Raw genomic sequence first — 54100 nt, forward strand, 5'->3', positions numbered from 1 at the left:
GTACCAGTCGGCGGGCACCGTCGAGTTCGTGGTCGGCGCCGACAAGTCGTTCTACTTCCTGGAGATGAACACCCGTCTGCAGGTCGAGCATCCGGTCACGGAGATGATCACCGGCCTCGACCTGGTCGAGCAGATGATCCGCGTCGCCGCGGGCGAGAAGCTGTCCTTCTCCCAGGACGATCTCAAGATCAACGGCTGGTCGATGGAATGCCGGATCAACGCCGAAGATCCGTTCCGCGGCTTCCTGCCGTCCACCGGGCGCCTGGTGAAGTTCCAGCCACCGGCCGAAGCGGACGGTGTGCGGGTCGACACCGGGGTGTATGAAGGCGGCGAGATTTCGATGTTTTACGATTCGATGATCGCCAAGCTGATCGTGCACGGCGCCAACCGCGAGCAGGCGATCGAGCGCATGCGCGATGCGCTCAACGGCTTCGTGATCCGCGGCATCAGCTCGAACATTCCGTTCCAGGCCGCGCTGCTGCAGCATCCGCGCTTCTGCTCGGGCAACTTCAACACCGGCTTCATCGCCGAGGAGTACCCGCACGGTTTCGACGCCTCGATGGTGCCGCACGACGATCCGGCACTCCTCGCCGCGGTGGCCACCTTCGCCCGTCTGCGCTACATCGAGCGCGCGGTGCAGATCGAGGGCCAGCTCGCCGGTCACGGCCGCAACGTCGCGAGCAACTGGGTCGTGGTGATGGGCGGCAAGCAGTATGCGATGACGGTCGCGCACATCGATGACGGCATGGCGATCACCCATGGCGACAAGACTTATCGCATCGTGTCGGACTGGCGCTTCGGTGACCTGCTGTTCGAGGGTGCCGTCAACGGTGTGCCGGTCTGCCTGCAGATCGAGCGTCGTGGTTTGCGCTACCGCATTTCTCACTTCGGTCTGCAGGTCGAACCGATGGTGATGACGGTCAACGCGGCTCACCTGTTGTCGCTGATGCCGGCGAAATTGCCGCCCGACCTGTCGAAATTCCTGCTGTCGCCGATGCCCGGCCTGCTGCGCGAGGTGTCGGTGGTCGAGGGGCAGGAAGTGAAGGCGGGGGAGAAGCTCGCGGTCATCGAGGCAATGAAGATGGAGAACGTGCTCAAGGCCGACAGCGATGTCACGGTGAAGAAGATCGTGGTCAAGCCGGGTGCCAGCCTGTCCGTTGACGAGGTGATCATCGAGTTCGAGTGATCGCGGAGGTTTTTTCGCCGCGCTGTTTTTCGTTCGATAGGGAGGGAGACACCGTCGGTTCGTCCGGCGGCGTGCCTGTCGGGGGAGCGGGCCCGCGCAAGCGGGCCCTTTTTCGTGTACGCGGCGCGGACGCCCCAGCCTGGGCAAAGGAAACGCGCCGGTGCACACGATCATGCGTCAGAATGACGAGGGTATGACCTGTGAGGCAGTTCCCTTGTGATCCGTGCATCCTTGAACGACCTGGCGGCAAGCCTTTCCCTGCTCGACCGGGAAGGGAGCATGTTGCGCACGCTGGTCGATGCGATGCCTGATCTCGTGTTCTTCAAGGATGAACGGGGGCGCTATCTGGGCTGCAACCGCGCGTTCGAGGACTATGCCGGCCTGACCGAAGCGCAGATGATCGGTCGTACCGATGGCGAGCTGTTCAGTGCAGCGACTGCCGACGGCTATGTGGCCCGCGACCGCAGGGTGTTCGAAACCGCCTTGCCGCAGCGTAACGAGGAGTGGATCGTCTATCGCGATGGCCGGCGGGTGCTGGTCGATACGCTCAAGACGCCATTCACCGACGCGTTCGGGAGTCGTGGTCTGATCGGGATCAGCCGCGACATCACCGCGATCAGGCAGGGGGAGGAGGCGCTGCGCCGCAGTCAGGAGGCGCTCGAAAGTGCGCAGGCGGTTGCCCGCACCGGGAGCTGGCAAGTCGATCTGGTCGACAACGTGCTCGAGTGGTCGGCGCAAACCTACCGGATCTTCGGGGTGTCGCCGGCCCTCGTCCTGAGCTACGACGTCTTCATCAACGCCGTCCATCCCGAAGACCGGGTCCGGGTCAATGCCGCGTGGGAGGCTGCGCTTGCCGGCGCCCCCTATGACATCCAGCATCGGGTGGTGGTCAAGGGCAGTGTGCGGTGGGTACACGAGCGCGCCGAGTTTCGCCGCGATGCGTCCGGCCGACCGATTGCCGGGCTGGGCACGGTGCAGGACATCACCGAGCAAAAGCAGGCGGAGGAGCGGCTCAAGCAGGCGGCGGCCGTGTTCGAGCACACTGCCGAGGGCGTGCTCATTACCGATGTCGATCGGCGCATCGTGGCGGTGAACCGGGCTTTCACCCAGATTACCGGGTACCCCGAGGACGACGCGATCGGCCGCACTCCGGACATGCTCCGTGCCGGGCTGCACGATGACGACGGCCACCTGGCCCTGTGGCGCGAGGTGAGTGCCTGCGGGCACCGCCAGGGCGAGGTCTGGAGTCGGCGCAAGAACGGCGAAATTTTTCCCGAGCTGCTGGCCCTGTCGGTCGTCCGCGACACGGAGGGTTTCATCACCAACTTCGTCGGCGTGTTTTCCGATATCAGCCAGATGAAGCAGACCGAGGCCCGGCTGGAGCATCTCGCCCACTACGACGCACTGACCGATCTGCCCAACCGGATCCTGCTCAATCTGCGCCTGGCGCACGGTATCGAGCGGGTCAGGCGGAGCGGCAAGATGCTCGCCGTGCTGTTCATCGACATCGACCGTTTCAAGAACGTCAACGATAGTCTTGGTCATCCCGCCGGCGACGAACTGCTGATCGAGATCGCCAGTCGCCTGCGCGGCAGGATACGCGGGGAGGACACGCTGTCCCGTCTTGGCGGCGACGAGTTCGTGATCCTGCTCGATGGCGTCGATCGCATGGAGGACGTCGCCGGCCTTGCGCAAGAGGTCATCGGCATGCTGAACCAGGCCTTCCATCTTGCCGGCGGGCAGGAGATCTTTGTCGGTGCGAGCATCGGCATCAGCCTCTATCCGCACGACACCGATGATCACCTGCAGCTGATCCGCAACGCCGATGCCGCGCTCTACGAGGCCAAGGCCGCCGGACGCAATGTCTACCGTTTTTACACCGAGGCGCTCACCCGTGCCGCCCACGAGCGCCTGGAGCTGGAGTCGGCGCTGCGCCGGGCACTCGAACGCGAGGAGTTGATACTGCATTATCAGCCCGTGGTGTCGGTCGCCTCCGGGCACACGATCGGGGTGGAGGCGCTGGTGCGGTGGAGTCGTCCGGGCGAGGGGCTGGTGTCGCCGCTGCGTTTCATCCCGCTCGCGGAAGAGACCGGACTGATCGTTCCGCTGGGCGCCTGGGTCATGGAGGCGGCCTGCCGGCAGGGCCGGGTCTGGATCGATGGCGGACGTTTGCTGTCGGTCGCGGTCAATATCTCCTCGCGGCAGTTTGCCGACGGCACCTTGGTCGGCACCGTCAGCGACATCCTGAAGCGCACCGGATTTCCTGCGGGTCTGCTGACGCTCGAATTGACCGAGAGCGCGGTGATGAGCGACCCCGATCAGGCGATCGCGCTGCTGAGCGCGCTAAAGGAAATCGGGGTGAAACTCTCGATCGATGACTTCGGGACCGGCTATTCGTCGCTGGCCTATCTGAAGCGTTTTCCGGTCGATACCCTCAAGATCGATCGCAGTTTCGTCGCCGATATTGCCGACGACGAGAATGACCGCATGATCGTCGCCACGGTGGTGGCGATGGCGCGCCAGATGCGACTGAATGTGATCGCCGAAGGGGTCGAGACCGCCGAGCAGTTCGATTTCCTGAGCCGGCTCGGCTGCGCGGCCTGCCAGGGCTATCTGTTCGGCCGTCCGGCAACCGCTGCCGAGCTGGATCTCGATTGACGCCGGATCCGGTGCCCCGGCAGGTGCGGCAGCCTGCTCGTCGGGTGTGATGTCGACTCGAAACGAGGTGGGAACTTCGGGCACGCGATGCGATCAAAGCATTTGTGCAAATAAACTTTATGGAATAGCATGACAGCCCTTGCCGCCGGTGTAGCAGTTCAGTCCTACGTATAAGAACCTGGACTGCCGATCTCGCCGGGGCCCGCCATTCCGGTATTGGAGCCCTGTTCCAGGGTTGCGCTCCAGCCGGTTGCAACCCGTTTCCGACCATCACCGCCCCGACGAGACGTTGGTGAGCGCGGCGGCGTTCGGTGCAACGAGGAGACCGTCATGAACGATCAAACCGCAGTCCTTGCTCGCAACTGGCCGATTGCCGGTGGCGATGCAATCGCGCACCGTCCTTTCCACGTCTACACCCAGCGCGATCTTGATCGCATCGAGCCGTTGTCGCGGCGTTCCGAGGCCGAACGGTTCGAGATGCGGGTGGTGTCCACGGTACTTCCCTTTCGCGTGAATCAATATGTGGTCGACGAATTGATCGACTGGAGCAAGGTTCCGGACGACCCGATCTACCAGCTCACCTTTCCGCAGCGGGGGATGCTCACCGAGGCGCATTTCGAACGCATCGCGGCGCTGTACCGGCGCGGCGCCGACAAGGCGGAGATCGAGTCGGTGGCGAACGCGATCCGTCACGAACTGAATCCGCATCCTGCCGACCAGATGGAGATGAACATGCCGCGCGACGCGGCCGGCAACCGACTCGAGGGCATCCAGCACAAGTATCGGGAAACGGTACTGTTCTTCCCCAGCCAGGGACAGACCTGCCACAGTTATTGCACCTTCTGCTTCCGCTGGGCGCAGTTCGTCGGCGACAAGACGCTGCGTATCGCCGCGTCGGAAGCGCGCATGCTGCATGACTATCTGCAGAACCATACGGAAGTCACCGACCTGTTGTTTACCGGCGGCGACCCGATGGTGATGAAGACCCGCCATCTGCAGGGCTATCTCGAGCCACTTCTCGACCCCGCGTTCGACCATATCCAGACCATCCGGATCGGCACCAAGGCGCTCAGCTTCTGGCCGCACCGTTTTCTCGATGCCGAGGACGCGGACGAGCTTGTCCGACTCCTCGAACGGATGGTCAAGGCAGGCAAGCACGTCGCACTGATGGCGCACTACAATCACTGGTGCGAAATGGAGACACCGGCCGCGCGGGCGGCGATCCGCCGCATCCGCGAGACCGGCGCGGTGATCCGGGCCCAGGGTCCGCTGGTCGCGCACATCAATGACGATCCCGCGGTGTGGGCGAGGATGTGGAAGACCCAGGTCCAGCTCGGCATCGTTCCCTACTATTTCTTCGTCGAGCGCGACACCGGCGCCCGCAACTACTTCGAAGTGCCGCTGGCGCGCGCATGGAAGATCTATCGCGAGGCGATCCAGCAGGTATCCGGGCTCGGCCGCACCGCCCGCGGACCAAGCATGAGCGCGAGCCCGGGCAAGGTCGAGGTGCAGGGGGTGACCGAGGTTGCGGGCGAGAAGGTCTTTGTGTTGCGCTTCATTCAGGGGCGCAACCCCGATTGGGTGCAGCGCCCCTTCTTTGCGAAGTACGACGACAAAGCCACCTGGCTCCATCAGCTCAAACCCGCGTTCGGTGACAAAAAATGGTTCTGGGAGGATGAATACGCGGCGATCCGCGACGACAAGCTCGCTGCCGCAGCCTGATCGGGCTGCCGCTTCCGATGCGGGTCCGCTCCGGCGGGCCCGTTGCAGTTGACGCGGCGCCTGACAAGGGGTGATATGGACCCGGTAATCCGGTGGAGGCCGACATGCGTTTCGACAAGGGCAGGGAAAGCGACAACGTCGAAGACCGGCGCGGCCAGGGTCGCCAGGGTCTGGGTGGGCGTGGCCGGATCGGGATCGGAACCATCGTGCTGGCCCTGGTCGCGATGTATTTCGGGATCGACCCGAGCGTGGTGCTCGATAACGCCAGCGTCGGCCCGCCGCCTGCCGTCGTGGCCGAGGGTCAGGGGCTCGCGCGGTCGCCGGCGGAGGACGAACTCGCCCGCTTCGCATCGATGGTGCTGGCCGACACCGAGGATACCTGGGGGGGACTGTTCGAGAGCGCCGGACGGCGTTACCAGGAGCCGCGCCTGGTGTTATTCACCGGGGCGACGCGCAGTGCCTGCGGCGTGGGACAGGCGGAAATGGGCCCGTTCTACTGTCCGGCCGATGGCAAGGTCTATCTCGATCTGTCGTTCTTCAACGATCTGCGCAACCGGTTTCGCGCCCCGGGCGACTTTGCCCAGGCTTACGTGATCGCCCACGAGGTGGGTCATCACGTGCAGAACCTGCTCGGCATCGCCGCCAAGGTGGAGGAGGCGCGGCCGCGCTTGTCCGAAAGTGAGGTCCGGCTCATGTCGGTCAAGCTCGAGTTGCAGGCCGACTGCCTCGCCGGGGTGTGGGCGCATCACGCCGACCGGAGCCGGCAGGTGCTGGAGGTGGGGGACGTGGAGGAGGCGCTGGGCGCGGCCGCTGCGATCGGCGACGACCGTATCCAGAAGCAGACCCAAGGCTACGCTGTGCCCGACAGCTTCACCCACGGCACCGCGGCGCAGCGCGTGCACTGGTTTCAGATCGGCCTACAGCAGGGCACGCTGCTCGCGTGCGACACGTTCAGCGTCGCGGTGCGCTGACGGCGCACCCGCACGGTCTCAGGCGCTGGCCAGCCGGGAGAATGCGTCGACCACTTCGCGCGGCGCCTGCACCAGTTCGACCAGCACGCCTTCGCCGCCGATGGGGAATTCGTCGTTGCCTTTCGGGTGGAGGAAGGTAATGTCGAATCCCGCGGCGCCACGCCGGATGCCGCCCGGCGCAAAGCGCACGCCGTGTGCGCTCAGCCATTCCACCGCCTGCGGCAGATCGTCCACCCACAGGCCGACGTGATTGAGCGGGGTGGTGTGTACGGCCGGCTTCTTGTCGGCGTCGAGCGGCTGCATCAAGTCCACCTCGACCTTGAACGGACCGCTGCCCATCGCGCAGATGTCTTCGTCCACGTTTTCGCGTTCCGACACGAAATTGCCGGTGACCTCGAGGCCGAGCATGTCCACCCACAGCGTCCGCAGCTTTTCCTTGCTTGGGCCGCCGATGGCGATTTGCTGGATACCGAGGATCTTGAACGGACGCTGGGACATGAGGAAACTCCTGATCGACAAGTTGAATTAATAATACATAATTATAGAGAAGTTTGGGGTGGCCGGAATCGGTCGCGAGGTTCGGTAGATATCGATTTTCGGGGTGAGCCGAAACAGGGGGCGGAACCGGGGGCGGGGCGCGGGCCAGACGTTCGCGGCCTTCGGCTTCCCGGCGGGCGAGGCCCCAACGGGGCGGCGACGCAAACTCGCCCTGCGGGCTCAGACATGCGTCGCCTCGTTCCCCCCGTTGAGACCTCGCCCGCCGGCGCTCTCGACAGGCCCGCGCCCCGCCCCCGCTTCCGGCCGGGACGCGCGTGCGCAGATCGCCGTTCGACTTACTCCCAGCTGACCTGGCAGGAGAACAGGTAGCCGGCCCCGTATACCGTCTTGATCAGCTTCGGGTTCTGCGGATCGTCGTCGAGTTTGCGGCGCAGGCGGGAGATGCGCACGTCGATGCTGCGGTCGAAGGGATCGACGTCTCGTTCACCGAGCAGCTGCTCGCGCGACAGGATCTTGTTCGGACGGCGCAGCAAGGTGGTCAGCAGGCCGGCCTCGGCCGACGACAGGCTGGTTTCGGTGCCGTCGGCGGTGATCAGGGTGTGCTGGTTGCTGTCGAAGCGCCAGCCGGCGAAGCTGGCGATGCTTCGTTCCGCCGGTTCTGCCGGCGCGGCGCGCTGGTAGCGGCGCAGGATGGAACGCACCCGGGCGACCAGCTCGCGCGGCTCGAAGGGCTTGACGATGTAGTCGTCGGCGCCGAGCTCGAGGCCGAGCACGCGATCGGTGACGTCGTTGCGGCCGGTCAGGATCAGTACCGCGCAGGGGCTGCCTTCCTGCAGCTCGCGCACGACCTGCATGCCATCCATGTCCGGCAGGCCGAGGTCGACGATGCACAAGTCGGGCACGGTCTGCTGGGCCCGGGTCAGCAACTGACGCCCGGTCGACAGGTGCTCGCAGCGGAACCCGTATTCCGCAAGGCTGGCGCAGATCAGGCGGGCAATCTCGGGTTCGTCTTCGAGCACGAAAATCTTCGGGGTTCCGGTCTCGGGGCTGAGGCTGGGCATGTCAGCGGGTCTCCTCGGGCGAATCGAGTTCGTTCAGGGCGGCGGCAAGCGCGACCTGATCGAAGGGCTTGCGCAGTACGGGGATGTCGGCTGCGGCGGGATCGTTCTCCGACTCCGCGCTCGCGTAGCCGGTAATCAGCAGGATGGGCAGCTCGGGGCGCAGCATGCGCGCCCGTGCCGCCAGTTCGCGTCCGCCGATGCCGCCGGGCATCACGGTATCACTGACCAGCAGCGCGATGTCCGCGATGTTCTCCAGCAGGGGCAGCGCCTCCATGCCGTTCTCGGCCTCGATCACGATATGGCCGAGAGCGGTGAGCTGCAGCCGGATCACCTTGCGCACCTCGGGTTCGTCCTCCACCAGCAGCACCGGCCCCTGGTTGAGACGGGGCGAGGTGGCGGTGCGTTCGACCTGAACCGCCGCGACCGCCTCCGGTGGCTGCGCCCGCGGCAGGACGAAGCGCACGTTGGTGCCCTTGCCGGGCGAACTGACCACCCGGATGTTGCCGCCCGACTGGCGCACGAAGCCATAGACCATCGACAGCCCGAGGCCGCTGCCGCTGCCGAACGGTTTGGTGGTGAAAAAGGGCTCGAACACCCGCTGCAGCAGATCCTCTTCGATGCCGGTCCCGGTGTCGGTGACGTCGATCTGCACATACTGGCCGGCGGGCACCTGAACCAGGCGGGCGACGTAGTCGTCGAGTTCGCGCTCGGATACGGCGATGGTGAGCTCGCCGCCGTCCGGCATCGCGTCGCGAGCATTGAGCGCGAGGTTGAGCAGGGCGTTCTCGAGCTGATGCGGGTCGACCAGGGCAAACAGCGCTTCGCCGGGCATCCGCAGGCGCACCTTGATCGTTTCGGTCAGCGAGCGCACCAGCAGGTGCGACATGTTGTGCACCAGCACGCCGACCTCGACGCTGGTCGGCTCCAGCGGCTGGCGGCGCGAGTAGGTCAGCAGACGGCGGATCAGCTCGGCGCCGCGGCGCGCGGCCTGCAGTGCCGGGTCGACATGCTCGGCGCCCACCCCGCCGCCGAGCTGGCCCTGCAATGCGGACAGATTGCCGATGATGATGGTGAGCAGGTTGTTGAAGTCATGGGCGAGGCCGCCGGTGAGCTGACCCACCGCCTCCATCTTCTGGGCCTGGATCAGGGCCGCCTGGTTGGCCTTCTGTTCGGTGATGTCGATCGACAGCACGAAGTAGCCCTGGAAGCCCCCCTCCACCGACACGTCCGGCACCACCACGCTGCGCGCATGCACGGTGCGCCCTTCGGCGTTCCTGCGCGCATATTCGTAGCTGACGCGCTCGCCGTTGGTGGCTTCCTCGAGATAGGGCGTCACCGCCGCATAGGCTTCGGGGCCGAACACCTCCTCGATGCTGCGGCCGACGATGTTCTCCTTGGTCAGCCCGAACCACTCGGCGTAGCTGCGATTGGCAAAACGGTAGCGCTGGCCGGCGTCGACGTGGGCGATCAGGGCGGGGATGGCGTCGAGGATCAGGCGCAGCCGTTCTTCGGACAGGCGCAGGGCGCCGGCAATCTGGTCGATCTCGCGATTGGCCTGTTCGAGGCGTGCGTTGGCCTGCTCCAGTTCGGCGGTCCGTTCGCGCACCCGCGCTTCGAGCTGGGCGTTCTGCTGCTGGATGACCGCCTCGTAGCGCCGTTGCTCGGTGATGTCGGTCCACAGCGACACGAAACCGAGATTGGGAATCGGCACGCCGCGAATCGCCAGCACCTTGCCGTTGGGCCGCGCGCGTTCGATGTAGTGGGGCTGGAAGGCGCGCGCCGACGCCACCCGCTCGAGTACCAGCGCGTCGATGTCGCCCGGGCCGTATTCACCGCGCTCGGCGTTGAAGCGCACGAAATCCTCGAAGGGCGTGCCGACCCGGACCATGGACTCGGGAAAGTCGAGCAGGCGCAGCATGGCCTTGTTCCAGGTCACCAGCTTGGGGGTGGCGTCGAACACGGCAATGGCCTGGTCGAGCAGGTCGAGTCCGGCGAGCAGCAGGTCGTAGCGCCGCCGCTGTTCCGGGGTCAGGGAGGATTCGGCGGGTTGCGCCATGGACAGGCTGTCTCCGGTGTGCGGGTGCGTTGTTGTGGAGGAATGGTGCCATGGTTCGGTGTCGGCTGAAATTCCGGCGCACGTCCACTCCCACCCGGTAGTGTGCCCGATGTTGACGTTAACGTTAACCCGTTCGGTGCCCGACTGGCGCGTTGCGCCGGTCGGAGCCCGATCGGGACGCCCGTCCCGTGGCCCCTTACCGTCCCGTGGGGGTGTCTCCGCTGTCCGCTGCGGTGCCCGCGAGGCGGTTGCGGTAGCGTTCGGGCGACATCCCCGACCATGCGACGAAGGCCCGGTAGAAGGCCGAGGGATCCGCGTAGCCGAGGTCGGCCGCGAGCAAGGCGATCGGCTGCCGGGTCTTGGTCAGGCGGGCGAATGCGATGTCGCGCCGGGTGGCATCCTTGATCGCACGGAAACCCGATCCCTCCTCTTCCAGGCGCCGGGCCAGGGTGCGCGGCGACACGTGCAGGCGCGAGGCGACCTCGTCGAGCGCGAGACTGTCGGGCAGTGCGGCGCGCAGCAGATCACGCACCCGGAACACCATCTCGCGGTCGCGGCGGTAGAGCATGGTGATCTTGCCTGGCGCGCCCTCGAGAAAGGTGCCGAGTGCGGCTTCGTCGCGGCGCAGCGGCAGGTCGAGAAGGTTGGCCTGGAACTGCGCGTGCAGGGCGTCGGCGTCGAACACCGAGTGCTCGGTATAGACCAACGCGTAGTCGTCGGCATGGGGCGGGCGCGGGTAGGGAAAACGCACGGCGTCGAGCGCCAGGCCGCGGCCGACGAACCAGCATGCCACGCCGTGGATCAGGCGCAGCAGCCATTCGAGCGCGAATACCCGGCCGGGGTCGTCGCGGGCGGTGGCCAGCGGCGTGGTTTCGGCAATGGTCAGCACGGCGCGTTGGCCGTCGCGGCGGATCTCGACCGCAAGGTCGGGGAGCACGATACGCAGAAAGCGACTCGCCCGCGACAGGGCGTCCGCCAGCGTCTGGGCGCCGAGCATGCCGCGGCACAGGAACTCGAACGAGCCCGGCGGCATCTTCTGCGAAAACAGGCCAAAGCCTTCGTCGCCGAGTTCGGCGACGGTCAGGTTGTACAGCCGGGCGTAGCGATCCACCGCGATCCGGCTGGCGGCGTCTGCAAGGTCGATGCCGGCGGCGGCGAGCAGTGGCGCCGGATCGCGCCCTTGCTGGCGCAGGCCGGACAGCATGCCGGTGACGAAGCCCATGGCAACGGTGGCTCTGATCCTGGCGGTGTGGCGTGCAGGCAATGGATTCGGCGGTGACTCGAGCATCGGAGTAGGCTGCTTGCAGGCATCTCTTTCGTTTGGCGGATTTTGCACGATAGCCGTCGTCAACGGCAATGGCAATCACGCGCGCGGGCTTCTACCATGCCAGCAACAGAGTCAATAACCTCGCGGGAGACCGATATGACCGATTTGAGCGTGGCCCACAAGCTGGCGCCCTACAAGCCGAAGAACAAGGTGCGCTTCGTGACCGCGGCGGCGCTGTTCGACGGCCACGACGCATCGATCAACATCATGCGCCGCATCCTGCAGTCGACCGGCGCCGAGGTGATCCACCTCGGCCACAACCGCTCGGTGGGCGAGATCGTCAATGCGGCCTTGCAGGAGGATGTGCAGGGCATCGCCATCACCAGCTATCAGGGCGGCCATGTCGAGTTCTTCAAGTACATGATCGACCTGCTGCGCGCCAACGGTGGCGAGAACATCAAGGTGTTCGGCGGCGGCGGCGGGGTGATCGTGCCGTCCGAAATCCGCGAACTGCACGACTACGGCGTGACCCACGTGTTCTCGCCCGAAGACGGCGCCAAGTTCGGTCTGCAGGGCATGATCAACAGCGTGGTCGAGCGTTCCGACTACGACCTGACCGACGCTGCGCCGAAGAAGGCCGACGCGGTGCTCAAGGCCCTGGCCGGCGGCGACCGCCGCGCATTGGCGCGCATCATCACCGCGCTCGAGAACGGCGGTTATGGAGACGAGGTCAGGAAGGCGCTGATCGACGCCGCGGCGAAGAAGAAGGTGCCGACCCTGGGCATCACCGGCACCGGCGGCGCCGGCAAGTCGTCGCTCACCGACGAACTGGTGCGTCGCTTCCGTCTCGACCAGGACGACAGGATCAAGCTCGCGATCGTCTCCATCGACCCCTCGCGCAAGCGCACCGGCGGCGCGCTGCTGGGCGACCGCATCCGGATGAACGCGATCGAGCACGAGAACATCTTCATGCGTTCGCTCGCCACCCGCGACACCGGCTCCGAGGTCTCCGCCGCGCTGCCCGAGGTGATCGCCGCGTGCAAGCTCGCCGGCTTCGACCTGGTCATCGTCGAAACCTCGGGCATCGGCCAGGGCAACGCCGCGATCGTGCCCTTCGTCGACCTGTCGCTGTACGTGATGACGCCCGAGTTCGGCGCCGCCAGCCAGCTCGAGAAGATCGACATGCTCGACTTCGCCGACTTCGTCGCGATCAACAAGTTCGACCGCAAGGGCTCCGAGGACGCGCTGCGCGACGTGCGCAAGCAGTACCAGCGCAACCGCGAGCTGTTCACCACCCCGACCGAGGCGATGCCGGTGTTCGGCACCATGGCCGCGCGCTTCAACGACGACGGGGTGACCGCGCTGTACCAGGCGATCTTTCCCGCATTGCTGGAAAAAGGCTTGAAGCCCTCATCTGGCAAAAATCCCGGCAAGCTGCCGCAGGTGACGACCAAGGCTTCGAGCCAGGGGCGCGCGATCGTTCCCGCCGAGCGCATCCGTTACCTGGCCGAAATCGCCGAGACCGTGCGCGGTTACCACAAGCACATCGACCAACAGGCCCGCGTTGCGCGCGAGCGCCAGTCGCTGAAGATCGCCAAGGGCCTGTTCGAGCAGTGTGGCAAACCGGCCGCCCACTTCGACGAACTGATCGACTGGAAGGACGGCGAGCTGACCCCGGCGGCAAAGAAGCTGCTCGAGCAGTGGCCGACCACCCGCGCGCTGTATGCCGCCGACGAATACGTGGTGAAGATCCGCGACAAGGAGATCCGCACCCAGCTCACCAGTCAGTCGCTGTCCGGCAGCAAGATCCGCAAGGTGGCCCTGCCGGCGTTCGAGGACGAGGGCGAGACGCTCAAGTTCCTGATGAAGGAGAACGTGCCCGGCTCCTTCCCCTTCACCGCCGGCGTGTTTGCGTTCAAGCGCGAGGGCGAAGACCCCACCCGGATGTTCGCCGGAGAGGGCGATGCCTTCCGCACCAACCGCCGCTTCAAGCGCGTGTCCGAAGGCATGCCGGCGCATCGCCTGTCGACCGCCTTCGATTCGGTCACGCTCTACGGCTGCGACCCGGATCTGCGCCCCGACATCTACGGCAAGATCGGCAACTCCGGCGTGTCGATCGCCACACTGGACGACATGAAGGTGCTGTACGACGGTTTCGACCTGTGCGCGCCGACCACCTCGGTGTCGATGACGATCAACGGCCCGGCGCCGATCATCCTCGCGTTCTACTTCAACACCGCGCTCGACCAGCAGATCGCCAAGTTCAAGGCCGACAACGGCCGTGAGCCGACCGCGGACGAATACGACAAGATCCGCGCGTGGACGTTGTCGACGGTGCGGGGCACGGTGCAGGCCGACATCCTGAAGGAAGACCAGGGCCAGAACACCTGCATCTTCTCCACCGAGTTCGCGCTGAAGATGATGGGCGACATCCAGGAGTACTTCGTGCACCACCAGGTGCAGAACTTCTACTCGGTGTCGATCTCCGGCTATCACATCGCCGAGGCCGGGGCGAACCCGATCAGCCAGCTCGCATTCACGCTGTCGAACGGCTTCACCTATGTCGAGAGCTACCTCGCGCGCGGCATGCAGATCGACGACTTCGCCCCCAACCTGTCCTTCTTCTTCAGCAACGGCATGGACCCGGAATACTCGGTCATTGGCCGCGTCGCCCGCCGCATCTGGGCGGTGGCGATGAAGAACAAGTACGGCGCCAACGAGCGCAGCCAGAAGCTCAAGTACCACGTACAGACCTCGGGCCGTTCGCTGCACGCGCAGGAGATGGACTTCAACGACATCCGCACCACGCTGCAGGCGCTGATCGCGATCTACGACAACTGCAACAGCCTGCACACCAACGCCTACGACGAGGCGATCACCACCCCGACCGAAGAGTCCGTGCGCCGGGCGATGGCGATCCAGCTCATCATCAACCGCGAATGGGGCCTGGCCAAGAACGAGAACCCCAACCAGGGCGCCTTCATCATCGACGAGCTCACCGACCTGGTCGAAGAGGCGGTGCTCAAGGAGTTCGAGGCCATCTCCAGCCGCGGCGGCGTGCTCGGCGCGATGGAAACCGGCTACCAGCGCGGCAAGATCCAGGAGGAGTCGCTGTACTACGAGCACAAGAAGCACGACGGCTCCTACCCGATCATCGGCGTCAACACCTTCCTCAACCCCAAGGGCCAGGCGCAACAGGAGATCGAACTGGCGCGCTCGACCGAAGAGGAAAAGCAGGGCCAGCTCACCCGGCTGCACGACTTCCAGACCCGCAACAAGGCCGAAGCGGCGAAGTGGCAGGCCAGGCTGCAACAGACCGTGATCGACAACGGCAACGTGTTCGCGGTGCTGGTCGATGCGGTACGTCACTGCTCGCTGGGGCAGATCACCGAGGCCCTGTACAAGGTGGGCGGGCAGTACCGGCGCAGCATGTAGGACGCGGTGGGGTCTCGAGGACGACAGAAATGGCGCTGCGGCGCCATTTCTGCTTTTTTTGCCGGGCCGAGAACGAGTTCCTGGTGTCGGGATCCGTGGCGGGCTACATTCGCGCGCCGGCCTGATCTCGCGCCCCCCGCTTCTCCGTGGGGCCGGATTGGAGGTGGGCTTTCGTTGCCGCGTTGTCGCCGATCGATCCAGAGACCCCTGTCAGATGATGCAGATCTACCGCAAGCCACCACAGACCCTCCCGCTGGAAAGCGCCTTTTTCCGCCTGCCGGGGGCGTTGCTGATGATCCTCGACGAGGACTGGATCATCCAGATGATGAGCGAGTCGTGGCGCGAGGTGTTGGGCTTCGGACAGGAGGATCTGCGCTGGCGGCGATTCACCGGGCTGATGCACGAGGCCGATTGCCATGATGTGGCCGACCGCCTGGGGCGCATCGGCGCGGGGCTGGCGACGGTGCGTTTTTCCTGTCGCTGCCGCAAGGCCGATGGCCGCTTCGTGGGCTTGGCGTGGAGTGTCAGTCATGATCCCGACCACGGCTTGTTCTATGCATCGGCGCACGAAACCGGGGTCAATCTCGGGGATAGTGAGGCACGGTTGCCCGAGGTGTTCCTCGATGGCCTGACCGGCTTGCCCAACCGTGGGCTGTTTGTCGATCGGGTTGGCCATGCGATGCAGCGTTCGCACCGGCGCAAGGACATGCATTTTGCGGTGATCTACTGCGGGGTGGACCGCTTCAGCGTCATCAACCACAGCCTGGGAAACCGCATCGGCGATATGTTGCTCGTTGAAATCGCCAATCTGTTGCGCCGCACCACCCGGCCGACCGACATGGTGGTCCGGCTGGGCGGAGACGAGTTCGGCATCCTGCTCGAAGACATCCGCGACGAGACCTCGCCGGTCCGCGTGATCAAGCGCATCCAGGAAGTGTGCGTGCTGCCTTTCCTGCTGCGCGAACACGAGGTGTTCTCCAGTCTGTCGGCAGGCGTCACGCTGGGCGGCGAGTACCACGACGCCGACATGATGCTGCGCGATGCCAATATGGCGATGCACCGGGCCAAGGGGCAGGGCGGCGGCAGTTACGTGTTGTTCGATCGCGGCATGCACCAGGAAACGCTGCGCCGGCTCGATCTCGAGCTGGATCTGCGGCGGGCGGTGGACAAGGGCCAGTTCGAGGCCTACTACCAGCCCATCGTCCGCCTGGCCGACCGGCGTCTGATCGGGTTCGAGGCGCTGGTGCGCTGGAACCATCCCGAGCGCGGGCTGATCCCGCCCGCCGATTTCATCCCACTGGCCGAAGAGAGCGGCCTGATCGTCCATATCGGACGCTGGATGCTGCGCGAGGCGTGCGCCCAGATGCGGCGCTGGCAGCTGGCGTTTCCGCGCCGGCCGGCACTCACGGTCAGCGTCAATCTTTCATCCCGCCAGCTCGTGCACCCCGATCTGTTGCCTGAGATCCGGCGCACGCTGCGCGAAACCGGTCTGTCGGCCCGCCACCTGAAGCTGGAAATTACCGAGAGCGCGATGATGGAGGATGCGGTGCGCGCCATCGAGTTGCTTGAGACGATCAAGCGTACCCGACTCAAGCTGATGCTCGACGACTTCGGCACCGGCTATTCCTCGCTGTCCCACCTGCATCGGCTGCCGATCGACGCATTGAAGGTGGATCGCTCCTTCATCATGCACATGCACGAGCGTGCCGACGATCGCAGCTTTGTCGAGACCATCGTCAACCTCGCCCACAAGCTCGGCCGCCAGGTGGTCTGCGAAGGGGTGGAACTGCCCGAGCAGGAAGCGCTGCTGCGCCAGCTCGGCGTCGAGTTTGCCCAGGGTTACCTGTACTCGCGGCCGGTCAACGCGGCGCAGGCCGAGATGCTGATTGTCGACGACCTCGCCACCGTTGCGGCGCGGCGCTGACTCCGGGGGCCGGCGCCCCGGGTCTGCCGGCTGGTCAGTGTGCCGCCCGACGACGTCTTGGCATGGCGGCGATCAAGCCCAGTCCGGCCAGCAGCATGCTCAGGCTTGCCGGTTCGGCGACGGTCAACATGAGCGCGTAACCGCCGTCCTGCACTGCGTAGCTCAGCGGGGTGTTGACGTAGGGCTCGCCATTGCAGCCCGGGCCGGTGTAGGCCGCCAGTCCGCAGATCACTTCCGAGATCAGCATGGCGTCGGGGACGACGGTCTGGTTGTGGACCCCAAGGGTCATCGTCACGTCGTTGCGGGTGCTGAAATCGCGGCCGTCCGCGCTGAAGAAATAACCGGGGCGCAGGGAGCCCTGAATGGCGCTTGCCTTCACGGTGACCAGCCCGGTGGCATCGATCCCGCCGTCGAAAATCCCCAGGCGGGCAACGAGGGTGCCGTTGTCGGCGCCGTAGTTTGCGGTTGCGGTGCCGAAGTCGAACGCGGCGTCGGCGTAGATGTCGATCGTGCCCGCGGTGAAGCGCAGCGCAGCCGGATCCACAAAGCTCCCGAAGCCGAAGGCGGAATAGGTGACGGTGAGATCGTGGACGCCGAGCGCGCCAAAGCCGTCGGGCTGGACTGCCCGATAGGCGCCATATTCGACGAAGTCGAAGGCGAAGGGCGAGCTCGGGCTGGGCAGGATCCGGACGAAGCCGACGCCGGAGACATCGATACTCGACACGGCGCTGGCGCCGTTCACACCAGTTCCCTCGGTGTTGAGCTGCCACCCCGGGGTGGCCTGTGCAAGGTGGGGGAAAGCTGCCAGCGCCAGCGCGCCGATCCACTTGCCGCTGCCGCATTTTCTTGTGCGATCGAGCATGTCGCTTCTCCTCCAACAGGTTGATTGAACGGGTCGCTCGCCGTGGCACCCGGAAGGAACTATTCAGTGTAGTCGAGTGGCATATTCTTCCGGATTGTAGCCCCCATGCCCCGTCATGGCGAGAACAACGCTTCGATCGGCGGCGGTAGGGCGGACGCGCGCTTCGATCCGGGCGATCTTCACAATTCGCTACATTGCGCAAACAGTTGCGCAAACATGCCCGGCGAAACTGATGCCTGACAAGAACCGGCGCCTCGGCGCGTCGCATCCGGGCAGGCGAGGGCGTTCGGCTCACCGGGTGAGGAGACAGGCAGGATCAACAGAAGGAGGATGGGGCATGTCCGATATTCACGGGCAGTCGGTGCTCGACACGTTTCCGCGGCTGCTGATGCAGCACGCCAGGCAAAGACCCGAGCGGCCGGCGATGCGCGAAAAGGCCTACGGCATCTGGCAGACCTACAGCTGGGCTGAGGTGGCAAAGAGTGTGCGAGCCATTGCCTGCGGGCTGGCCGAACTCGGATTCAAGCGCGGCGACCGGCTGGCGATCATCGGTGACAACCGGCCCCGCTTGTATTGGTCGGTTGCCGCGTGTCAGTGCCTGGGCGGGATTCCGGTCATGCTGTACCAGGATGCGGTCGCGCAGGAGATGACCTATGTGCTGCAGGATGCCGAGATCCGCTTTGCAGTGGTCGAGGATCAGGAGCAGGTCGACAAGATGCTCGAAATCCTGCCCGAGGTGCCGCTGCTCGAACACGTGATCTACGACGATCCGCGCGGCATGCGGCACTACAGCCAGACCCTGCTGATGGGGCTCGACGAGCTCCACGAAATGGGACTCGTCCATGACCGCAATCAGGCCGATTTCCTCGATGGCGAGATTGCCAAGGGGGCATCGGACGACATTTCGGTGATGCTGTACACCTCGGGGACGACGGGCAAGCCCAAGGGCGTGTGCCAGACCCATGGAGCCTTCATCGCGGCGGCCACGGGCGGCGTGCAGTTCGATCGTCTGACCGACCGCGAGGACATCCTCTCCTATCTGCCGATGGCCTGGGTCGGTGACCACCTCTTCTCTTTTGCCCAGGCGATGGTGGCGGGGTTCACGATCAACTGTCCGGAGTCGGGCGATACGGTGATGACCGATCTGCGCGAGATCGGTCCCACCTACTATTTCGCACCGCCGCGGGTGTTCGAGAATCTGCTGACCCAGGTAATGATCCGCATGGAAGATGCCGGCGCCTTCAAGCGCAGGATCTTTCATCATTTCATGGACGTCGCCCGGCGCTGCGGGGCCGAGATCCTCGACGGCAAGGCGGTGTCCGGCGGCGACCGGCTGCAGTACTGGCTGGGCAATCTGCTGGTGTTCGGACCGCTGAAGAACGTGCTCGGCATGAGCCGCATCCGCGTGGCCTACACCGCCGGCGCCGCGATCGGACCCGACCTGTTCCGCTTCTACCGTTCGATCGGTGTGAACCTGAAGCAGCTCTACGGCCAGACCGAAACCTGTGCCTACGTCTGCCTGCAGCCCGACGGCGAGATCAAGCTCGACTCGGTGGGCAAGCCCGCGCCCTTCGTCGAGGTCAAGCTCGCCGACAACGGCGAGATCCTGGTCAAGGGGCCGATGCTGCTCAAGGCCTATTACAAGCGTCCGGATGCCACCGCCGAATCGATCAACGCCGATGGTTACTTCATGACCGGCGATGCCGGCTTCTTCGACCAGGACGGCCACCTCAAGATCATCGACCGGGCCAAGGACGTGGGCAAGCTCAACGACGGCTCGATGTTCGCGCCCAACTACATCGAGAACAAGCTCAAGTTCTTCCAGCACATCAAGGAAGCGGTGAGTTTCGGCAACGGCCGCGACTTCGTCACCGCCTTCATCAACATCGATCTCGAGGCGGTCGGCAACTGGGCCGAGCGCAAGGGCATGGCCTACGCCGGCTACGCCGATCTCGCATCGCAGTCGGCGGTGTATGAACTGATCAAGGACGGGATCGAGAAGGTCAATGCCGATCTCGCCGCCGACCCGAAGATGAGCGGCTCACAGATCAAGCGCTTCCTGATCCTGCACAAGGAACTCGATGCCGACGATGGCGAGCTGACCCGCACCCGCAAGGTGCGGCGCAACTTCGTCGCCGAGCGCTATCAGGTGCTGATCGACGGGCTGTACGAAGGACGCAAGAGTCAGTTCATCGAGACCCAGGTGAAATACGAAGACGGTCGCACGGGCAAGATCAGTGCCGACCTGCGGATCGAGGAGGTCAGAACCTTCGCCCCGCAGGCCGCGAAACGGGCTGCATAAGGAGACCCCGATGATGATGATGAATGAAATGCCCCAGACCGCCGGCCTCCAGGAAAGCGGTCGCCACATCGGCGAAGTGATCCTCGATCTGCAGAACATCTCGTTGCGCTTTGGCGGCGTCAATGCGCTGACCGACATAAGCTTCAATGTCCGGGAGCACGAGATCCGCGCGATCATCGGCCCCAACGGTGCCGGCAAGAGTTCGATGCTGAACGTGATGAACGGCGTCTATCACCCCCAGGAGGGCACCATCCTGTTCCGCGGCGAACCCCGCCACAAGATGGACCCGCACATGGCGGCGGCGCAGGGCATCGCGCGCACCTTCCAGAACATCGCGCTGTTCAAGGGCATGACCGTCCTCGACAACATCATGACCGGGCGCAACCTGAAGATGACCACCAACATCTTCCAGCACGCCCTGTTCTGGGGGGCGGCGCAGCGCGAAGAGATCGAACACCGCAAGAAAGTCGAAGAGGTGATCGACTTTCTCGAGATCCAGAGCATCCGCAAGACCCCGGTCGGGCGTCTCCCCTACGGCCTGCAGAAGCGGGTCGAACTCGCCCGTGCGCTCGCCGCCGAGCCGACTCTGCTGCTGCTCGACGAGCCGATGGCAGGCATGAACGTCGAGGAAAAGCAGGACATGTGCCGCTTCATCCTCGACGTGAACGACCAGTTCGGCACCACCATCGTACTGATCGAGCACGACATGGGCGTGGTGATGGACATCTCCGACCGCGTCGTCGTGCTCGACTACGGCAAGAAGATCGGCGACGGCACCCCCGACGAAGTGAAGAACAACCCGGATGTGATCGCCGCCTACCTCGGCGCGGCCCACTGAACCCGCCGGTAAGGACAAGGAGACAACGATGGGTTTCTTTTTCGAAGTGCTGATCGGCGGCCTGTTGTCGGGCGTGCTCTACGCCCTGGTCGCCCTGGGTTTCGTGCTGATCTACAAGGCTTCGGGCGTGTTCAACTTCGCCCAGGGGGCGATGGTGTTCTTTGCCGCGCTGACCTTCGTCGGCTTCCAGGAGGTGCTGCCGGGCTGGACCGGGCTGGAGTCCGGCAGCACCGCGGTGTTCTGGATGGCGTTCGTGCTCGCGCTGGCGTCGATGGTGGTGCTGGGCATCGTGACCGAGAAAGTGGTGTTGCGACCGCTGGTCAACCAGCCCCACATCACCCTGTTCATGGCCACGATCGGCCTCACCTTCCTGATCGAAGGCATCGCCCAGGCGATCTGGGGGGCCAACGTGCGCGGGCTGGATCTCGGCATCGACGACGCGCCGATCGAGTGGATCATGGAAAGTGCCGACATGATCGTGTCCAAGTTCGACGTGTTCGCCGCGACCCTGGCCGGCATTCTGGTGGCCTCGCTCGCGCTCTTCTTCCAATACACCAAGGTCGGCCGCGCCCTGCGCGCGGTGGCGGACGATCACCAAGCGGCGCTGTCGATCGGGATTCCGCTGCAGCACATCTGGGCGATCGTATGGTCGGTCGCCGGTTTCGTGGCGCTGGTTGCGGGTCTGATCTGGGGCGCGCGCAGCGGCGTCCAGTTCGCGCTCACCTTCACCGCGCTGAAGGCGTTGCCGGTGCTGATCCTGGGCGGGTTTACCTCGGTGCCGGGGGCCATCGTCGGCGGGCTGATCATCGGCGCATCCGAGAAGCTGGCCGAGGTCTATCTCGGCCCCTTCGTCGGTGGCGGCATCGAGGGCTGGTTCCCGTACATGCTGGCGCTGCTCTTCCTGCTGGTGCGGCCCGAGGGCCTGTTCGGCGAAAAACACATCGATCGGGTCTGACCAATCGACGCGTTTTCGGCGCAGCCAAAAGTACATCGATCGCGTGCAAGTACCGCTTGCAACGACAAGGATAACGGAGACAACAGATGCTCTATCGTGAAGCAGGCCAGTTCAAGGCCAGTTACCAGGAAGATCAGCAGATCTTTCCGATCCGGCAGGACCGGATCGGGATGGCGGTGATCCTCGCCATCGTCTTTCTCGCGGTGCCGCTGCTCGCCAGCGAGTACTGGCTGCAGGCGATCCTCACCCCGGTGTTGATCTTCTCGCTCGCCGCGATCGGTCTCAACATTCTCACCGGCTATGCGGGCCAGCTCTCGCTCGGCTCGGCCGCGTTCATGGCGGTCGGCGCGTTCGGTGCCTACAATTTCATGCTGCGCATCGACGGCATGCCCTTCCTCGTAGGCATCGTGCTCGGCGGTGCATGTGCCGCGCTGGTCGGGGTGGCCTTCGGTCTGCCATCGCTGCGCATCAAGGGCTTCTATCTCGCAGTGGCGACGCTGGCGGCACAGTTCTTCATCGTCTGGGCGCTGGTCAAGTTTCCCTGGTTCTCCAACTATTCCAGTTCCGGGGTGATCTCCGCGCAGCAGGTCGAGATCCTCGGCTTCGTGTTCAATACCCCGGTGTCGAAATATCTGCTGACGCTGGCGGTCGTCGTGGTGCTGGCGCTGGTGGCGAAGAATCTGGTGCGCAGCACGACCGGGCGACGCTGGATGGCGGTGCGCGACATGGATGTGGCCGCGGAGGTGATCGGCATCCGTCCGATGCGGGCCAAGCTGTCGGCGTTCGCGGTATCGTCCTTCTACTGCGGCGTGGCCGGGGCCCTCTATGCCTACACCTATCTCGGCACGGTCGAACCGGAAGGCTTCAACCTCGATCTGTCGTTCAAGATCCTGTTCATGATCATCATCGGCGGGGTGGGGTCCATACTCGGCTCCTTCCTGGGGGCCGCATTCATCGTGTTGCTGCCGATCTTCCTCAACGTGGCCATGCACACCGTATTCGGCAATTCGATGCCGGCGGGGCTGGGCTCCAATCTCGAACTGATCATCTTCGGCGGACTGATCATCTTTTTCCTGATCGTCGAGCCGCACGGGCTGGCCCGTCTATGGACGCTGGCCAAGGACAAGCTGCGCTTGTGGCCCTTCCCCCATTAACCCTTGATCGAGCATCAGGCGGGCACTCCGCTGCCCGCCGGTTTCAAAGCAGTAAGACGCAGTACCACACACAAAGAGAGGAGACACTCATGAAGCTGAAGCAAACCGCTCTAATCGGCGCCGCCATCGCGGGCCTGCTGGCCTCGGGTTATGCCGCTGCGCAGGAGCAGTTCATCGGTCTTGCGAGCTATCGCGTCGGGCCTTATGGCTCCAACGGCGCATCGCTCTATGGCGGCTGGATCGACTACATGGCGATGGTCAACGCCCGTGACGGCGGTATCAACGGCGTCAAGCTGACCTGGGAAGAGTGCGAGACCGAATACAACAATGCTCGCGGTGTCGAATGCTACGAGCGCCTGAAGGGCAAGGGGCCGACCGGCAATACCGTGTTCCAGCCGCTGTCGACCGGCATCACCTACTCGGTGCTGGAGAAGGTCGCGCAGGACAAGATTCCGCTGGTCACCATCGGCTACGGGCGCACCGACGCAGCGGATGGCCGCGTGTTCCCGTGGGTGTTCCCGATGATCACCACCTACTGGTCGCAGGCGTCGGCGATCGTGAACTACATCGGCCAGAAGTCCGGCGGCATGGACAAGCTCAAGGGCAAGAAGATCGGCCTGCTGTATCACGATTCCGCCTATGGCAAGGAGTCGCATGCGATTCTCGACAAGCTCGCCGAGAAGCACGGCTTCGAGGTGCAGAAGATTGCCGTCGCTCACCCCGGCAACGAGCAGCAGGCGCAGTGGCTGCAAGTCCGCCAGGCCAAGCCCGACTATGTGATCCTGTGGGGCTGGGGGGTGATGAACGCCACCGCCCTGCGCACCGCGGCCAAGACCGGCTATTCCCGCGACAAGATCATCGGCGTGTGGTGGTCGGGGTCGGAAGAGGACACGATTCCGGCCGGTGATGCCGCCAAGGGTTATGTGGCCGCCGGATTCAATGTTGCCGGCGCCAACTATCCGGTGATCAAGGACATCCAGACCAACGTCTATGCCAAGAACAACGGCAACCTGGAAGACAAGGCCCGGGTCGGCAGCGTGCTCTACAACCGCGGTGTGGTGCACGGCATCATCACCGTGGAGGCAATCCGCAAGGCGCAGGAGAAGTATGGCAAGGGCAAGTCGATGACCGGCGAGCAGGTGCGCTGGGGCTTCGAGAACCTCGACCTCGACGAGAAGCGTCTGGCCGCGTTGGGAGCGGCGGGATTCATGCCCGATCTGAAGATCAGCTGCACCGATCACGAAGGCTCGGGCAAGGTCAAGTTCCAGCAGTGGGATGGCTCCAGCTGGAAGGCCGTGAGCGACTGGATCGAAGCCGACAAGGCGCTGGTACGCGGCATGATCGAAGAGTCTGCGGCGGCTTACGCCAAGGAAAAGGGCATCACCCCGCGCGACTGCTCCAAGGAAATGTAAGTCGCAGCCGGACCCGGACGGCAGTACGCGTCCGGGTGCAATCAAATGCCGGCGGCCTCCGGGTCGTCGGCGCAGGCTCCCCGCGCAAGCGGGGGTCTGCGGAGTGCTTGCGGCGCTTGTTTTCAAACGCCCGCGAACACCCCGCAGACCCTCAGCCGGCAAAAGCCGGGGAGGTGGGACGGAGAAACGAGGCGAGAACCATGACCAGTACAGCCACCGCGAACGCCGCCGCCAGCGCGGCGCCCTACCTCAGCATCAACAACGTCGAGGTGATCTACGATCACGTCATTCTCGTGCTCAAGGGCGTGTCCCTGCAGGTCGCGAAGGGCAGCATCGTTGCCCTGCTCGGCGCCAACGGCGCGGGAAAGTCCACCACGCTGAAGTCGATTTCGAACCTGCTCGGTGCCGAGCGCGGCGACGTGACCAAGGGCAACATCGAATTCAAGGGCCAGCGCATCGACCAGATGACGCCGAACGATCTGGTCCGGCGCGGCGTGATCCAGGTGATGGAAGGGCGGCATTGCTTCGGCCACCTGACCATCGAGGAGAACCTGCTGACCGGCGCCTACACCCGCAGCATTTCGCGCAGCGAGCTCAGGGACAGCCTCGAGAAGGTCTATCACTACTTTCCACGCCTCAAGACGCGCCGTACTTCGCAGGCGGGCTACACCTCCGGTGGCGAGCAGCAGATGTGTGCGATCGGACGCGCCTTGATGGCCAAGCCCGAGATGATCCTGCTCGACGAGCCGTCGATGGGCCTGGCGCCGCAGATCGTCGAGGAGATCTTCGAGATCGTGAAGGATCTGAACACCAAGGAGCAGGTCAGCTTCCTGCTCGCCGAACAGAACACCATGGTGGCGCTGCGCTACGCCGACTTCGGCTACATCATGGAGAACGGTCGCATCGTCATGGAGGGCGCGGCCAGCGAGCTGGCCACCAACGAGGATGTGAAGGAGTTCTACCTCGGCCTCGCCGGCGAGGGCCGCAAGAGCTTCCGCGAGGTCAAGCACTATCGCCGGCGCAAGCGCTGGCTGAGCTGAGCGCAGGACAATGGCGCCGTCGCACCCGCTGCGGCGTCCCGGCGCGCTTGGGTGCCAAGCGCAGTGCCGCGGGTGAACGCGTTCGCCCCCCAATCAGGATGAAAGCATGAGCTTTTACGACGACAGAGAATCCCGTGATCCGGCCGAGCGCGAACGCGAGTTGTGCGCCCGACTCCCCGCGCAGATTGCCCACGCCCAGGCCAATGCGCCGGCTTTCGCGCGCTTGCTGGAAGGGATTGATCCGGCCCAGGTGACCAGTCGCGAGGCGCTGTCCCGGCTGCCGGTGATCCGCAAGTACGAGCTGCTCGAGCAGCAGAAGCTGGCGCGTCCCTTCGGTGGCTTTGCGGCGGTGCGCTGGGGTGAAGCCTGCAGACGGGTGTTTGCCTCGCCGGGGCCGCTCTACGAACCGGAAGGTGCGCGCGCCGATTACTACCGGCTGGCGCGAGCGCTGTACGCGGCGGGCTTTCGTGCCGGCGATCTGGTGCACAACACCTTCTCCTATCATTTCACCCCGGCGGGGTCGATGATGGAAACCGCTGCGCATGCGCTCGGGTGCACGGTATTCCCGGCCGGGGTGGGTCAGACCGAGCTGCAACTCGGCGCGATCGCCGACCTGCAGCCCAATGCCTATGTGGGTACGCCATCCTTTCTGCGCATTCTGCTCGACAAGGCCGACGAGCTCGGGGTCACTCCCGCATTCACCAAGGCCTTTGTCTCCGGCGAGGCCTTCCCGCCGAGCGTGCGCGATGCCTTCGCTGCGCGCGGCATCCGCGCCAGTCAGGCCTATGCCACTGCCGACATCGGCCTGATCGCCTACGAGACGCCGGCGGGTGAAGGCATGGTGGTGGATGAGGACATCGTGCTCGAGATCGTTCGTCCCGGCACCGGTGATCCGGTCGCCCCGGGGGAGGTGGGCGAGGTGGTGGTGACGACGTTCAATCCGGACTATCCGCTGATCCGCTTCGGCACCGGCGACCTGTCGGCGATCCTGCCCGGGGCCTCGCCGTGCGGGCGCACCAATCTGCGCATCAAGGGCTGGATGGGGCGCGCCGATCAGACCACCAAGGTCAAGGGCATGTTCGTACACCCCGGTCAGGTCGCCGATGTCGTGCGTCGCCATCCGGAAATCGGGCGTAGCCGGCTGGTGGTGGACAATCCCGGTCTGGTCGACCGGATGACCCTGCACTGCGAGACCGGGAGCGGCACCGAGGGACTGGCGGGCGCGATCGCGGCCACGATCCGCGAGCTCACCAAGCTGCGTGCCGAGATCCGTTTCTGCCCGCCGGGCAGCCTCGCCAACGACGGCAGGATCATCGACGACATTCGCACGTACGATTAGTACTGCACTCCGGGTTGTGTGTGGGCAGTGTTCGGCCCGGCCTTGCCGGGCCGGTTTTTTCCGGCGTCTGCGCCACCGCCCGAGCGCTCACCCCGTGTCCAATCCGCCGAGTTCAGCCATGCAACCCAAACCGCTTTCCGGCCTGCGCATCCTCGATCTAACCCGCCTGCTGCCCGGGCCGCTGGCCACCCAGCACCTGGCGGACTACGGTGCCGAGGTGATCAAGATCGAAGATACCGGCGCGGGCGACTATGCCCGCAGCATGGGGGCGATGGCAGGCGATACGAGCTATTTCTACCAGGTGGTGAATCGCAACAAGAAGAGCCTGCGCCTCGACCTGAAGCATGCGGAGGGGCGTGCGCTCTTCCTGCGCCTGATCGAATCGGCCGATGCGGTGATCGAGGGCTTTCGCCCCGGCGTGATGGACAAGCTCGGGTTGGGCTACGCCGTGCTGGCGGGGATCAATCCGCGGCTGGTCGTGTGCAGCATCACCGGCTACGGCCAGACCGGACCCTACGCGCAGCGTGCGGGTCACGACATCAACTACATCGGCTATGCCGGCGTGCTCGACCAGATCGGTACCGCGGGCGGCGCGCCGGCGCTGCCCAATCTGCAGATCGGTGACCTGCTCGGCGGCACGATGGCGGCGGTGGTCGGCGTTCTGGTGGCCCTGTTCGAGGCGCGCGCCAGCGGACGGGGTCGCCATGTCGACGTGGCGATGACCGACGCTGCCCTTGCGCATGCCATTTTTCCGCTGGTCGAGGTGTTGGCACGCGGCGGCGTGCGCCCGCGCGGGGAGGATCTGCTGACAGGCGGGGTGCCCTGCTACGGCGTGTACGAAACCGCCGACGGCAGGCACATGGCGGTCGGGGCGCTGGAGGAGAAGTTCTGGTTCCTGCTGTGCGACACCCTCGGCTGCGCCGAGCTCAAGCCGGCACACCTCGACACCGGCGCCGCGGGCGCCCGCGCACGGGAGGCGCTGGTCACGATCTTTCGTCGCCATAGCCAGCACGAGTGGACCGCGCTTTTCGACCGCGTCGATTGCTGCGTGACCCCGGTGCTACGGCTGGAGGAGAGCCTGGAGAACCCGCAGCTGCTGGCGCGTGCCATGGTGCAGGAGGTCGGCGGCGTACGCCAGTTCGGCCCGCCGGTCCGGCTGTCGGGCTATACACCCGATGCCCCGACGCCGGCGCCGGCCGCCGGTGCGGACACGGACGAAGTGCTCGCCGCCCTGGGTGTCGACGCCGCCGAAATCAGGCGTCTGCACGCAATGGGGGTGATCTGACGCAAGGCAACCTGACGTAGCGGTCGCCGGGGCGAGGCCTATTTTTCCGTGCTCTTGCGCCTGGCGCGCGGCTTGGCGCTGGCAGCGGGTTTCGGCTTGGCCGGAGTGGGAGCGCTCTGCTCGGGGGTCATCATGTTCCATGGCCACATCTTTTCCGTGCTCTGATGGCCGGCGCGCGGCTTGCTGTCGGCGACGGGTTCCGGGGTGGCTGGAGCGGCCGGAGTGGCGCCGCCCTGGCCCGGGCTGATCATGTTCCATGGCCACATCGACGCTGCCGCTGCGAAGGGATTCGCTTCGCCGGTCTCGGCTTGGTCGCCGGTGTCGGTATTTTCACCGCTTTCCCGGATCTGCTGGCACATGGCGCTGACGGTGGCAATGGTTGCGCGCTGCATGTCCAGGCCCTGTATCGTCATCTGCAGCATGTTCAGGTTCATCTTGAGCCAGCCCTCGACCGCCTTCATGTCGGCAATGCGCTTGTCGAGTTCTTCCACATCCAGGGTCGGCGTCACCATGCCGGGCAGCGAAAAACCCATATTGCTCCACATCCCGCGAACGAAATCGAGCGGATCCTTGGCGGATTGATCGTTTGACACTGTCGTTCTCCCGGGTGGTTGTGTAGTGGCTTCATCTTAACCGAACCGTATGCCAAAGCACATTGCGCGCCGCAACACGCGTGCCGGGCTTCAGGGGGCATCGACCAGGCGGTGGATGAGCGCACGCAGGCGGGCGGGACGGACCGGCTTGTGCAGCAATGGCAGCCCGGCCTGCTGCGCAAGATTCAGGGTCTCGGCGCCGGTGTCTCCACTGATCAGGATCGCGGGCAGGATCGGGTCGAGATTGCCGCGTACCGCGTGGATGATGTCGATACCGTTGTGCGGACCGTGCATGCGGAAGTCGCTGATCAGCAGGCTGGGTTTGGCTCTGCTGAGGGCAATCATGTCGAGCAGGACCTCCGGCGATTCGGCCGACATCATCTCGCATCCCCACGAGCGCAGCAGACTCTCCATGCCGGAACGGGCCAGCGGGTCGTCATCGACCAGGGCGACGTGCAGGCCGTTGAGGTCGCCCGGTGGGCGCTCCGGCTCCAGCGTCCGCTCCGGGTGAGCGGCGGCGGCGGCCATGCCGATGGCGAAGACCGAGCCGCGTCCGGGTGCGGAACGCAATTCGAGCTGATGTCCGAGCAGGATGGCAAGACGACGCACGATCGCGAGCCCCAGCCCCAGCCCCTTGTCGCGGGCACGTTCGGCGTTGTCGAGCTGGATGAACTCCTGGAAGATGATTTCCTGCGACTCGGGGGGAATGCCGATCCCACTGTCGCGCACCTCGACCCTGAGCGTGCCACCCCGTTTCCGACACGCGATCAGGATACGTCCGGCGGTGGTATAGCGAATCGCATTGCTCACCAGATTGGTGACGATGCGCTCGAACAGCACCGGATCACTGTATGTCCAGCATGGGGTCGGGCGCACCCTGAGTTCGAGCTCGCGCTCTTCGGCCGCTGCGCGCTGTTCGGTGGCGATCCGTTCGAGGACCGGTTGCAGGGCGAAGGCGCGGGGGTTGGGGTGCAGGACGCCGGCATCGAGCTTGGAGATGTCGAGCAGGCTGTCGAGCAGATTGTCCATCGCCTCCGCCGCGGCGGCGATACGTTGCACCAGACGGCGGCTTTCCGGACTGTGCGCCTGCTGGGTGAGCTCCGAAATGAACAGGCCGAGCGCGTGCATCGGCTGGCGCAGGTCGTGACTGGCGGCCGCCAGAAAGCGCGATTTGGACAGATTGGCGCGTTCGGCCTCTTCCTTGCGCGCGCGCAGCTCCGCCGTCGCCTCCGCGATCTTGCGCACCATCTCCTCATGCGCACCGGCGAGCCGTTCGGCCATCTCGTTGACGCCGTCGGTCAGGGTCGCGAGGCTGCCACCACCGAGCATCGGCACACGTTCGTTGAGTTGTCCCTGACCGATGCGGGTCACGGTCTCTGCAACGACCCTGATCGGACCGCTGACCCCCCGGCTCAGTCGGGACGCGAGCAGCAGGGTGCCGATCAGCACCAGCAGCACCGAGCCCGCGCTGGTCCATAGCAATTCGTCCCGCTGACGCTGCAGGCGGCGCAACGACATTTCCACCACTACGCTGCCCAGCGGAGGCTCTTCGAGTTGGGCCGCCGCGCCCATGGTGATCGAGGTGAAGCCGTCATCGAGCTCCAGCCGGCTTGGGCGGATCGGTTCGATCAGGCGCAGGGTCGGACCCTGCACGAGCTGCATCGGGGTGGTGACGGCACTGGCCGGCAGCGGCGGCAGCATGCCGTCGAGCATGCCACTGCGGGCGAGCGTCTCGCCACGGTTGTCCACGATGCTGATGCCGGCGATGTCGTCCTCGGACAATACCGCGCTGGTGATCTGTCGCAGCGCGTCCCGATTGCCGGAGAACACCGCGTATTCACTGGCGGCCGCGAGTTGGCGGGCGACGGCGCGACCCCGTGCGCTCAGTGCATCGTCCAGATCGGCCAGTCGCGAGCGCGTGTAGGACACGGTCAGAACCAGTGCCAGCGCCAGCATCGGCAGCACGGCTGCCAGCATCACCCGCGAGCGGATCCCCCAGTTGCGGATCATGGCTTGCCATCCTCGTGGCTGATCAGCGCGGCAGTCAGGTTCTCGGCGCTATCGAGTTCGATGCCGAGCGAGCGGGCGACATTGGTATTGACCGCCACCTCGAACAGGCTGGGGGGCAGGACGGGAGGCAGGGGGCTGCCCCGCAGCGCCCGGATGGCGAGTTCGGAGGCCTGCTGGCCGATCTGGGCCGGGGTCGAGTACAGGCTCAGTAATGCGCCGGCGCGGACATAGGCCGCGGTAAAGCCGAGAACGGGCGAGCGGTTGCGGTAGGCGGTGAGCAGGACATTCTGGATGGTGAGGCTGCTGAAGATCTGTGCGTCGGGCGTCGCAATGAGAATGGCAGGCTCGGTGAGCACCTTCTGCAAGGCCGGATAGAGTTCGCGCTCGGAGCCGACCAGCGATTCGCGTACGTCGAACTGCCGTTCCCGCGCCGCGTCGGCGAGGCGACGGACGCGGGGGTCCGCGCCGTGGCCGGCGAGCAGGGCCACGCGGCGCCATTCGGGCAGGGCGAGACGCAGGAGGGCCATCTGGCGCTCGGCAGGCTGGTCGAGCAGGATGGCAGAGCCGCCATTCGCGCCCCCGGGCCCGGCGGGCAGATTGTGGTAGGTGGTGGCGGGTATCAGCGTATGGATCACCGGTCGGGGCGGCGCCAGGCTGGCCGTGATGCGCGCGGCCTGGGACCCCACGGTGACGATGACGCTGCTGGTCGCCAGCGCCTCCCTGGTCAGGTTCGACGAGTCCAGTTCGTGGATGCGCACCGTCGGCATCGCGAGCAGCAGCCCCGCGCGCAAGGCTGCCGCGGCCTCGGCCTGCGCGCCGTCGGTTGCGCTGGTGACGATCGCAACCTGGTCGTCGGTGCCGGCAGCGGCCTTGCCCAGCAGCAGGCACAGCATGAGCAGACAGTGACAGAGGAGACGCATGCGAGCCATGGCGCTCAGGAGTCCGCGCGGTGATCGACAATATGCTCGGACTCGAAGTTGCGCCGTACCGGCATCGTCCGGACCGCGTCGTCGGCCGGCATCCGCCAGGTCGTCGGCGGAAGGGTGTCGCGATCGTCTGCGTCCTGGCGCTCGCCATCCGCGGCCCATACGGGCATCATTGCGTGCGTCAACAAGCAACAAGGCGTGGTCGTACGGCGATGGGTGGTGTTTGGCAGGAAGTGAGTCACTCGGTAGGTCATGGACCCGCAATGGCACATGATGGATCGCCCCCCGATTCTGGCTGGTTTTTTGCCTGCCTGATAGAGGGTGCGAAAGGAAGTGCTAGCGCTCCGTGCTATGCTTCACGCATTTTGCGTCCGGGTGGAAGTTATAGTGGAGTCGGTTGTGATCAAGATTCTGATCGTTGAAGACCATGCCTTGGTGCGAGAGGCCATGGCGCATACGCTGGCACGACTCGACGACGGAGTGGAGTGCATCGAGGCCAAGGGCGCCGACGATGCGCTCGCCAAACTCGAAGCGTCGTCCGACTGGGATCTTGCCGTGATTGATCTGATGTTGCCCGACATGAACGGGTTCTCCCTGCTCGCCGTGCTGGCAAAGCGCTTCCCCGATGTGCCGGCGATCGTGGTGTCGGCGATGGATGACGATGCCTCGGTTCGACGCGCAATCAAGGGTGGCGCCTCCGGCTTCGTTTCCAAGTCCAGTTCGGGTGAAGAGATGCTGCAGGCGGTCAAGATCGTGCTCGAAGGTGGGGTGTCCACACCCGACACCAAGGACCGCGCACCGGGCCGTCGTTCCGGGGCTCCGGTGAGCGAGCGCTTCGGCCTGACTGCGGCCCAGACCCGTGTGCTGGAGCTGCTCGCCCAAGGCAAGACGAACCGCGAGATCGCCGATCTGCTTGGCTTGTCCGAAGGCACGGTCAAGGTACACATGTCCGCGATCTTCCGCGCAATGGGCGTTTCCAACCGATCGCAGGCGCTGGTCGTCATCTCCCGCCACGGCACTCGGCTCTGAGTTACTCCGGCAGTTAACCGGCCGCTGCGGGCTCCATCTGCATCCCGCGTCGTCGCGGCTCCGTCAGTGCGGTCGGCGCGAGGGTGGGTTGAAGCGTAGCGGCATTTCGGCTGGCGACAGGCGTTCGTCGCCGCCTATGGTCAGTCCGTGCGCAGCGCCAACGTCCGCGACATCGATTTCCAGCACTTCGAGCACCTGACGCCCGAACGCGCGACAGGCGTTCGCCAGTGGCGTGGGCAACTGCTCCGGCACCTGCCTTTGCAGCAGCAGCTTGGAGGCCGACAGCGCACCGACCGGGTTCAGGATACGGTGGCGATAGGCGCCCATCAGTTGGGCCACGTTGCGGTCGGCGGCGTCACGTTGCCAGGAGTTGCTCGGCCATTGCGAAGGCACCGCGTAGGCGCGCGGAAACATCTCGAGGTCGCGGACCACGGTACGGATGTCTTCGTGCGACTCGCGAAAGGGCAGCAGGACGATGTCCGACAGCGCATACAGCTTGCGATCCATCTCGGTGCGGTTGCCGCCGCCGTCGATGACGCCGATCCAGTCGTTGAGCGTGCGCAGCTTGTCGACGACCTTGGTCAGCGCGTCGCGGGTGCGGGCGTCGGCGGTGATGTAGCGCCGCCCGTCGGGCGAGAGCGGTTCGCGGGATACGTCGGTCAGCACGCAGGCGGAGCGATGTCCGAGCAGGCCGAGCCCCTGGCACAGCATGTGCGAGAGGGTGGTCTTGCCGGTGCCGCCCTTGTTGCCGATCACGCAGATGATCTCAGCCATGAATCCATTCCTCAGCTCGTGGCAAGGGTTGCCGTACGCTTGCATTATTGCGCCGGAGCAGGTGTCGGCAGACGCAGAAAAGGGCCGTTTCGTCGGCCTATTTCCGCGCTTGTGCGGGCGGAATGCGATACACCAGCAGGCGGGTGTGACGGCGGTCGTCGATGTCGATGATACGCTCCGGCTCGCGGCCGGGGATGGCGAAACTGTTGCTGACCAGCAGACTGCCCGGGGCCATTTCCTCCCGGGCCTTGTCCCATACCGCGGCCATCGGCACCGGCGACAGGAAGGCATAGACGATGTCGTAGCCGGCCCACGATGCGGTGAAGAAGTCGCCGCGGCGCCATTCGAGGCCGGGCAGTCCGCGACCGAGCAGCCACCCCAGCGCCCATGGGGCGGGGGCGGTTTCGATCCCGGCAAACCGACTGTCTGGGCGCAGGTGGGCGAGCATCCGGAGCAGCGAGCCGGTACCGGCACCAATGTCGAGCAAGCGTGCGGCCCGTGCCGCGGGCAGCAGCGCCGCCACTGCCGCGGCGGTCTTGCGGTTGGTCAGGTAGAGCGGGACCTGGGTGCGAAAGCTGCTCCAGTAGATCAGCGCGAGCGCCACGAAGGCGGCCAGGTACCAGCCGGGTGCGAGCCTGAGCTGCAGGGCGGTGATGGCAAGCGGGGTGAACAGGAGGTGGATCGGCAGCCACCAGCGTGCGCTGCGCAGTGCGGCGGCAGCCACGGTGGCGCCGACGGCCTGGGCGATCACCAGTGGCCACAGCCCGGCGGCGAGCAGTCCGCTGCGGCCGAGGAGGTAGGCGAGCAGCCAGCCGGCGAACTGGGCGAGAAGGGCTTTGAGGGCTGGGGGCATCGGGGCCGGGTCGATTGGGGCAGGGCGGATGATAGCCGGACGGCGGTGCGGGGTGGGGGCAGACGGCGCTGATCCGGGGCAGGGCTGGGGCGGGCAGACGTTCGCGGCCTTCGGCTTCCCGTTGCCTTCGGCCACGCGGCGGGGGTGGCGCAAACTCGGGCGCGGCGCGCCCTCAGACATGCGCCACCCTTTTCCGGCCGCCTGACCGAAGGCAACGGCGCTCTCGACAGCCCACTCCGGCCCTGCCCCGGCGCGCCGCCCGCCCCCACCCCGCGCCCTCAGGCTGCGCGCGTCGTCTGCTCGACCCGGCGCCAGCGTGCGAGCAGGGCGTCGCGCTGGCGTGCGGCCGCTTCCATGTTCTGCAGTTTCACATGGCCGAAGCCGCGGATGCCCTGCGGCAGTGCGGCGATGTCGACTGCCAGCGCCAGCCGGGTGTAGCTCAGGGTGGCAAGCAGCTCGGCGAGATCGCGTTCGTACTGGTCGATCAGGGCGCGCTCGGCGCGGCGCTCCGCGCTGCGGCCGAACACGTCCCAGCGCGTGCCGCGCAGGCCCTTGAGTCTTGCCAGCAGGCGGAACACCCGGCGCATGCCCGGCCCGAAGGCCTTCTTCGGGATGCGTCCGGTGGCCGGATCGAGGCGCGACACCAGCGGCGGCGCGAGGTGGAAGCGCACCTCGAAGTCGCCCTCGAAAGCAGCATCGACCTTGTCCCAGAAGGCCGGGTCGGTGTACAGCCGGGCCACCTCGTACTCGTCCTTGTAGGCGAGCAGTTTGAAGTAGTTGTGTGCCACGGTCTCCGTCAGCCGAATGCTGGCGCTGCCGACCCGGCTGGTCTCGGTCTCGCGCACGCGGGCGACCAGCTGTCGGTAACGTTCGGCGTAGGCCGCATCCTGGTAGGCGGTGAGGAACTCGACCCGGCGCGCGACCACCTCGTCCAGCGTCGGCGCCCGGATCGGGACGGCCTCAGCCGGCCGGGCGTAGCGCTCCACCGCGGCCAGGTCGTGGGCCGCGCGCCGACCCCACAGGAAGGCCTTGCGGTTCATGTCCAGGGCGACCCCGTTGAGCTCGATCGCCTGCATCAGTGCCCCGTGCGACACCGGCACCATGCCTTTCTGCCAGGCGTAGCCGAGCAGGAACAGGTTGGTCGCGATTGCATCGCCCATCAGCGCGGTGGCCAGGCCCTGGGCGTCGAGGAAGTCGGCGTGGCCGGGGCCGGTCGCCTCCTGTACGGCCGCCTGCATCTTGTCGAGCGGGAACTGCCAGTCCGGGTTGTGGGTGAACTCCGAGGTCGGCGTTTCGGCCACGTTGATCACCGCGCGGGTCTTGCCCGCGGCCATCTTGGCCAGGGCCTCGACGCTCGCGCTCACCACCACGTCGCCGCCGATCACGGCGTCGGCCTCGCCGGCGGCGATGCGCACTGCGTGCAGCTGTTCCGGCCGCTCGGCGAGGCGGATGTGGCTGAACACCGAGCCGCCCTTCTGCGCCAGGCCGGTCATGTCGAGCACGGTCACGCCCTTGCCGTCGAGGTGGGCGGCCATGCCGATCAGCGCACCGATGGTGACCACGCCGGTGCCGCCGACCCCGGTGACCATGATGCCGAAGGGGCGGGCGATATCCGGCAGCGCCGGCATCGGCAGGTCGGCAAAGTGCGATTCGTCCGCCTGCCGTGCGCTGCCCTTGCGCAGCCGGCCGCCCTCGATGGTGATGAAGCTGGGGCAGAAGCCGTTGAGGCAGGAGTAGTCCTTGTTGCATGAAGACTGGTCGATCGCGCGCTTGCGCCCGAACTCGGTCTCCACCGGCACGATGGACATGCAGTTCGACTGGACCCCGCAGTCGCCGCAGCCCTCGCACACCGCCTCGTTGATGAATACCCGGCGCGCCGGGTCGGGGAAGGTGCCGCGTTTGCGGCGCCGGCGCTTCTCGGCGGCGCAGGTCTGGTCGTAGATCAGTGCGGTGACGCCGCCCGAGGCCCGCAGCTCGCGCTGGATGCTGTCGAGTTCGTCGCGGTGGCGGATCGGCACGTGGGGGAGGTCGGACGGGCCATAGGCGCGCGCGGTGCCGTCGGTGACCACGACGATGTTGTGCACGCCCTCGGCCTGGATCTGGCGGACGATCAGCGGGACCGACAGCGCGCCGTCGTGCGGCTGGCCGCCGGTCATCGCCACCGCGTCGTTGTACAGGATCTTGTAGGTGATGTTCACCTTGGCCGCCACCGCCTGGCGGATGGCGAGCAGGCCGGAGTGGAAGTAGGTGCCGTCGCCGAGGTTGGCGAAGATGTGCGGCTCGCTGGTGAACGGTGCCTGGCCGACCCAGGGCACGCCCTCGCCGCCCATCTGGGTGAAGGTGCCGGTGCGCCGCTCGGGCATCCAGGTCGCCATGTAGTGGCAGCCGATGCCGGCCAGCGCGCGACTGCCCTCGGGCACGTTGGTGGAGGTGTTGTGCGGGCAGCCGGAGCAGAAGGTCGGTACCCTGTCGATCGCGAACACCCGTCCCGACAGCGCCTGTTCCTTGGCCTCGAGGAAGGCCAGCCGGGCCTGGATCCGATCCGAGGTGAAGAAGCGGCCGATGCGCGCCGCGATCACCCGCGCGATCATCGCCGGGGTGAGCTCGCCGGCCGCCGGCAGCAGCCAGTCGCCGTGATCGATGCTGCCGTCGGCGCGCAGCACGTGCGCCCACTCGCCCTTCTCGTCGAACTTGCCGACCACGCGCGGGCGCACATCCTCGCGCCAGTTGTAGAGCTCCTCCTTCAACTGGTATTCGAGCAGCTGGCGCTTTTCCTCGATCACCAGGATCTCGTCCAGTCCCGCGGCGAACTGGCGCACGCCGTCGGCCTCCAGCGGCCACACCATGCCGACCTTGTACAAGCGGATGCCGATCTCGGCGGCAAGCGCCTCGTCGATGCCGAGATCGTCGAGGGCCTGGCGCACGTCGAGGTAGCTCTTGCCACAGGTGATGATGCCCAGCCGCGGCTGCGGAGAGTCGATGATCACGCGGTTCAGTCCGTTGGCGCGCGCGTAGGCGAGCGCCGCATACAGCTTGAAGTGCAGCAAACGCTTTTCCTGCACCAGCGGCGGGTCGGGCCAGCGGATGTTGAGGCCGTCGGCGGGCAGGGCGAAATCGGTGGGGATCGCGACCTGCACCCGCCGCGGGTCGACATCGACCGAGGCCGAGGTTTCCACCGTGTCGGCGAGCGCCTTGAACGCCACCCAGCAACCGGAGTAGCGCGACAGCGCATAGCCATGCACGCCGAAGTCGATGTACTCCTGCACCCCGGCGGGCGTGAGCACCGGCATCATCATCGACTTGAAGAAGTGGTCGGTCTGGTGCGGCAGCGTCGACGACTTGGCCGCGTGGTCGTCGCCGGCGATCACCAGCACGCCGCCGTGTTTCGAGCTGCCGGCGGCGTTGGCGTGTCGGAACACGTCGCCGCTGCGGTCCACCCCGGGCCCCTTGCCGTACCACATCGCGAACACGCCGTCGTATTTCGCCTGCGGCGACAGATTGACCTGTTGCGAGCCCCACACTGCGGTGGCGGCGAGGTCTTCGTTGATCCCGGGCTGGAACACGATGTCGTGACTGGCGAGATGCGGCTTCGCCTTCCACAGCGTCTGATCGAGCCCGCCCAGCGGTGAGCCGCGATAGCCGGACACGAAGCCCGCGGTGTTGAGCCCGGCGTCGCGGTCGCGCTCCTTCTGGATCATCAGCAGACGTACCAGTGCCTGGTAGCCGGTCAGATAGACGCGGCCGGACACGAGGGTGTACTTGTCTTCGAGGCTGGGCACCGCAAGGGGCACCCGCGGGTCGGCTTCCGCCATGGGACTCTCCTGCCAAAAATCGTGTTCTTGGAGTCTTGCGCGTGGCCTCGAGCCCGCCTCGTGAGCGGGGTGCCGAAGCTGGCAAGCAGGTTAGCCGCGTGGAGCGGGCGGCACCATCCTTGGATACCCTAAGCGGCCGAAGGTTGCGGGCGGCCGCCAATGGCGCCCGTCCCCAGGGGCTCAGCCCGGCGGCAGGATCTTGCCCGGATTGAGCAGATTGTCCGGGTCGAGCGCGCGCTTGATCATGCGCATCGCGTCGATCGCCGGGGCGCCGTGCTCCGCGAGCAAAAAGGCCTGCTTGCCGATGCCGATACCGTGTTCGCCGGTGCAGGTGCCGCCGAGCGCGAGCGCGCGGTGCACGATACGGTGGTTCAGCTCCTCGGCGCGGGCGATCTCGTCCGCGCTGTCCGGATCGACCAGGATGATGGTGTGGAAGTTGCCGTCGCCGACGTGGCCGACGATGGGGGCGATGAAGCCCGAGGCCTCGATGTCGTCGCGCACGCCGGCCACGCATTCGGCCAGCTTCGAGATCGGCACGCAGACGTCGGTGGTCACCCCACGGCTCCCGGGGCGCAGGTTGAGGCTGGCGAAGTACACGTCGTGGCGTGCGGCCCACAGCTTGCTGCGGTCTTCCGGCCGGCTCGCCCATTCGAAGTCGAGACCGCCGTGCTCACGGGCGATCTCCTGGACGGTCTGCGCCTGTTCCTCGACGCTGGCCGGCGAGCCGTGGAACTCGAAGAACAGCATCGGCGATTCGTGCAACATGGTCTTGCTGTAACGGTTGATCGCCTGCACGGTGAGGGCGTCGACCAGTTCGATGCGCGCCACCGGGATGCCGAGCTGGATGGTCTGGATCACCGTATTGACCGCGCTGACCACATCGGGAAAGGCGCAGGTGGCCGCCGACACCGCCTCGGGGAGCGGGTGCAGGCGCACGATGAGTTCGGTGATGATGGCCAGGGTGCCTTCCGAGCCCACCAGCAGGTGGGTGAGGTCGTAGCCCGCCGAGGACTTGCGCGCCTTGCCGCCGGTGCGGATCACGCGGCCGTCGGCCATCACCGCGGTGAGGCCGAGCACGTTTTCGCGCATGGTGCCGTAGCGCACGGCATTGGTGCCCGAGGCACGGGTGGCGGCCATGCCGCCGAGGCTGGCGTCGGCGCCGGGGTCGATCGGGAAGAACAGCCCGCTGCCATGCAGTTCGGCATTGAGCTGCTTGCGGGTGACGCCGGGCTGGACGACGACGTTCATGTCCTCGGCGTTGATCGCGAGCACCCGCTTCATCTCCGAGAAGTCGATGCTGATCCCGCCGTGGATGGCAAGGATATGCCCTTCGAGCGAGCTGCCGACGCCGTACGGAATGATCGGTACGCCGTGCTCGCGGCAGGCTTCGACGATGGCGACGACCTCGTCGGTGTCGTGCGCGAAGACCACGGCATCGGGGAGTGCGTCGGGGAAGTGCGATTCGTCGTGGCCGTGGTGGGCGCACACCCCTGCGGAGGTGGAGAAACGGCTGCCGAAGCGGGCGGCGAGGGCGTCGATGAAAGCTTGCGGGAGCGGCTTGCGGAGGGGGTCGGAAGCGTTCATGTCGGGCCTCGGTCTGGGGACTGTCGCCAATTATCGTCGCTTGTGGGCTGCGGAGGGAATCGGGAGCCTTCCTGCAGCGGGGTCGCCCGTCCGGGCATCGTGGTCGGGCCTGCACCGGGTGCGCCGATAGCCTGCGACAACGCGGGCTCGGTTATCCTTGGTGGCTGTCGGTCCAACGGTTTGCCAATGAATGGAGTTTCCGCACCCTGGTCTGTGGACGGGGTCGCCGCTGAACAGCGCTGCGCGATCCTGGGCGCCTCCATTACAACAAAGGAACACGCAGTGTCATGAATGAATCCGCGCTACCCGGTGTCATGCAGCCACCCGAGGCGGATCGGCGCATTCCGGTCACCGTGCTCACCGGCTTTCTGGGCGCCGGCAAGACCACGCTGCTCAACCATCTGCTGCGCCAGCCGGAGATGGACGGCGCAGCGGTGCTGATCAACGAGTTCGGCGAGGTCGGCGTCGATCATCTGCTGGTCGAGAAGGTCGACGAGTCGGTAGTGCTGCTCGATTCGGGCTGCATCTGCTGCAGCGTGCAGGGCGATCTGGTGAAGGCGTTGAAGAACCTCTTCATGCGCGCCCTGCGCCGTGAAATTCCGCCGCTGCGCCGGGTGCTGATCGAGACTACCGGGCTGGCCGACCCGGTGCCGGTGGTCCATACCGTGATGGAGGAGCCGTTCATCGCCGAGCGCTACCGTTGTGACGGCGTGATCACCGCGGTCGATGTCACCCATGCGCTGCAGCAGCTCGGCGCCCACCGCGAGGCGGTGCGCCAGGTGGCGATGGCAGACCGCCTGCTGCTGACCAAATGTGACCTCGCCGACGCGGGCGCGCGCGAGGCGGTGGCGGCGCGACTGCGGATGCTCAATCCGGGCGCCGCGCAGATTCGGGTCGAGGGGGGCGTGATCGCGGTCGACGCGGTGTTCGGCTGCGGGCTCTACGACGCTGCCGGCAAGATGCCGGACGTGGCCGCCTGGCTGGGCGAGGAACGGGTGCGGAAGCAGCAGGCGGTCGATGCCGCACGTGCCGCCGCGCCCGCCTGGCGCAAGCCGGGGGGCCGCGTGGCGTCGGTCGCGATACCGGCGCGGCACGATGACGGCGTCACCAGCTATGTGCTGACCTTTGCCGAGCCGCTCAACTGGTTCGGTTTTTCCGATGCGCTGGGGCTGCTGCTGCAGGTCTATGGCGAGCGCATCCTGCGCATCAAGGGCATGCTCAACGTGATCGGCGACCCGCAGCCGCGCATCGTGCAATGCGTGCAACATTCGGTGTATCCGCCGACCAGCCTGCCGGCATGGCCGGACACGCCGCCCTTCGCTGACCGCAAGAGCCGACTCGTGTTCATCGTTCGTGACCTGCCGCGGGACGAGGTCACCAATCTGATGTTCAGCATCGGTGGCGTTCCCGCGGAGCCGGAGGTCGGGGTGTAAGGATTTCGCGGCCGCGCGCGACCACCAGGCGGACAATCGATGGGAGCGGGCGCGATGGCAGCAGGGATGGGCTGGACGACGGGGAGGCGGGCGCTGCGCCGGGTGATGGCGAAGGGTGTGGTGACGCTGGGATGTGGCCTGCTCGCAGGGGGTGGCGGCGCCGAAGGCCGCCTGCCGAGTCAGGTCAGCGCGTTCTCGGCGATGGCGCCAGGCGGAGCGATCGGCGCGCCCTGGCAGCACCAGACCTTGCCGCGGGTCGAACGCGAAAACCGCTTCGACCTGGTCGAAGAGGGCGGTCGCACGGTGTTGCGGGTGCGTTCGGAGGCCGCGGCCTCGACCATGACCCATCCGCTCGCGGTCGATCCAGCGCAAACCCCCCGCCTGGCGTGGCGCTGGAAGGTGTCGAGGGCGCTCGCCGGTTCGGACTTCACCCGCAAGGCCGGTGACGATTACGCGGCGCGGGTCTATGTGTTGTTCGACTACCCGATGGACCGGCTGGCACTGGGCGACCGGGTCAAGATCGCGCTCGGACGGACGCTGTACGGCGCCAGCCTGCCTTCGGCGGCGATCGCCTATGTGTGGGGCACGGCCCAGCCCGCAGGTGCGACCGGACCCAATCCCTACACTGACCGGGTACGGATGATCGTGGTCGACAGTGGCCCGGCCGAGGCAGGGCAGTGGCGCGACGTCGAGCGCGACCTCGCCGCCGATTTCCGCGCCGTGTTCGGGGAGGACATCCCGCCGGTGGTCGGACTCGCGGTCAGTGCCGATACCGACAACACCGGCGAGGCCGTCACCACGCTGTTCGGCGATTTGCGCTTCCTGGCGCGCTGAGGGGGCGGGGGCCGGTCGCGACGTCGCTGGACGCACGTCCGTCCGGGGAGGCGAGTGTGCACCTGAGGGTGGCGCGGGGGGTTTCCTTCAGTCGTGCCGATCGGGCGCCGCGGCGTCGGCAGAGGCCGCCAGCAAACCCTCGAAGACGAGGGCGCTCTGGCTGACCGGGCGGTGCGGCAGGCGCATCCGGTACAACTGACGGCTGATCGGGCCGGTGCCGACATTGAACTTGCGCACCCGTCCGAGCGCGAGCTGATCGCGCGCACATATCCGCGGCACCACCCCGAGGCCGATGCCCGAGGCCACCGCCTGGACGATGGCCTCGTTGCTGAACACTTCCATCGTCCGCGGTGTGTGGATGCCGGCCTGTTCCAGCAGGCGCTCGGCGGCATCCCGGCTGCCCGAGCCGCGTTCGCGCAGAATCCACGTCCGGCTGGCGGGCGGTTCCGCCGCGTCCTCCCCCGGGCGCCCGTCTTCCCCCTGCGTACGCGGTGCAATCACGATCATCTCCTCCTTGCGCCACGGTCGGACGTCGATCCTGGCATCGCTCACCGTACCTTCGACCAACGCGACATCGACCTCGCAGTCGAGCAGCAGCTCGGTGATCCGCTGGGTGTTGGCGCCGACGATACGGAGGTCGATCCGCGGGTGGCGGACATGGAAGGTCTTCAGAAAGGGCGGCAGCCAGTAGGTGGCGATGGTGGTGCTGGCGCCGATCACGAGCCGGCCTCGCTCCAGCGCGTAGAACGAGCGGATCGCTTCGTCGGCTTCGCGCTCCAGCGCAAAGATCGCCCGTGCGTGCGCATACAGGGCCTGCCCCGGCTCGCTGGTGCGGAAGCTGCGCCCGCGGCGGTCGAGGAGCACGGTGTCGAGCTGGGCCTCGAGCTCCTTGACCGCCTTGGAGGTGGCCGGCTGACTGATGCCGAGCTGCTCGGCGGCGCGCGAGAAGCTGTTGGCGTCGACCACGGTGACGAAAATTCGAAGCAGGTGAAGGTTCATGTATGAGCTCAGGTAATCGATGGCTAACTTTGATGCCATATACGAATACTAGCGCGCCCTCTATCCTTATTCCAGATCACGACTATCGATATGCGAACATGAATATAAGCGCAGTCCTGCCAGCTCCCGGCGTCCGGCTCGGGCTCTATGCCTGTACCGCCATCACGATGACGGCCGCGGTGCTGTCGGCGATCCCGGCCCTGAGTCGCAACGGACTGGGGTGGCTGCCGCTGGCGGTCGCGCTCGGCATGGTCGTGGGCAACCTGTGGCCGGCGCTGCCGGAGCGCGGTCGTGCGGGACTGGCGGTGGCACGCGGGCCGCTGATGCGCGTCGGGATCGCGCTCTACGGGCTGCGGATCGGAATCGACGAATTTGCCAGCGTGGGCTGGGTCGGTGTGCTGATGGCGCTGACGATCGTGGCCTCGACGCTGCTGCTGGCACAGGCGCTCGGGCGGCGGCTCGGGCTCGATCCCCACAGTGCGCTGCTGATCGGTGCCGGCAGCGCGATCTGCGGTGCGGCGGCGGTCGCCGCGGCCGACGGCGTACTCGGCGCCCGTGCGCGTCAGGTGTCCGCCGCGGTTGCCGCGGTGGTGTTGTTCGGGACGCTGGGGATGTATCTGCTGCCTTTGCTGCGCCCCCTGCTGGGGCTGTCGGATGCCGCGTTCGGGCTGTGGATCGGGCTGACCGTGCACGAACTCGGCCATGTCGTCGCCGCCGCGAGTGCGGTCGGACCGGAGGCAGCCACCGCCGCGCTGATCGAGAAGATGATGCGGGTGATGCTGCTTGCCCCCGCGGTGGTATGGATCGCGTTTATCGACGGGCGCGCCACCCCGGGGGGCCGCCGGCTGCGTGTCCCGTTCTTCCTGTGGGCCTTTTTCGCCGCGATCGCGCTCAACGCCAGTGGATGGCTGCCCGCGGCGGTGCTGGCTGCCGGTGCGGAGCTGGCGCAAGTCCTGCTCGCCGTCGGCCTGGCGGCGCTCGGCGCGGCGACCCGGTTTACCGATGTCCGTGCCGCGGGCGCCCGGGTGTGGCTGCTGGCGGCCCTGCTGTGGGCCTACCTGCTTCTTGCCGGGCTGTGGATGGTGAGCACTCTGACCTGGCTGGGTTGAGACCGCGATGTCGTCTTTGCACCAGGACCCGGCGTCGTTGGGGCAACCGCACCGACACGGGGCACGGCGATTCCCGATTCCGCCCCGGCGGCATCAAGTTACTCCTGTAATAACAAGCCTCTAACTCATGACGCCGGTGTGCTGGCAGATGGCGTGCAATTTGCTTCTAATAACTTGTTATAACAAGTTGGGGCATGGTGCCCCGGCCGGCATCTCCCCACGGCGAACGGCCGAACGCGAGGGATCGCCGACTCACAGGACGAAGCCGATCTTGAACGAGATTTCCCAGTTTCTCGGGGCGCGCGATGCACTCACCTGGACTGTCGTGGTGCTGGCGGCGCTCGCCGGCGGGGCGCTGCGCGGCCTGACCGGATTTGGCGCCGCGCTGCTGATGGCGCCGCTGCTGTCGCTGGTGCTGTCGGCGCGTGAAACGATGTGCGTCGTGACCTTGCTCAATGCCTTGCCGATCGGGCGGGCGACCCTGCTGTCCGCCAGCCGGGTGATCGACCGCGGCGTGATGCTGCCGATGAGCGTTGCCGCCTTCGTCGGCGTGCCGTGCGGAATCGCACTGGTCGGCGCGCTGCCGGCCCAGGCCTTCGGGATGGTGATCGGGCTGGCAGTGGTGGCCAGTGCATTGGCGCTGATGTCCGGGATCACCCTGATCGGCGGTCGCTCACCACAACTGTCGCTCGCGGTCGGACTGGTGAGCGGCGTGCTGACCGGCTTCGGCGGGGTCGGCGGACCGCCGGCCATTCTTTACCTGTTCGGCGTCGAGCCCGACACCCATCGTGCGCGCGCCAACTTCATCCTGTTCTTCGCCGTGCTGTATCCGGTGGCGCTCGCCGTCATCGCGCTGTTGGGCATGCTGTCGTGGCGAGACCTGGCGCTCGGCGTACTGCTCGCGCCCCTGTTTCATGCCGGCGGCGTGGCCGGCACGCGCCTGTATCGGCGTGTCGGCAAGCGTCATTTCAGGCCGTTCGTGCTGGTGCTGCTGATGGTGGCCGGGGTGATGGCGGCGTGGCCGCGCGAGCTCCCCGCCCGGCCCGTTGGCGGGGGTGTCGGCAGCGATGCGAACGGTAGGAGTGATCGGCTTTCGATGTTGGTGCAGGGCGCACCGGACGGGTGCGGCGCCACGCACGGTGGGCGCCGCGCGACGCCCTGCAAGCACGCTCTAAATCAAGTTAAAACAAGTAGTTAATAGATATTGTTGCGGTGCGGAGAACTTGGCACCGTATTTGCTAGTTAGAACTCGTCATAACAGGCTGTGTTTCAGGAGTGCAAGACATGTCTCTGATCCGAAAAAGAAGCGCCTCAACCGCGCCCGATGCGGGCGACAACGCCGTGACCGCGGTGTCCCCGGTGCCGCTGCACACCCAGATCCGCGAGGTCCTGCGCCGCCGGATTCTGGACGGCAGTTACGCCCCGCATTCGCAGATGCCATCGGAGAGCCAGATGATGGAGAGCTTCAGCGTCAGCCGCATCACCATCCGCCAGGCGCTTGGCGATCTGCAAAAGGAAGGGCTGATCTTCAAGGTCATGGGCAAGGGCAGTTTCGTCGCCAAGCCCAAGGCTTTCCAGAGCCTGTCGCGGCTGCAGGGTTTCGGCGAGGCGATGTCGCCGTCGGGCTACGAGACCTACTCGATGCTGCTCAGTGCGCGCGAGGTCGAGGCCAGCCTGCTGGTCGCGCAGCGCCTCGCGCTGAAGGAGGGCGCTGCGGTATTCGAGATCCAGCGCCTGCGCTATCTCAACCGCGAACCGATTTCGGTCGACGTGAGCTACTTCCCGCTCGAGATCGGCCGCCGCCTGGTCCAGGAGGATCTGGCCGCGCGCGACATCTTCGTCATTCTCGAAAACGATTTTGGCCACGACCTCACCCATGCCGACGTGCAGATCGAGGCCATCTCTGCCGACGAATCGCTCGCGCGCCATCTGGGCATGGCAGAAGGCCTGCCACTGTTGCGCATCGAGCGTCTGACCTACGCCGGAGACATACCGATCGATTTCGAGTTCCTCTATTACCGCGGCGATGCCTTCCAGTATCGCCTGCGTATCGACCGGACCTGAGACCCGGCACAGAACCGGTTCCAGTCCATGCAGCAAGCGTAGCAACGCACTCCCAACCCCAGGAGCAATCATGAAACGCATAGATCTCGAGTTCGACCTCGTCGTCATCGGCGGCGGCACCGGCGGGCCGATGGCCGCGGTCAAGGCCAAGGAGCAGAACCCGCAATTGAAGGTGCTGCTGATCGACAAGGCGCATGTGAAACGCAGCGGCGCGATCTCGATGGGCATGGACGGGCTCAACAATGCCGTCATTCCCGGTCACGCCACCCCCGAGCAGTACGTCAAGGAAATCACCATCGCCAACGACGGCATCGTCGATCAGGAGGCGGTGATGGCCTACGCCGCCAACAGCTTCGACATGATCCAGGAGCTCGACCGCTGGGGCGTCAAGTTCGAGAAGGACGAGACCGGCGACTACGCGGTGCGCAAGGTCCATCACCTCGGCAGCTATGTGCTGCCGATGCCCGAAGGCCACCACATGAAAAAGATTCTCTACCGCCAGCTCAAGCGCGCCCGGGTCGAGATCACCAACCGCGTCGTCGTCACCCGGCTGCTGACCGGCGCCAGCGGCGAAGTCGTCGGCGTCATGGGTTTCGACTGCCGCACCGCGGACTTCTACGTGATCCGCTGCAAGGCCGCGGTGATCAGCACCGGGGCGGCGGGACGCATCGGGCTGCCGGCCTCGGGCTACCTGATGGGCACCTACGAGAATCCGACCAACTGCGGCGACGGCCACGCCATGGCCTTCCACGCCGGCGCCGACCTCGCAAATCTCGAGTGCTTCCAGATCAACCCGCTGATCAAGGACTACAACGGCCCCGCCTGTGCCTACGTCACCGGCCCCTTCGGCGGCTTCACCGCCAACTCCAAGGGCGAGCGCTTCATCGAGTGCGACTACTGGAGCGGGCAGATGATGATGGAGTTCTACAACGAACTCGAAGGCGGCAACGGCCCGGTGTTCCTCAAGCTCGACCATCTCGCCGAGGAAACCATCGGCGAGATCGAGCACATCCTGCACACCAACGAGCGCCCCAGCCGCGGCCGCTTCCACGAGAAGCGCGGCAACGACTACCGCAAGCAGATGATCGAGATGCACATCTCCGAGATCGGCTTCTGCAGCGGCCACAGCGCCTCCGGGATCTGGACCAATGCCCGCGGCGAGACCTCGGTGCCCGGCCTGTATGCCGCCGGCGACTGCGCCAGCGTGCCGCACAACTACATGCTCGGCGCCTTCGTCTATGGTCGCCTGTGCGGTCAGAGCGCGGCCGCCTACTGCGCCGACACTGCCAAGGGCCGGGTCGACGACGGCGCGATCGCGGCCGAAGAGGCACGCATCCGCGCACCGCTCGAACGGACCGATGGCCTCACCCCGTTCCAGATCGAGTACAAGACCCGCCGCCTGGTGAACGACTACCTGCAGCCGCCCAAGATCACGCGCAAGTACGAGATCGGCCTGCGCCGCTTCGATGAGGTGCGCGAGGACGCCGTGGCCATGGTCGCCACCAATCCGCACGAGCTGATGCGGGCGATGGAAGCGCATTCCATCCTCGACTGCGCCGAGATGGCGGCGCGTGCCTCGCTGTTCCGCACCGAGAGCCGCTGGGGCCTGTACCACTACAACGTCGACCACCCCGAGCGCGACGACGCCAACTGGTTCTGCCACACCTTGCTGAGCAAGAACGCCGAGGGCCGGATGCAGCTGCGCAAGAAGGCGGTCGAGCCCTACCTCGTCGCCATCGACGAGGAAGAACGTACCGCCTACCAGCGCCTGCGCGTCGCGCGCAGCGCCGAAGCCGCCTGATCACGAGATAGCGCGAGGAACCCATCATGAGTATCGCCACCACCCTGACCCAGGTCCCCGTCGTCGTCGACGAGGGCAAGTGCATCGCCGAGAAGGGCTGCACCGTCTGTGTCGATGTCTGCCCGCTCGACGTGCTGGCCATCGACATGCTCACCAAGAAGGCGTTCATGAAGTTCGATGAATGCTGGTACTGCCTGCCGTGCGAGACCGACTGCCCGACCGGCGCGGTGCACGTCAGCATCCCCTATCTGCTGCGCTGAGGTGAGGCTATGACGATCATTGCCCTGTCCATCGCCGAACGCCTCATCAGCGACGACGCCGAGGTCCGCCGCCTGGCGGTCATCGACCTGCCCTACAGCGACGAGGACGACATCGTGCCGCTGGTGCTGCCGCGCCTGGCCGACCGCGAAGCCAACGTGCGGACCGAAGCGGTGCGCGCGCTCGAAGGCTTCGAGGAGCCGGAAGTCGTGGCCGCACTGGCGCCGATGCTGCTCGATACCGACCCCGGCGTGCGCGAGGCCGCCGGTCTGGTGCTCGCCGAACTGAAACACGCCGCTTCCGCCGGGCCCCTGCTCGCGCTGTTGCCGGAGCCGGATGCCGAGGTCCGCATGCTCGCATTCCGCGCCCTGCGTGCGCTGCGCGTGCCCGAAGTGTTCGCACCTGCGATGGCCGCGCTGCGCGATCCCGATCCGGGCGTCCGGCGCGAGGCCGTGGGCGTGCTGGGCTATCTGCGCCGGCCCGAGGCGATCGGCGATCTGGCCGAAGTCGCCGCCCACGATCCGGACCCCGACGTGCGCCGGATCGCGGTCGGCGCGCTCGGCTACGCCACCGAGATCAGCGTGCTGCCGGCCCTGACCCGCGCGCTGGGCGACAGCGCGTGGATGGTGCGCGACGAGGCCGCCCAGACCATCGGCAAGCTGCGCATGGGGCCGGCGATCCCGGACCTGGTGCGGGCGATGCAGGACGAGTACTGGCAGGTGCGGGTCAAGGCCGCACGCAGCCTCGGGCTGCTGAAGGCGGTGGCCGGCTTGCCGGCGCTGGTCGAGGCGCTCGCCCACCCGATCGGCAACCTGCGCAAGGAAGCGGCGGTCGCGCTCGGCGAGATTGCCGACCCGCGCGCCATCCCCGCGCTCGAAAAGGCACTCGACGACGCCGATCCGGACGTGCGCAAGCTCTCGCGCCTTGCCCTGACCGCGATCGGCCTGGCCCAGAAATAAGGATGCTGACATGACTTTCGTCGTTACCGAAGCCTGCGTGCGCTGCAAGTACACCGACTGTGTCGCGGTGTGCCCGGTGGATTGCTTTCACGAGGGACCGAACTTCCTCGTGATCGATCCGGACGGCTGCATCGACTGCGGCGTGTGCGTGCCCGAATGCCCGATCGGGGCGATCTTCGCCGAGGCCGATCTGGCGCCCGACCAGCACGCGTTCATCGAGATCAATGCCCGGCTGGCCCTCGACTGGCCGGTGATCGACGCCGCGCGCGAACCGTTGCCCGACGCCGAACAGTGGGCCGCGATCAAGGACAAGCGTCAGTTCCTCGATCCTGCCGCAGTGACCTGACCGGCCCCCGTTTTCCCTTCAACTCAACCTTCTTCCTTCAACCTCAGCCCGCTTCACCCTGCCCCAACCCCGCAGTCTCATAAAAAACAGTAGCGCTCGAACGCATCGCCAACAGATCAACTGGACAAGGACGCAAATCATGAATGCACGTTCCAGAAACACGGCTCGAGACAATAACAACAACATCGCACGCAAACTCATGGCCGCAGCGGCGCTCGCCGGCTGCTGTGCCTTCCCTGCCATGGCCGAGGTGGTCACGGTCGGGATCGGCACCCAGAACACCACCACCAATACGGTGACCGGCGGCATCGTCATCAAGGAACTCGGCCTGCTCGACAAGCATCTGCCGAAGACCGGCAAGTACAAGGACATCGAGTTCAAGCTCGAATGGCAGAACTTCACCTCGGGTCCCCCGGTCACCAACGGCATGGTCGCCAACACGCTGCAGATCGGAATGATGGGCGACTACCCGCTGCTGGTGAACGGCGCCACCTTCCAGGCCGGCAAAGAGACCAAGAGCCGCCTGATCGCCCTCATTGCCTACAACGCCGACGGCGCCGGCAACGGCGTCGTGGTGCACAAGGACTCGCCCTACTACGAGTTGTCCGACCTGAAGGGCAAGAAGGTCTCGGTGCCCTTCGGCTCCGCGGCGCACGGCATGCTGCTGAAGGCAATGGAAGACAAGGGCTGGAAGGCAGAGGATTTCGAACTCTCCAGCCAGAGCCCCGAGGTCGGCACCTCCAGCCTGCAGGAGCAGCGCATCGACGGCCACGCCGATTTCGTGCCCTTCGCCGAGCTGCTGCCCTACCGCGGTTTCGCGCGCAAGATCTTCGACGGCGTCGAGACCAAGGTACCCACCTTCCACGGCGTGGTGGTGCGCGAGGACTTTGCGCAGAAGTACCCGGAATTCGTCGTTGCCTACATCAAGGCCCTGATGGAGGCCAATGACTGGGTGCGCAAGAACCCGGTACAGGCGGCTGCGAAGGTCGAGGAATGGACCCGGGTCGAGAAGGAAGTCGCCTACATGTTCATCGGCCCGGGCGGTGTCCACACCCTCGATCCGACGATCAAGCCGAAGTGGATCGAAACCGTGAAGTACGACCACGGCGTGCTGCAGCGCATGGGCCGGGTCAAGGACTTCGACGCCGATGCCTGGGTCGACGAGACCTACGTCAAGCAGGCGTTCAAGGAGCTCGGTCTCGACTACGACAAGCAGAAGGCGAGCCTGGCCAACTACGAGATCGCCGGCACCGACCCGCTGTGCGGCGGCGCGATCGACAAGCCGCGCGAGGCGGGCGAGGTCTGGATCGACGGCGTCGGGATCAGCGCGTACAAGTCCGCAGCATGCACGCTCGCCGCGGTGAACAAGGCCGGCGAGGAGGGCAAGAAGGTCGGCGTCGCGTTCGTGTTCGATCAGAGCACGAAGATCAAGCTGTTCGCGGACAAGGCGTTCTACGCGCTGGGGGGCAAGGCCGGGGCGACTGCGGTGACGCCTTTCCTGCTCAAGAAGGATGCCGAGGCCTATGCCGCGGCCAATGGCGGGCGCGTCGGTCTGTACGCCGAAGCGCTCGCCGCCGCCGGGAGGTGAGCGATGGCCAGCGCGATAAGGATGCGCTCCGTGCGTGACACGGAGACCCTGGGCGCGGGGGGGAGCCCCCCCGCGGCGGGGCACGCGGTGGCTGCGCTGCACGCCGCGGTGCTGCCGCCCGCCGAACCGGTCCGTGCCGAACCCGCGACCCGCCCGGTGCCCCAGGCGGCCGTCGCGGATCCGGGCAGGACGCTGCCGTGGTCCGGGCGGGTGCTGGCGATGGCGGGCGCTCAGCTCCCATCGCTGTTGCTGGCAGTGGTTTCCATCGGTCTGCTGATCGGCTTCTGGTATCTGGCAACCGCTTACCGCTGGAATTTCTACATCCGCTTCACCAACGTGCCCACACCGGGCGAGGTGTATCGCGATGCCGTGGTGTTGTTCGGTGATCCGAAATTCCTCACCAACATCGGCATCAGCCTGTGGCGGATCATGGTCGGGTTCTGCATCGCCACCGTGCTCGGGGTCGGGCTGGGCCTGCTGTGCGGACGCTATGCCCTGCTCAAGGGGCTGATGTTCCCGGCGCTGGAGGTGATCCGGCCGATCCCTGCGATCGCGTGGGTGCCGATCTCGATCATGTTGTGGCCGACCACCGAGACCAGCATCGTGTTCATCACCTTCATCGGTGCCTTCTTTCCGATCCTGCTCAACACCCTGCACGGGGTCGGGGCGGTGGATCGGGTGCTGATCCGGGCGGCGCGCTGCCTGGGCGCGAGCGAGTTCGCGCTGATGACCCAGGTCGTGTTGCGCGGCGCTCTGCCGCATATCTTCACCGGCCTGGCGGTGGGCATGGGGGTGGCGTGGGTGTCGCTGATCGCCGCGGAGATGATCTCGGGGCAGTTCGGTGTGGGTTACTTCACCTGGGAGGCCTACTCGCTGATCGAATACCCGCACATCGTCATCGGCATGCTGGTCATCGGCGTGCTCGGCCTGCTGTGCAGCGGTGCGATCCGCCTGTTGGCGAAGCTCGTCATGCCCTGGCAGGGCGCCGGCGGCAAGGAGAATGCATGATGGCCAGTGTCCATACCCCGTCGCACGGATGCATCGACATCCGTGACGTGACCGTCAGTTTTACCCAGAACGGCAGCACGCTCGATGCGGTCAGCGGCATCTCGTTGAAAGTCGAGCCGGGCGAGTTCGTTTCCATCGTCGGCCCTTCCGGCTGTGGCAAGTCGACGCTGCTGAACCTCGTTGCCGGGTTTCTGAAGCCGACTCTCGGCGAGGCCAGCGTGGACGGCACCGCGATCCGTGGCCCGGGTGCCGATCGCGGCGTCGTGTTCCAGCAGTATTCGCTGTTTCCGTGGTTGCGGGTACGCGAGAACGTCGAGTTCGGGCTGAAGATGCAGGGCGTGTGCAGCAGCGAACGGCAATCGAGGGCACGCACCCTGCTCGGCCTCGCCGGTCTGCTGTCGTTCGAGAACCACTATCCGGATCAGCTGTCGGGCGGCATGAAGCAGCGCGTGGGCATCGTGCGCGCGCTGGCGACCGGACCGCAAGTGCTGCTGATGGACGAGCCGTTCGGCGCGCTCGATGCGCAGACGCGGGTGGTGATGCAGGAAATCCTCACCAACATGTGGCAGCAACTGCGGCTGTCGGTGTTGTTCATCACCCACGACATCGAGGAGTCGATCTTCCTGTCCGACAAGGTCTATGTGATGACCGCCCGACCGGGCCGTATCAAGGCCGAGATTCCGGTTCCGCTGCCGCGCCCGCGGACCGCGGAGATGACCTCGTCCCCGGCCTTTGTGGCCATCCAGCAGCAGTTGAAGGCGCTGATCCGTGAAGAGAGCCTCGCCGCGATGGGGGGCGAACTCGTGGATGGCGGCCTCGGCCAGGACTGGCACCTCGGCAGCGAAGGCGTGAGGGCCGCGTTATGAGCGTCGATGTGCGTGGCTGCACGCCGGTGGGGGTGACCGATCATCGGCTGTCGGGGGTGCTTTTCGTCGAATGGGCGGACGGCGCCAGCAGTGCCTTGCCGCACGGCTGGCTGCGTCAGCGCTGTCGTTGCGCCGCCTGCACCCAAGGTGCCCGCGAGGGCCGCGAGCCGCCACCGGGTGCCGTCCTGAGCGCTATCCGTCCGCTGGCCGAGACCGGTCTGAACCTGGTTTTTGCCGACGGTCACGATCGCGGCATCTACCCCTGGAGCTATCTGCGCGCGCTCGGCGACGAGCGCAAGACCATGAGCGAGGATGAAGATGAGTAATCAATCGATAGAGCGTGTGCTCGAGGTCCATCACTGGAACGATTCGCTGTTCAGCTTCCGGACCTCGCGCAATCCGGGCCTGCGCTTTCACAACGGCCACTTCGTCATGATCGGCCTGCATGCCGAGGACCGTCCGCTGATGCGTGCCTACAGCATCGCCAGCGCGAACTACGAGGAGCATCTCGAGTTCTTCAGCATCAAGGTGCCCGACGGCCCGCTGACCTCGCGCCTGCAGCACCTGCAGCCCGGCGACGAACTCATCGTCGGCCGCAAGCCGGTCGGCACCCTGGTGATCGACGATCTCCATGATGGGCGCAACCTCTACCTGCTGGCGACCGGGACCGGGCTGGCGCCGTTCATGAGCATCATCCGCGACCCCGACACCTACGAGCGCTTCGAGCGTGTGGTGCTGGTGCACGGTGTTCGCCATGTCAGCGAGCTGGCCTATGCCGATTTCATCGAGCGCGAACTCCCTGCCAACGAGTTCATCGGCGACGTGGTGGCGGAAAAATTGTGCTACTACCCTACCGTGACCCGCGAGCCCTTCCGCAACCAGGGGCGGCTGACCGACTTGCTGGCCTCGGGCAAGCTGTGCGCCGATCTTGGCCTGCCGGCGCTCGACGCGAAGCACGACCGGGCGATGATCTGCGGCAGTCCGAGCATGCTGACCGATACCTGCAAACTGCTCGACGCGCGCGGTTTCCGCATCAGTCCGCGCCAGGGCGAGCGGGGCGACTACGTCATCGAGCGCGCCTTCGTCGAAAAGTGATCCGTGGGGGGCTGGCGGGACGGCGCGCTCGCGTCGCCTCCGCTGCCCGGATGAGAAGCTGACATCGAGATGAGTGAAGCAATGAAGATTCTGGTCCCGGTCAAACGCGTGGTGGATTACAACGTGAAGGTCCGCGTGAAGGCGGACGGCAGCGGGGTGGACATCGCCAACGTGAAGATGAGCATGAACCCGTT

The 54100-nt window shown here is 66.1% G+C and carries 42 protein-coding genes and 2 pseudogenes (1 of these 44 cut by a window edge); 30 read left to right on the top strand and 14 right to left on the bottom strand.

Going from position 1 to position 54100, the window contains the following annotated elements; all coding sequences use genetic code 11:
* From accC to ypfJ, 4 genes are all read left to right on the top strand, one after another.
* Positions 1-1186, top strand: the 3' portion of a protein-coding gene (accC, locus tag AC3A35_RS23405) for an acetyl-CoA carboxylase biotin carboxylase subunit (RefSeq protein ID WP_487438900.1). It extends 800 nt beyond the left edge of the window; the window shows 1186 of its 1986 coding nt (coding positions 801-1986); its start codon lies beyond the left edge, outside the window; its stop codon occupies positions 1184-1186.
* 216 nt (positions 1187-1402) lie between these two features.
* Positions 1403-3844, top strand: coding sequence for a sensor domain-containing protein (locus tag AC3A35_RS23410; protein WP_487438902.1), 2442 nt, complete (start codon positions 1403-1405; stop codon positions 3842-3844).
* Between the two features lie 330 nt (positions 3845-4174).
* Positions 4175-5566 (top strand): KamA family radical SAM protein, encoded by a 1392-nt coding sequence (locus tag AC3A35_RS23415; protein ID WP_487438903.1) that lies wholly within the window; start codon positions 4175-4177, stop codon positions 5564-5566.
* Between the two features lie 104 nt (positions 5567-5670).
* On the top strand, positions 5671-6537 hold the full coding sequence (gene ypfJ / locus AC3A35_RS23420; RefSeq protein WP_487438904.1) for a KPN_02809 family neutral zinc metallopeptidase: 867 nt from the start codon (positions 5671-5673) through the stop codon (positions 6535-6537).
* Between the two features lie 18 nt (positions 6538-6555).
* Here the strand turns inward: ypfJ and AC3A35_RS23425 are convergent, their stop codons facing one another.
* From AC3A35_RS23425 to AC3A35_RS23440, 4 genes are all read right to left on the bottom strand, one after another.
* The gene (locus tag AC3A35_RS23425; protein ID WP_487438905.1) at positions 6556-7035 is read right to left on the bottom strand and encodes a VOC family protein; all 480 of its coding nucleotides are present in this window, start codon (positions 7033-7035) and stop codon (positions 6556-6558) included.
* Positions 7036-7370: 335 nt separating this feature from the next.
* Positions 7371-8096, bottom strand: coding sequence for a response regulator transcription factor (locus AC3A35_RS23430; protein WP_487438907.1), 726 nt, complete (start codon positions 8094-8096; stop codon positions 7371-7373).
* Between the two features lies 1 nt (position 8097).
* The gene (locus AC3A35_RS23435) at positions 8098-10152 is read right to left on the bottom strand and encodes a PAS-domain containing protein (protein ID WP_487438909.1); all 2055 of its coding nucleotides are present in this window, start codon (positions 10150-10152) and stop codon (positions 8098-8100) included.
* A 196-nt stretch (positions 10153-10348) separates the two neighbouring features.
* Positions 10349-11374, bottom strand: coding sequence for an AraC family transcriptional regulator (locus AC3A35_RS23440; RefSeq protein ID WP_487438957.1), 1026 nt, complete (start codon positions 11372-11374; stop codon positions 10349-10351).
* A gap of 201 nt (positions 11375-11575) precedes the next feature.
* Between AC3A35_RS23440 and icmF the strand changes: the two genes are divergently transcribed.
* Positions 11576-14854, top strand: a complete 3279-nt coding sequence (gene icmF / locus AC3A35_RS23445; protein ID WP_487438911.1) for a fused isobutyryl-CoA mutase/GTPase IcmF — start codon at positions 11576-11578, stop codon at positions 14852-14854.
* A 214-nt stretch (positions 14855-15068) separates the two neighbouring features.
* A complete protein-coding gene (locus AC3A35_RS23450) occupies positions 15069-16778 on the top strand; it encodes a putative bifunctional diguanylate cyclase/phosphodiesterase (RefSeq protein WP_487438913.1) in 1710 nt (569 codons plus the stop codon).
* 34 nt (positions 16779-16812) lie between these two features.
* On the opposite strand, the gene AC3A35_RS23455 is transcribed toward AC3A35_RS23450, so the two are convergent.
* Positions 16813-17640, bottom strand: a complete 828-nt coding sequence (locus AC3A35_RS23455) for a hypothetical protein (RefSeq protein ID WP_487438915.1) — start codon at positions 17638-17640, stop codon at positions 16813-16815.
* Positions 17641-17977: 337 nt separating this feature from the next.
* Here AC3A35_RS23455 and AC3A35_RS23460 point away from each other — a divergent pair, with 337 nt between their 5' ends.
* The 8 genes from AC3A35_RS23460 to AC3A35_RS23495 all read left to right on the top strand — a co-directional run bounded on the left by AC3A35_RS23460 (position 17978) and on the right by AC3A35_RS23495 (position 27965).
* Positions 17978-19942, top strand: a complete 1965-nt coding sequence (locus tag AC3A35_RS23460; protein ID WP_487438917.1) for an AMP-dependent synthetase/ligase — start codon at positions 17978-17980, stop codon at positions 19940-19942.
* A gap of 13 nt (positions 19943-19955) precedes the next feature.
* Positions 19956-20780 (top strand): ABC transporter ATP-binding protein, encoded by an 825-nt coding sequence (locus AC3A35_RS23465; RefSeq protein ID WP_487438958.1) that lies wholly within the window; start codon positions 19956-19958, stop codon positions 20778-20780.
* A 28-nt stretch (positions 20781-20808) separates the two neighbouring features.
* A complete protein-coding gene (locus AC3A35_RS23470) occupies positions 20809-21735 on the top strand; it encodes a branched-chain amino acid ABC transporter permease (RefSeq protein WP_487438918.1) in 927 nt (308 codons plus the stop codon).
* An 86-nt stretch (positions 21736-21821) separates the two neighbouring features.
* On the top strand, positions 21822-22889 hold the full coding sequence (locus tag AC3A35_RS23475) for a branched-chain amino acid ABC transporter permease (RefSeq protein ID WP_487438919.1): 1068 nt from the start codon (positions 21822-21824) through the stop codon (positions 22887-22889).
* An 89-nt stretch (positions 22890-22978) separates the two neighbouring features.
* Entirely contained in the window at positions 22979-24301 is a 1323-nt protein-coding gene (locus tag AC3A35_RS23480) for an ABC transporter substrate-binding protein (RefSeq protein WP_487438920.1), read from the top strand.
* 200 nt (positions 24302-24501) lie between these two features.
* On the top strand, positions 24502-25341 hold the full coding sequence (locus tag AC3A35_RS23485; protein ID WP_487438922.1) for an ABC transporter ATP-binding protein: 840 nt from the start codon (positions 24502-24504) through the stop codon (positions 25339-25341).
* Between the two features lie 106 nt (positions 25342-25447).
* Positions 25448-26680, top strand: coding sequence for a phenylacetate--CoA ligase family protein (locus tag AC3A35_RS23490; protein ID WP_487438923.1), 1233 nt, complete (start codon positions 25448-25450; stop codon positions 26678-26680).
* 118 nt (positions 26681-26798) lie between these two features.
* Positions 26799-27965, top strand: coding sequence for a CaiB/BaiF CoA transferase family protein (locus AC3A35_RS23495; protein ID WP_487438925.1), 1167 nt, complete (start codon positions 26799-26801; stop codon positions 27963-27965).
* A gap of 188 nt (positions 27966-28153) precedes the next feature.
* Here AC3A35_RS23495 and AC3A35_RS23500 read toward each other — a convergent pair.
* From AC3A35_RS23500 to AC3A35_RS23515, 4 genes and pseudogenes are all read right to left on the bottom strand, one after another.
* Positions 28154-28558: pseudogene (locus AC3A35_RS23500) on the bottom strand (PhaM family polyhydroxyalkanoate granule multifunctional regulatory protein); the annotation flags it as partial.
* Between the two features lie 90 nt (positions 28559-28648).
* Entirely contained in the window at positions 28649-30568 is a 1920-nt protein-coding gene (locus AC3A35_RS23505) for an ATP-binding protein (protein ID WP_487438927.1), read from the bottom strand.
* On the bottom strand, positions 30565-31497 hold the full coding sequence (locus AC3A35_RS23510) for an ABC transporter substrate-binding protein (RefSeq protein WP_487438929.1): 933 nt from the start codon (positions 31495-31497) through the stop codon (positions 30565-30567). The genes AC3A35_RS23505 and AC3A35_RS23510 overlap by 4 nt, the downstream gene beginning before the upstream one ends.
* A 5-nt stretch (positions 31498-31502) precedes the next feature.
* Positions 31503-31667, bottom strand: coding sequence for a hypothetical protein (locus AC3A35_RS23515; protein ID WP_487438930.1), 165 nt, complete (start codon positions 31665-31667; stop codon positions 31503-31505).
* A 226-nt stretch (positions 31668-31893) separates the two neighbouring features.
* On the opposite strand from AC3A35_RS23515, the gene AC3A35_RS23520 reads away from it, so the two are divergent.
* A complete protein-coding gene (locus AC3A35_RS23520) occupies positions 31894-32523 on the top strand; it encodes a response regulator transcription factor (RefSeq protein WP_487438932.1) in 630 nt (209 codons plus the stop codon).
* A 63-nt stretch (positions 32524-32586) separates the two neighbouring features.
* Here the strand turns inward: AC3A35_RS23520 and AC3A35_RS23525 are convergent, their stop codons facing one another.
* The 4 genes from AC3A35_RS23525 to AC3A35_RS23540 all read right to left on the bottom strand — a co-directional run bounded on the left by AC3A35_RS23525 (position 32587) and on the right by AC3A35_RS23540 (position 39546).
* On the bottom strand, positions 32587-33297 hold the full coding sequence (locus AC3A35_RS23525) for a nucleotide-binding protein (RefSeq protein ID WP_487438934.1): 711 nt from the start codon (positions 33295-33297) through the stop codon (positions 32587-32589).
* Positions 33298-33394: 97 nt separating this feature from the next.
* Positions 33395-34150 (bottom strand): class I SAM-dependent methyltransferase, encoded by a 756-nt coding sequence (locus AC3A35_RS23530; RefSeq protein ID WP_487438935.1) that lies wholly within the window; start codon positions 34148-34150, stop codon positions 33395-33397.
* A 278-nt stretch (positions 34151-34428) separates the two neighbouring features.
* Positions 34429-37962 carry an indolepyruvate ferredoxin oxidoreductase family protein gene (locus AC3A35_RS23535; RefSeq protein ID WP_487438936.1) on the bottom strand — a complete coding sequence of 1178 codons (3534 nt, stop codon included), beginning with the start codon at positions 37960-37962 and terminating at the stop codon, positions 34429-34431.
* Between the two features lie 180 nt (positions 37963-38142).
* Positions 38143-39546, bottom strand: coding sequence for an FAD-binding oxidoreductase (locus AC3A35_RS23540; protein ID WP_487438937.1), 1404 nt, complete (start codon positions 39544-39546; stop codon positions 38143-38145).
* Positions 39547-39833: 287 nt separating this feature from the next.
* Here AC3A35_RS23540 and AC3A35_RS23545 point away from each other — a divergent pair, with 287 nt between their 5' ends.
* The gene (locus AC3A35_RS23545) at positions 39834-40979 is read left to right on the top strand and encodes a CobW family GTP-binding protein (RefSeq protein ID WP_487438938.1); all 1146 of its coding nucleotides are present in this window, start codon (positions 39834-39836) and stop codon (positions 40977-40979) included.
* 54 nt (positions 40980-41033) lie between these two features.
* Positions 41034-41813 carry a DUF3047 domain-containing protein gene (locus AC3A35_RS23550; RefSeq protein WP_487438939.1) on the top strand — a complete coding sequence of 260 codons (780 nt, stop codon included), beginning with the start codon at positions 41034-41036 and terminating at the stop codon, positions 41811-41813.
* 87 nt (positions 41814-41900) lie between these two features.
* Here AC3A35_RS23550 and AC3A35_RS23555 read toward each other — a convergent pair whose 3' ends face one another.
* Positions 41901-42812, bottom strand: coding sequence for a LysR substrate-binding domain-containing protein (locus tag AC3A35_RS23555; protein WP_487438940.1), 912 nt, complete (start codon positions 42810-42812; stop codon positions 41901-41903).
* Positions 42813-42910: 98 nt separating this feature from the next.
* Here AC3A35_RS23555 and AC3A35_RS23560 point away from each other — a divergent pair, with 98 nt between their 5' ends.
* From AC3A35_RS23560 to AC3A35_RS23620, 13 genes and pseudogenes are all read left to right on the top strand, one after another.
* Entirely contained in the window at positions 42911-43921 is a 1011-nt protein-coding gene (locus AC3A35_RS23560; RefSeq protein WP_487438942.1) for a YeiH family protein, read from the top strand.
* A gap of 271 nt (positions 43922-44192) precedes the next feature.
* Positions 44193-45119, top strand: coding sequence for a sulfite exporter TauE/SafE family protein (locus AC3A35_RS23565; protein WP_487438944.1), 927 nt, complete (start codon positions 44193-44195; stop codon positions 45117-45119).
* 86 nt (positions 45120-45205) lie between these two features.
* Positions 45206-45985: a GntR family transcriptional regulator gene (locus tag AC3A35_RS23570; RefSeq protein WP_487438945.1), complete on the top strand. Its 780-nt coding sequence runs from the start codon at positions 45206-45208 to the stop codon at positions 45983-45985.
* 70 nt (positions 45986-46055) lie between these two features.
* A complete protein-coding gene (locus tag AC3A35_RS23575; RefSeq protein WP_487438946.1) occupies positions 46056-47786 on the top strand; it encodes a fumarate reductase/succinate dehydrogenase flavoprotein subunit in 1731 nt (576 codons plus the stop codon).
* 26 nt (positions 47787-47812) lie between these two features.
* Complete coding sequence (locus AC3A35_RS23580) at positions 47813-48046, top strand: 4Fe-4S dicluster domain-containing protein (RefSeq protein ID WP_487438947.1); 234 nt, start codon at positions 47813-47815, stop codon at positions 48044-48046.
* Positions 48047-48055: 9 nt separating this feature from the next.
* On the top strand, positions 48056-49003 hold the full coding sequence (locus AC3A35_RS23585; RefSeq protein WP_487438948.1) for a HEAT repeat domain-containing protein: 948 nt from the start codon (positions 48056-48058) through the stop codon (positions 49001-49003).
* A gap of 10 nt (positions 49004-49013) precedes the next feature.
* Positions 49014-49349 (top strand): ferredoxin FdxA, encoded by a 336-nt coding sequence (fdxA, locus tag AC3A35_RS23590; protein ID WP_487438949.1) that lies wholly within the window; start codon positions 49014-49016, stop codon positions 49347-49349.
* Positions 49350-49488: 139 nt separating this feature from the next.
* Positions 49489-50937 (top strand): ABC transporter substrate-binding protein, encoded by a 1449-nt coding sequence (locus tag AC3A35_RS23595; protein ID WP_487438950.1) that lies wholly within the window; start codon positions 49489-49491, stop codon positions 50935-50937.
* Positions 50938-50967: 30 nt separating this feature from the next.
* Positions 50968-51945, top strand: a complete 978-nt coding sequence (locus tag AC3A35_RS23600; RefSeq protein WP_487438951.1) for an ABC transporter permease — start codon at positions 50968-50970, stop codon at positions 51943-51945.
* Positions 51942-52811 (top strand): ABC transporter ATP-binding protein, encoded by an 870-nt coding sequence (locus AC3A35_RS23605; protein WP_487438953.1) that lies wholly within the window; start codon positions 51942-51944, stop codon positions 52809-52811. Before AC3A35_RS23600 ends, AC3A35_RS23605 begins: the two co-directional genes overlap by 4 nt.
* Entirely contained in the window at positions 52808-53137 is a 330-nt protein-coding gene (locus tag AC3A35_RS23610) for a gamma-butyrobetaine hydroxylase-like domain-containing protein (RefSeq protein WP_487438954.1), read from the top strand. Before AC3A35_RS23605 ends, AC3A35_RS23610 begins: the two co-directional genes overlap by 4 nt.
* The gene (locus AC3A35_RS23615) at positions 53130-53906 is read left to right on the top strand and encodes a ferredoxin--NADP reductase (protein WP_487438955.1); all 777 of its coding nucleotides are present in this window, start codon (positions 53130-53132) and stop codon (positions 53904-53906) included. Before AC3A35_RS23610 ends, AC3A35_RS23615 begins: the two co-directional genes overlap by 8 nt.
* Before the next feature lie 81 nt (positions 53907-53987).
* Positions 53988-54100, top strand: a pseudogene (locus tag AC3A35_RS23620) (electron transfer flavoprotein subunit beta/FixA family protein); the annotation flags it as partial.

The organism is Azoarcus sp. Soil_N_20, assembly GCF_057656155.1.

Bases quoted from the DNA above. Each gene is read 5' to 3' on its own strand.
- AC3A35_RS23415 (WP_487438903.1), top strand. From the start codon at position 4,175: ATGAACGATCAAACCGCAGTCCTTGCTCGCAACTGGCCGATTGCCGGT.
- ypfJ (WP_487438904.1), top strand. From the start codon at position 5,671: ATGCGTTTCGACAAGGGCAGGGAAAGCGACAACGTCGAAGACCGGCGC.
- AC3A35_RS23425 (WP_487438905.1), bottom strand. From the start codon at position 7,035: ATGTCCCAGCGTCCGTTCAAGATCCTCGGTATCCAGCAAATCGCCATC.
- AC3A35_RS23430 (WP_487438907.1), bottom strand. From the start codon at position 8,096: ATGCCCAGCCTCAGCCCCGAGACCGGAACCCCGAAGATTTTCGTGCTC.
- AC3A35_RS23435 (WP_487438909.1), bottom strand. From the start codon at position 10,152: ATGGCGCAACCCGCCGAATCCTCCCTGACCCCGGAACAGCGGCGGCGC.
- AC3A35_RS23440 (WP_487438957.1), bottom strand. From the start codon at position 11,374: ATGGGCTTCGTCACCGGCATGCTGTCCGGCCTGCGCCAGCAAGGGCGC.
- icmF (WP_487438911.1), top strand. From the start codon at position 11,576: ATGACCGATTTGAGCGTGGCCCACAAGCTGGCGCCCTACAAGCCGAAG.
- AC3A35_RS23450 (WP_487438913.1), top strand. From the start codon at position 15,069: ATGATGCAGATCTACCGCAAGCCACCACAGACCCTCCCGCTGGAAAGC.
- AC3A35_RS23455 (WP_487438915.1), bottom strand. From the start codon at position 17,640: ATGCTCGATCGCACAAGAAAATGCGGCAGCGGCAAGTGGATCGGCGCG.
- AC3A35_RS23460 (WP_487438917.1), top strand. From the start codon at position 17,978: ATGTCCGATATTCACGGGCAGTCGGTGCTCGACACGTTTCCGCGGCTG.
- AC3A35_RS23465 (WP_487438958.1), top strand. From the start codon at position 19,956: ATGATGATGAATGAAATGCCCCAGACCGCCGGCCTCCAGGAAAGCGGT.
- AC3A35_RS23470 (WP_487438918.1), top strand. From the start codon at position 20,809: ATGGGTTTCTTTTTCGAAGTGCTGATCGGCGGCCTGTTGTCGGGCGTG.
- AC3A35_RS23475 (WP_487438919.1), top strand. From the start codon at position 21,822: ATGCTCTATCGTGAAGCAGGCCAGTTCAAGGCCAGTTACCAGGAAGAT.
- AC3A35_RS23480 (WP_487438920.1), top strand. From the start codon at position 22,979: ATGAAGCTGAAGCAAACCGCTCTAATCGGCGCCGCCATCGCGGGCCTG.
- AC3A35_RS23485 (WP_487438922.1), top strand. From the start codon at position 24,502: ATGACCAGTACAGCCACCGCGAACGCCGCCGCCAGCGCGGCGCCCTAC.
- AC3A35_RS23490 (WP_487438923.1), top strand. From the start codon at position 25,448: ATGAGCTTTTACGACGACAGAGAATCCCGTGATCCGGCCGAGCGCGAA.
- AC3A35_RS23495 (WP_487438925.1), top strand. From the start codon at position 26,799: ATGCAACCCAAACCGCTTTCCGGCCTGCGCATCCTCGATCTAACCCGC.
- AC3A35_RS23505 (WP_487438927.1), bottom strand. From the start codon at position 30,568: ATGATCCGCAACTGGGGGATCCGCTCGCGGGTGATGCTGGCAGCCGTG.
- AC3A35_RS23510 (WP_487438929.1), bottom strand. From the start codon at position 31,497: ATGGCTCGCATGCGTCTCCTCTGTCACTGTCTGCTCATGCTGTGCCTG.
- AC3A35_RS23515 (WP_487438930.1), bottom strand. From the start codon at position 31,667: ATGATGCCCGTATGGGCCGCGGATGGCGAGCGCCAGGACGCAGACGAT.
- AC3A35_RS23525 (WP_487438934.1), bottom strand. From the start codon at position 33,297: ATGGCTGAGATCATCTGCGTGATCGGCAACAAGGGCGGCACCGGCAAG.
- AC3A35_RS23530 (WP_487438935.1), bottom strand. From the start codon at position 34,150: ATGCCCCCAGCCCTCAAAGCCCTTCTCGCCCAGTTCGCCGGCTGGCTG.
- AC3A35_RS23535 (WP_487438936.1), bottom strand. From the start codon at position 37,962: ATGGCGGAAGCCGACCCGCGGGTGCCCCTTGCGGTGCCCAGCCTCGAA.
- AC3A35_RS23540 (WP_487438937.1), bottom strand. From the start codon at position 39,546: ATGAACGCTTCCGACCCCCTCCGCAAGCCGCTCCCGCAAGCTTTCATC.
- AC3A35_RS23545 (WP_487438938.1), top strand. From the start codon at position 39,834: ATGAATGAATCCGCGCTACCCGGTGTCATGCAGCCACCCGAGGCGGAT.
- AC3A35_RS23550 (WP_487438939.1), top strand. From the start codon at position 41,034: ATGGCAGCAGGGATGGGCTGGACGACGGGGAGGCGGGCGCTGCGCCGG.
- AC3A35_RS23555 (WP_487438940.1), bottom strand. From the start codon at position 42,812: ATGAACCTTCACCTGCTTCGAATTTTCGTCACCGTGGTCGACGCCAAC.
- AC3A35_RS23560 (WP_487438942.1), top strand. From the start codon at position 42,911: ATGAATATAAGCGCAGTCCTGCCAGCTCCCGGCGTCCGGCTCGGGCTC.
- AC3A35_RS23570 (WP_487438945.1), top strand. From the start codon at position 45,206: ATGTCTCTGATCCGAAAAAGAAGCGCCTCAACCGCGCCCGATGCGGGC.
- AC3A35_RS23575 (WP_487438946.1), top strand. From the start codon at position 46,056: ATGAAACGCATAGATCTCGAGTTCGACCTCGTCGTCATCGGCGGCGGC.
- AC3A35_RS23580 (WP_487438947.1), top strand. From the start codon at position 47,813: ATGAGTATCGCCACCACCCTGACCCAGGTCCCCGTCGTCGTCGACGAG.
- AC3A35_RS23585 (WP_487438948.1), top strand. From the start codon at position 48,056: ATGACGATCATTGCCCTGTCCATCGCCGAACGCCTCATCAGCGACGAC.
- fdxA (WP_487438949.1), top strand. From the start codon at position 49,014: ATGACTTTCGTCGTTACCGAAGCCTGCGTGCGCTGCAAGTACACCGAC.
- AC3A35_RS23595 (WP_487438950.1), top strand. From the start codon at position 49,489: ATGAATGCACGTTCCAGAAACACGGCTCGAGACAATAACAACAACATC.
- AC3A35_RS23605 (WP_487438953.1), top strand. From the start codon at position 51,942: ATGATGGCCAGTGTCCATACCCCGTCGCACGGATGCATCGACATCCGT.
- AC3A35_RS23610 (WP_487438954.1), top strand. From the start codon at position 52,808: ATGAGCGTCGATGTGCGTGGCTGCACGCCGGTGGGGGTGACCGATCAT.
- AC3A35_RS23615 (WP_487438955.1), top strand. From the start codon at position 53,130: ATGAGTAATCAATCGATAGAGCGTGTGCTCGAGGTCCATCACTGGAAC.